The organism is Polaribacter sp. 20A6 (assembly GCF_011378915.1).
Classification (GTDB): Bacteria; Bacteroidota; Bacteroidia; order Flavobacteriales; family Flavobacteriaceae; genus Polaribacter; species Polaribacter sejongensis.
Window position 1 is genome coordinate 1 of the sequence record NZ_WTPZ01000010.1, and the last position, 57,671, is coordinate 57,671.

At 30.2% G+C, this 57,671-nt stretch carries 51 protein-coding genes, 1 other RNA gene and 1 riboswitch (1 of these 53 running past the window's edge); of the genes, 29 read left to right on the forward strand and 23 right to left on the reverse strand.

What is annotated here, in order from left to right:
• Positions 1-165: 165 nt before the first annotated feature.
• From GQS57_RS16730 to GQS57_RS16740, 3 genes are all read left to right on the forward strand, one after another.
• Positions 166-531 (forward strand): helix-turn-helix transcriptional regulator, encoded by a 366-nt coding sequence (locus GQS57_RS16730; protein ID WP_205860290.1) that lies wholly within the window; start codon positions 166-168, stop codon positions 529-531.
• 168 nt (positions 532-699) lie between these two features.
• Positions 700-2,004, forward strand: a complete 1,305-nt coding sequence (locus GQS57_RS16735) for a LuxR C-terminal-related transcriptional regulator (RefSeq protein ID WP_165734014.1) — start codon at positions 700-702, stop codon at positions 2,002-2,004.
• A gap of 156 nt (positions 2,005-2,160) precedes the next feature.
• The gene (locus GQS57_RS16740) at positions 2,161-3,474 is read left to right on the forward strand and encodes a LuxR C-terminal-related transcriptional regulator (RefSeq protein ID WP_165734016.1); all 1,314 of its coding nucleotides are present in this window, start codon (positions 2,161-2,163) and stop codon (positions 3,472-3,474) included.
• A 159-nt stretch (positions 3,475-3,633) separates the two neighbouring features.
• On the opposite strand, the gene GQS57_RS16745 is transcribed toward GQS57_RS16740, so the two are convergent.
• Both GQS57_RS16745 and GQS57_RS16750 read right to left on the reverse strand, forming a co-directional pair.
• Entirely contained in the window at positions 3,634-4,764 is a 1,131-nt protein-coding gene (locus tag GQS57_RS16745) for an ABC transporter substrate-binding protein (RefSeq protein WP_165734018.1), read from the reverse strand.
• A complete protein-coding gene (locus tag GQS57_RS16750) occupies positions 4,764-5,801 on the reverse strand; it encodes a GMP reductase (protein WP_165734020.1) in 1,038 nt (345 codons plus the stop codon). The genes GQS57_RS16745 and GQS57_RS16750 overlap by 1 nt, the downstream gene beginning before the upstream one ends.
• A gap of 75 nt (positions 5,802-5,876) precedes the next feature.
• A riboswitch (cobalamin riboswitch) is annotated at positions 5,877-6,123 on the forward strand.
• A gap of 137 nt (positions 6,124-6,260) precedes the next feature.
• Between GQS57_RS16750 and GQS57_RS16755 the strand changes: the two genes are divergently transcribed.
• Entirely contained in the window at positions 6,261-8,198 is a 1,938-nt protein-coding gene (locus tag GQS57_RS16755; protein ID WP_165734022.1) for a TonB-dependent siderophore receptor, read from the forward strand.
• A gap of 64 nt (positions 8,199-8,262) precedes the next feature.
• On the opposite strand, the gene GQS57_RS16760 is transcribed toward GQS57_RS16755, so the two are convergent.
• Genes GQS57_RS16760 through GQS57_RS16770 form a run of 3 tightly spaced genes read right to left on the reverse strand, consistent with a single transcriptional unit; the run spans position 8,263 to position 10,277 of the window.
• On the reverse strand, positions 8,263-8,775 hold the full coding sequence (locus GQS57_RS16760) for a hypothetical protein (RefSeq protein ID WP_165734024.1): 513 nt from the start codon (positions 8,773-8,775) through the stop codon (positions 8,263-8,265).
• A 3-nt stretch (positions 8,776-8,778) separates the two neighbouring features.
• Positions 8,779-9,498, reverse strand: a complete 720-nt coding sequence (locus tag GQS57_RS16765; protein WP_165734026.1) for a DUF3307 domain-containing protein — start codon at positions 9,496-9,498, stop codon at positions 8,779-8,781.
• A complete protein-coding gene (locus GQS57_RS16770; RefSeq protein ID WP_165734028.1) occupies positions 9,495-10,277 on the reverse strand; it encodes a sigma factor-like helix-turn-helix DNA-binding protein in 783 nt (260 codons plus the stop codon). The genes GQS57_RS16765 and GQS57_RS16770 overlap by 4 nt, the downstream gene beginning before the upstream one ends.
• Before the next feature lie 239 nt (positions 10,278-10,516).
• On the opposite strand from GQS57_RS16770, the gene GQS57_RS16775 reads away from it, so the two are divergent.
• From GQS57_RS16775 to GQS57_RS16830, 12 genes are all read left to right on the forward strand, one after another.
• Positions 10,517-12,838, forward strand: a complete 2,322-nt coding sequence (locus GQS57_RS16775; RefSeq protein WP_165734030.1) for an ATP-dependent helicase — start codon at positions 10,517-10,519, stop codon at positions 12,836-12,838.
• A gap of 215 nt (positions 12,839-13,053) precedes the next feature.
• A complete protein-coding gene (locus GQS57_RS16780; protein ID WP_165734032.1) occupies positions 13,054-13,716 on the forward strand; it encodes a DUF4290 domain-containing protein in 663 nt (220 codons plus the stop codon).
• 3 nt (positions 13,717-13,719) lie between these two features.
• Positions 13,720-15,030, forward strand: a complete 1,311-nt coding sequence (murA, locus tag GQS57_RS16785; RefSeq protein ID WP_165734035.1) for a UDP-N-acetylglucosamine 1-carboxyvinyltransferase — start codon at positions 13,720-13,722, stop codon at positions 15,028-15,030.
• Positions 15,031-15,068: 38 nt separating this feature from the next.
• Positions 15,069-15,617 (forward strand): HNH endonuclease, encoded by a 549-nt coding sequence (locus tag GQS57_RS16790; RefSeq protein WP_165734037.1) that lies wholly within the window; start codon positions 15,069-15,071, stop codon positions 15,615-15,617.
• Positions 15,618-15,708: 91 nt separating this feature from the next.
• Positions 15,709-16,257, forward strand: coding sequence for a nucleotide exchange factor GrpE (locus tag GQS57_RS16795; RefSeq protein WP_165734038.1), 549 nt, complete (start codon positions 15,709-15,711; stop codon positions 16,255-16,257).
• Between the two features lie 129 nt (positions 16,258-16,386).
• On the forward strand, positions 16,387-17,529 hold the full coding sequence (gene dnaJ, locus GQS57_RS16800) for a molecular chaperone DnaJ (RefSeq protein WP_165734040.1): 1,143 nt from the start codon (positions 16,387-16,389) through the stop codon (positions 17,527-17,529).
• 189 nt (positions 17,530-17,718) lie between these two features.
• Positions 17,719-18,021: RNase P RNA component class A (gene rnpB / locus GQS57_RS16805), an RNA gene on the forward strand.
• A gap of 234 nt (positions 18,022-18,255) precedes the next feature.
• Positions 18,256-21,033, forward strand: a complete 2,778-nt coding sequence (locus tag GQS57_RS16810; RefSeq protein ID WP_165734042.1) for a bifunctional aconitate hydratase 2/2-methylisocitrate dehydratase — start codon at positions 18,256-18,258, stop codon at positions 21,031-21,033.
• 463 nt (positions 21,034-21,496) lie between these two features.
• Positions 21,497-23,764: an aconitate hydratase gene (locus GQS57_RS16815; RefSeq protein ID WP_165734044.1), complete on the forward strand. Its 2,268-nt coding sequence runs from the start codon at positions 21,497-21,499 to the stop codon at positions 23,762-23,764.
• 64 nt (positions 23,765-23,828) lie between these two features.
• A complete protein-coding gene (locus GQS57_RS16820) occupies positions 23,829-24,524 on the forward strand; it encodes a peptidoglycan DD-metalloendopeptidase family protein (protein ID WP_165734046.1) in 696 nt (231 codons plus the stop codon).
• A gap of 69 nt (positions 24,525-24,593) precedes the next feature.
• A complete protein-coding gene (locus GQS57_RS16825; RefSeq protein WP_165734048.1) occupies positions 24,594-25,265 on the forward strand; it encodes a Crp/Fnr family transcriptional regulator in 672 nt (223 codons plus the stop codon).
• Between the two features lie 75 nt (positions 25,266-25,340).
• A complete protein-coding gene (locus GQS57_RS16830; protein ID WP_165734049.1) occupies positions 25,341-26,252 on the forward strand; it encodes an anti-sigma factor in 912 nt (303 codons plus the stop codon).
• 116 nt (positions 26,253-26,368) lie between these two features.
• On the opposite strand, the gene GQS57_RS16835 is transcribed toward GQS57_RS16830, so the two are convergent.
• From GQS57_RS16835 to GQS57_RS16845, 3 genes are all read right to left on the reverse strand, one after another.
• Positions 26,369-27,550, reverse strand: a complete 1,182-nt coding sequence (locus GQS57_RS16835; protein ID WP_165734051.1) for an aspartate aminotransferase family protein — start codon at positions 27,548-27,550, stop codon at positions 26,369-26,371.
• Between the two features lie 2 nt (positions 27,551-27,552).
• Positions 27,553-29,196 carry an OstA-like protein gene (locus GQS57_RS16840; RefSeq protein WP_205860291.1) on the reverse strand — a complete coding sequence of 548 codons (1,644 nt, stop codon included), beginning with the start codon at positions 29,194-29,196 and terminating at the stop codon, positions 27,553-27,555.
• A gap of 78 nt (positions 29,197-29,274) precedes the next feature.
• Positions 29,275-29,988, reverse strand: coding sequence for a DUF542 domain-containing protein (locus tag GQS57_RS16845; protein ID WP_165734053.1), 714 nt, complete (start codon positions 29,986-29,988; stop codon positions 29,275-29,277).
• Positions 29,989-30,257: 269 nt separating this feature from the next.
• Here GQS57_RS16845 and GQS57_RS16850 point away from each other — a divergent pair, with 269 nt between their 5' ends.
• Positions 30,258-31,694: an aspartate aminotransferase family protein gene (locus GQS57_RS16850; protein WP_165734055.1), complete on the forward strand. Its 1,437-nt coding sequence runs from the start codon at positions 30,258-30,260 to the stop codon at positions 31,692-31,694.
• Here the strand turns inward: GQS57_RS16850 and GQS57_RS16855 are convergent.
• A complete protein-coding gene (locus GQS57_RS16855) occupies positions 31,663-32,883 on the reverse strand; it encodes a hypothetical protein (RefSeq protein WP_165734057.1) in 1,221 nt (406 codons plus the stop codon). The genes GQS57_RS16850 and GQS57_RS16855 overlap by 32 nt on opposite strands.
• 2 nt (positions 32,884-32,885) lie before the next feature.
• Positions 32,886-33,320, reverse strand: coding sequence for an Rrf2 family transcriptional regulator (locus tag GQS57_RS16860; protein ID WP_165734058.1), 435 nt, complete (start codon positions 33,318-33,320; stop codon positions 32,886-32,888).
• Between the two features lie 145 nt (positions 33,321-33,465).
• Between GQS57_RS16860 and nirK the strand changes: the two genes are divergently transcribed.
• The 6 genes from nirK (at position 33,466) to GQS57_RS16890 (ending at position 39,937) form a co-directional block, all read left to right on the forward strand.
• Positions 33,466-34,917: a copper-containing nitrite reductase gene (gene nirK, locus GQS57_RS16865; protein WP_165734060.1), complete on the forward strand. Its 1,452-nt coding sequence runs from the start codon at positions 33,466-33,468 to the stop codon at positions 34,915-34,917.
• Positions 34,918-35,011: 94 nt separating this feature from the next.
• A complete protein-coding gene (locus GQS57_RS16870) occupies positions 35,012-35,710 on the forward strand; it encodes a formylglycine-generating enzyme family protein (RefSeq protein ID WP_306772169.1) in 699 nt (232 codons plus the stop codon).
• A 4-nt stretch (positions 35,711-35,714) separates the two neighbouring features.
• Positions 35,715-36,431, forward strand: coding sequence for an SCO family protein (locus tag GQS57_RS16875; protein WP_165734065.1), 717 nt, complete (start codon positions 35,715-35,717; stop codon positions 36,429-36,431).
• 1 nt (position 36,432) lies between these two features.
• The gene (gene ric / locus GQS57_RS16880; RefSeq protein WP_165734066.1) at positions 36,433-37,155 is read left to right on the forward strand and encodes an iron-sulfur cluster repair di-iron protein; all 723 of its coding nucleotides are present in this window, start codon (positions 36,433-36,435) and stop codon (positions 37,153-37,155) included.
• Positions 37,156-37,310: 155 nt separating this feature from the next.
• On the forward strand, positions 37,311-39,107 hold the full coding sequence (locus GQS57_RS16885; RefSeq protein WP_165734067.1) for a hypothetical protein: 1,797 nt from the start codon (positions 37,311-37,313) through the stop codon (positions 39,105-39,107).
• A gap of 323 nt (positions 39,108-39,430) precedes the next feature.
• Complete coding sequence (locus GQS57_RS16890) at positions 39,431-39,937, forward strand: cytochrome c family protein (RefSeq protein ID WP_165734068.1); 507 nt, start codon at positions 39,431-39,433, stop codon at positions 39,935-39,937.
• A 108-nt stretch (positions 39,938-40,045) separates the two neighbouring features.
• On the opposite strand, the gene GQS57_RS16895 is transcribed toward GQS57_RS16890, so the two are convergent.
• The 3 genes from GQS57_RS16895 to GQS57_RS16905 all read right to left on the reverse strand — a co-directional run bounded on the left by GQS57_RS16895 (position 40,046) and on the right by GQS57_RS16905 (position 44,110).
• The gene (locus GQS57_RS16895; protein ID WP_165734069.1) at positions 40,046-41,326 is read right to left on the reverse strand and encodes an adenylosuccinate synthase; all 1,281 of its coding nucleotides are present in this window, start codon (positions 41,324-41,326) and stop codon (positions 40,046-40,048) included.
• Positions 41,327-41,367: 41 nt separating this feature from the next.
• The gene (locus tag GQS57_RS16900; protein WP_165734070.1) at positions 41,368-41,817 is read right to left on the reverse strand and encodes a Fur family transcriptional regulator; all 450 of its coding nucleotides are present in this window, start codon (positions 41,815-41,817) and stop codon (positions 41,368-41,370) included.
• Positions 41,818-41,890: 73 nt separating this feature from the next.
• Positions 41,891-44,110, reverse strand: coding sequence for a bifunctional (p)ppGpp synthetase/guanosine-3',5'-bis(diphosphate) 3'-pyrophosphohydrolase (locus GQS57_RS16905; protein ID WP_165734071.1), 2,220 nt, complete (start codon positions 44,108-44,110; stop codon positions 41,891-41,893).
• Positions 44,111-44,217: 107 nt separating this feature from the next.
• On the opposite strand from GQS57_RS16905, the gene GQS57_RS16910 reads away from it, so the two are divergent.
• Entirely contained in the window at positions 44,218-44,694 is a 477-nt protein-coding gene (locus GQS57_RS16910) for a hypothetical protein (protein ID WP_165734072.1), read from the forward strand.
• Here the strand turns inward: GQS57_RS16910 and GQS57_RS16915 are convergent.
• The 10 genes from GQS57_RS16915 to GQS57_RS16960 all read right to left on the reverse strand — a co-directional run bounded on the left by GQS57_RS16915 (position 44,691) and on the right by GQS57_RS16960 (position 53,139).
• Positions 44,691-45,923, reverse strand: coding sequence for a M48 family metallopeptidase (locus GQS57_RS16915; RefSeq protein WP_165734073.1), 1,233 nt, complete (start codon positions 45,921-45,923; stop codon positions 44,691-44,693). The genes GQS57_RS16910 and GQS57_RS16915 overlap by 4 nt on opposite strands.
• Positions 45,924-45,968: 45 nt before the next feature.
• A complete protein-coding gene (locus GQS57_RS16920; RefSeq protein WP_165734075.1) occupies positions 45,969-46,421 on the reverse strand; it encodes a GNAT family N-acetyltransferase in 453 nt (150 codons plus the stop codon).
• A gap of 56 nt (positions 46,422-46,477) precedes the next feature.
• Positions 46,478-47,224, reverse strand: coding sequence for a polyphosphate--glucose phosphotransferase (ppgK, locus tag GQS57_RS16925; RefSeq protein ID WP_165734077.1), 747 nt, complete (start codon positions 47,222-47,224; stop codon positions 46,478-46,480).
• A 2-nt stretch (positions 47,225-47,226) separates the two neighbouring features.
• A complete protein-coding gene (locus GQS57_RS16930) occupies positions 47,227-48,024 on the reverse strand; it encodes an RNA methyltransferase (RefSeq protein WP_165734079.1) in 798 nt (265 codons plus the stop codon).
• Positions 48,025-48,249: 225 nt separating this feature from the next.
• Positions 48,250-49,056, reverse strand: coding sequence for a type 1 glutamine amidotransferase domain-containing protein (locus GQS57_RS16935; protein WP_205860292.1), 807 nt, complete (start codon positions 49,054-49,056; stop codon positions 48,250-48,252).
• A 7-nt stretch (positions 49,057-49,063) separates the two neighbouring features.
• Positions 49,064-50,224: an iron-containing alcohol dehydrogenase gene (locus tag GQS57_RS16940; RefSeq protein WP_165734081.1), complete on the reverse strand. Its 1,161-nt coding sequence runs from the start codon at positions 50,222-50,224 to the stop codon at positions 49,064-49,066.
• A gap of 11 nt (positions 50,225-50,235) precedes the next feature.
• Complete coding sequence (locus GQS57_RS16945; RefSeq protein WP_165734083.1) at positions 50,236-51,231, reverse strand: NADP-dependent oxidoreductase; 996 nt, start codon at positions 51,229-51,231, stop codon at positions 50,236-50,238.
• Between the two features lie 15 nt (positions 51,232-51,246).
• Complete coding sequence (locus GQS57_RS16950; protein WP_165734085.1) at positions 51,247-51,876, reverse strand: NAD(P)H-dependent oxidoreductase; 630 nt, start codon at positions 51,874-51,876, stop codon at positions 51,247-51,249.
• A 14-nt stretch (positions 51,877-51,890) separates the two neighbouring features.
• Positions 51,891-52,553: an NAD(P)H-binding protein gene (locus GQS57_RS16955; RefSeq protein ID WP_165734087.1), complete on the reverse strand. Its 663-nt coding sequence runs from the start codon at positions 52,551-52,553 to the stop codon at positions 51,891-51,893.
• Position 52,554: 1 nt separating this feature from the next.
• Positions 52,555-53,139, reverse strand: a complete 585-nt coding sequence (locus GQS57_RS16960; protein WP_165734089.1) for a TetR/AcrR family transcriptional regulator — start codon at positions 53,137-53,139, stop codon at positions 52,555-52,557.
• A gap of 157 nt (positions 53,140-53,296) precedes the next feature.
• Here GQS57_RS16960 and GQS57_RS16965 point away from each other — a divergent pair, with 157 nt between their 5' ends.
• The 5 genes from GQS57_RS16965 to GQS57_RS16985 all read left to right on the forward strand — a co-directional run.
• A complete protein-coding gene (locus GQS57_RS16965; protein WP_165734091.1) occupies positions 53,297-54,250 on the forward strand; it encodes an AraC family transcriptional regulator in 954 nt (317 codons plus the stop codon).
• Between the two features lie 123 nt (positions 54,251-54,373).
• Positions 54,374-55,180, forward strand: coding sequence for a universal stress protein (locus GQS57_RS16970; protein WP_165734094.1), 807 nt, complete (start codon positions 54,374-54,376; stop codon positions 55,178-55,180).
• A 195-nt stretch (positions 55,181-55,375) separates the two neighbouring features.
• Positions 55,376-55,807, forward strand: coding sequence for an Rrf2 family transcriptional regulator (locus tag GQS57_RS16975; protein ID WP_165734096.1), 432 nt, complete (start codon positions 55,376-55,378; stop codon positions 55,805-55,807).
• Positions 55,808-55,866: 59 nt separating this feature from the next.
• Positions 55,867-56,202, forward strand: a complete 336-nt coding sequence (locus tag GQS57_RS16980) for a cupin domain-containing protein (RefSeq protein ID WP_165734098.1) — start codon at positions 55,867-55,869, stop codon at positions 56,200-56,202.
• Positions 56,203-56,222: 20 nt separating this feature from the next.
• On the forward strand, positions 56,223-57,671 hold the 5' portion of the coding sequence (locus GQS57_RS16985) for a nitric-oxide reductase large subunit (RefSeq protein ID WP_165734100.1). It continues 771 nt past the right edge of the window; the window shows 1,449 of its 2,220 coding nt (coding positions 1-1,449); its start codon is at positions 56,223-56,225; its stop codon lies off the right edge, out of view.

Genomic DNA, 57,671 nt, shown 5'->3' on the forward strand with positions numbered 1-57,671 from the left:
ATTGAAAGAATGGTAGTTGCCAAACCAGTTTATCAAAATCAAATAAAACAGAAGCTAAACGTATAACTCAATAAAAATATTTATACAAAAATTTTGGTTTTTGCAGAGTCTCTTCTTTTATTCTCTGCAATTGATTTTTTTATTTTAAAATTTATTGGAATAACGGTGATAAATATTGATTCTATATCTATTAAAATTGGTGCTTTTTTTGAAATGATAATTCTTTCTTTTGGAGTGCTGTATAGAATGAAAATGTTAATTAAAGAAAATGATTTTATGAAAAATGAAATCATAAACTATTCTAGAGAAATTGAAGTTCTTTCTGTTAATATAAAAGACGATTCTAATTCAGATAGTATAGGTAATCTAAGCATTAGAGAAAAAGAAATATTTGATTTAATCGTTTTAGGGAAATCAAATAAAATAATTGCAGATGATTTAAATATCTCTATAAATACAGTTAAATTTCATGTCAAAAATATTTATGGAAAATTAAATATTAAAAGTAGAAAAGAAGTTTTAAAAATTTAAACTATTTTAGTAATATGTAAGTTCAATTCATAAAAAGGAAAATTTACGTTAATATTAAAACAATTTATAAAGTATTTATTTAAAACGTAGTAGATATTTTTCTTATGTTATTGTTTGGTTTCTTATATGTCTATCTATATAAGGTCTTCTATGTGAAAAAAACTAATAATGAAAATTAAATTACTCTTAATATTTCTTTTTATAGTTGGGTTTAAAACTTTTTCTCAGTCTGATGTTTATTATTTTAAAGATGCTAATAGCAGTTTAACTTATAAGAACATTGCTCAAGAAGAATTTAAACCCTTAGATAAAGAAGTTTTAGAAAAAAAGTCTGAAGCTACTTTCTGGTTTAAAATCCCTGCTAATAATACTGACTTAAATTATATATTTAGAATTAAAAGTATAAGAGCCACTAATGCAAAGGCGTATCAAAATTTAAGAGAAATTAAAAAGTTGAGAAACCAAAGGTATTCATCTTTTAAATTTTCTAGAGAATCGCCAATGTATGTAAAAGTTAGTTCTAATTTTAGTTCCTATTTTCCTGTTGAATTAAATACAGTGGAAGATGCTGCTTTTGAAGAAAAAATACAATTACTGATTGATGGTTTTTATTATGGAGTCGCTTTTTTGGTAATTCTGTTCAGTATTAATTATTTCTATTTTTTTAAAGACAATTCATTTTTATATCATGCCTTTTTATTGGCAAGCTTAACGCTTAGTTTTATTTTATCAGATGGTATTTTGCATTTATTTAATGTAGATGAAAAAAATATTGAATTTTTAATTCTTTTAAATTATGTGATACTCGCTTATTGCTCTTCTAGATTTGCTAATGGTTTTCTGTTATTAGATGATTATTATCCTAAAGTAAAAAATTATACCTATATCATAGGTGCTGGTATTATTCTGTTTGTAATTTTATTTTTAATTTTTAAAAAGAATGATTTATATATAATCTTAAGTATTTTAACAGCAATACTTTTATTTGTATATTGGTTTTTAGGTGTATTACTTTTTAAGGAAAATACGCATACTAAATTATTTACGTTTTCTTATGTAATTATATTGTTTAGCGGAATAGATTTTTATATTTTAAAAAATTTCGGAATTTCTTTATTTGAAACCAATGCCACTAACTTAAAAATTGGTGGTTTTATACAGATTATAATCCTTTCATTTGCTGTGATATATAGGGAAAAGGATTTAAGAAAGTATAACTCTTTAATGAAGCAGGAGATTATAAAGTTTTCTGAAGAAATAGAACAACTTACATTACAAGAGGAACCTATAAAGGTAAAGTTAGATGTTTTAAGTTTTAGAGAAAGAGAAATTTTTAATTTAATTGTATCCAGTAAATCAAATAAAGAAATAGCAGCTGAAGTAAATATCTCTGTAAATACCGTTAAATTTCATGTCAAAAATATTTATGGAAAATTAAATATTAAAAGTAGAAAAGAAGTTTTAAAAATTTAAGCTATTTTTAAGTGCTAATTCATAAAAAGAAAATTTACGTTAATATTAAAAAAGTGTATTGTGTTTATTTAAAATTTAGTAGTAGTTTTTCTTAATTTATTGTTTTTTAGTTTCTTATATGTATGTGTAAGATGTTGTACTTGAAAAAAACTACGAATGAAAATTAAACTATTATTAATCTTTCTTTTTATTATTGGATTTAAAACTTTTGCTCAATCTGGTGTTTATTATTTTAAAGATACTAATAGTAGTTTCAGTTATAAAAATATTAATAAAGCAGAATTTAAACCTTTAAAAAAAGAGGTTTTAGAGAAACACTCTAGTGCTACTTTTTGGTTTAAGATACCTGCTAAAACTACGGCTTTAGACTATCTTTTTAGAATAAAAAATATTAGAGCGATTAATGTTCATGCATATCAAAACTTTAATGAGATTTCTAAATTAAATAATGAAAGATATGTTTCTTTTATGTTTTCTAGAGAAGACCCAGTATTTATAAAAGCGAATTCTAATTTTAGTTCTTATTTTCCTGTAGTATTGAGTACCGTTGGTGAGGGGAGTTTTAAAGAAAAACTACAATTAAGTATTAATGGTTTTTATTACGGAGTTGCTTTTTTAGTGATTCTTTTTAGTATCAATTATTATTACTTTTTTAAAGACTCTTCCTTTTTTTACCATGCTTTTTTATTAACGACTATCACTTTTATTTTCGTGATTTTTGACGGTTTCTTAAATTTTTTTAATGTTGACCAGAAAAAAATAGAACTCCTAATTCTATTAGATTACATTTTATTAAGCTATGCTTCTTTAAAATTTGGAAATAGTTTTCTCTTGTTAGATAAGTATTTTCCAAAAGTAAAGAAATATACTTTTGCTTTGTTTTTGATAATCGTTTTATTAGTAATCTCATTTTTTATTTTAAGAGTAAATCAATTATATATAATTCTAAGTGTTTTTACACTACTACTTTTATTTATCTATTGGTTTTTAGGTGTTCTACTTTTTAATAAAAATAACTACACGAAGCTCTTTGTGTTTTCTTATGCCATTTCATTATTTAGTGGGTTAGATTTTTTCGTTTTAAAGAATTTTGGAGTTTCATTATTAGAAACAAATGCTACCAATTTAAAAATAGGAGGCTTTGTACAAATTATAGTATTATCATTTGCTGTTTTGTTTTGGGAAAAAGATTTAAGGAAATATAATTTCTTTATGAAAAATGAAATTAGAAAGTTTTCTAAAGAGATAAAACATCGTACAATACAAGAAGAAGCTTTAAAAGTAGATTTAAATAATTTGAGTTTAAGAGAAAGGGAGATTTTTGACTTAATAGTCTGCAGTAAATCAAATAAAGAAATAGCAGCTGAAATAAATATTTCTGTAAATACTGTAAAATTTCATGTGAAAAATATTTATTTAAAATTAGATATTAAAAACAGAAAAGAAGCTTTAACATTAAAAAAGTCATAAAACACTAGGGTTTTAAGGTAAACCACCCAAATACTACCCAAATACTACCCATAAAATAAATAGAATTAGTTATTATATATAGTACATTTGAAATATAAAATTAACCCCCCAATAATTTTAATTGTAAAGACCTTCAATATTTCTATTGAAGGTCTTTTTTTATTTCATTTTCTCAAAAAATGTCATTTTATAATCGGGTAATAAATCTGGATTTGTAATTTTAATAAAATCTTTTAAAACTAAATCAGGTCTCGTGGCAGCTAATTCATAATATATAATTCCGCCCGTTTTTCCTTTCTTAATTGTTGAAGTGTAAATTTCATCATTTTTAAAAGCATCAAATTCTGCATAAATTTTATTACTTTGTAATAATTGTTCTTTGGTAGAAAAGAACCCTGGAGAAATCCAATATTCAGCATTTTGACCTTTATCAAAAATACTTTCAAAACTTAAAGACAAACTTCCTTTTCCTTTTGTGTGTTTCCATAAGTAGTTAAGGTTTGCATCTTTTATAAATTGTGCTACAAAACTTTCACCTGCAGGTAAATTCCAAATATCTTTACTCATGATTGCACCAGACAAAATGGTTGGTTTTTTGGTTGATTTTAGTGCGATTTGTTTTGCTACTAAATAATTACTTTCAATTACTTTAAAAATACTATCAGCTTGTTTTTCTTTATCAAAAAGAACACCAAAAAACTTAATCCATTCTGCTCTTCCTAAAGGAGTTTCTTCTAACCAATCTCCATTATAAATTACGTTTATTCCCGCTTTCTGTATAGTCGTTAAGCTTTTGTCTGCCGAAGAAACACTATAACCAACTACTAGTTCTGGTTGTAAGTCTAATAGTATTTCAGTATTTAAAGAGGTTTCTTTACCTATTTCTTTTATTTTTCCTGCATCAATTAACTGTCTTGTTTTTTCTGATGATACATATCTAGCATAGGGAAAACCGATAATTGAGGTTTCTTCGTTTAACAACTCAACCATAGGAATATGAGTTGTAGAAGTAACTACAATTTTTTGAATAGGAGTATAGATGGTATTTTCTAAAGGTGTATTTTTTTCTGATTTATTTTTAATAATATATTCAGAAACTTCTTTAGAATTTTGATAGGCAGATTTTATAACCAACTTTTTAACGCCATTATCCTCTACAATATCAAATCCCTTAGCGTATTTAATACTACTTTCTGCTTGTGTATGATTATCAACTTTAACAATCTCTTTCTTACAAGAAACTGTTATCAATAAAAATAATAAAACAGGAATTAACTTTATGTTTTTCATTATGAATACACTTGATTTTCTTGTTCTTGAACTCTAATAAAAGTAGTTCTTTTAGTCAATTCTTTCAGCCTGCTTGCACCAACATACGTACATGTAGACCTAATTCCGCCTAAAATATCTATAACAGTATCATCTACATTTCCTCTGTAAGGAACTTCAACCGTTTTTCCTTCGGATGCTCTATAATTTGCAACGCCACCAACATGTTTGTTCATGGCAGTTGTAGAACTCATTCCGTAAAAAGCTTTAAATTTATCTCCATTTTTTTCAATCAGTTCACCTCCGCTTTCTTCATGTCCAGCAAGCATGCCGCCTAACATTACAAAATCAGCACTTCCACCAAATGCTTTAGATAAATCTCCAGGAATTTTACAGCCACCATCAGAAATAATTTGTCCGCCCATACCATGTGCTGCATCTGCACATTCTATAATAGCAGAAAGTTGCGGATAACCAACCCCTGTTTTTACACGTGTTGTACAAACAGAACCAGGACCAATACCTACTTTAATTATATCAGCGCCAGCTAATAATAATTCTTCTACCATTTCTCCAGTAACTACATTACCTGCAATAATTACTTTATTAGGGTGATCTTTACGCATTTTCTGAACAAAATTCACAAAATGTTCTGAGTAGCCGTTAGCAACATCAACACAGATAAAGTTTATTTGAGGAAATTCAGATAAAATTTCTTTTACTTTTTCAGAATCGTCTTTACCTGTTCCGGTACTAACGGCAATATTGTTTAGTATTTTTTCATCAGCTTTTGCTGCAAATTCTCTCCATTCTTCTATAGAATAATGTTTATGAATTGCAGTGAAAAGGCCATGTTTTGCAAGTGCTTTTGCCATTTCAAAAGTACCAACAGTGTCCATATTTGCAGCCATTATAGGAATTCCTTTCCAAACAACATCGCTGTGTAAAAAAGTAAACTCTCTTTCTAAACTTACTTGTGATCTCGATTTTAATGTAGATCGTTTTGGGCGAATCATTACATCTTTAAAACCTAACTTTAATTCATTTTCTATTCTCATTTCTATCAAAATTATCAATCCTTAAAGGTATAAAATTTGGAAACGAATTAATTAGATTGTTCATAAGAATGCATATATATTTGCAACGATTTTGGTTTTGATGTAGAAATAATTTACATCGAATTAAAAGGGAATCTGGTTGAAATCCAGAACTGTTCCCGCAACTGTAAGTTTATACTAAGCTTGTGCTGAGTTTATTTCAGCATCATTTAGTACCTCTTTAGAGGATGTTATTAATTCTTTTACCACTGACATTTTTTTGTTGGGAAGGTATAATAACATAAAACGAGTCAGGAAACCTGCCATAAATCACGAGTTTAAAACTTTCGGGATAAAGGTTTATGTACTAATTCTATTTTGTACACAAATTTACCTGATTTATTTAGATTCCTTGTTTAACAAGGAGTAATCATTATTGTTTTCTTGTAAAAGAAGAAGACTTAAATTAAATCATTAAAAATGAAAAAACAATTATTAATTGTTGGTGTTTTGGCATGTAGTTTTGCTAGCACAAATCTTTTTGCACAGCAAAAAGAAAAAGTAGAGGCTTTAGATGAAGTTGTTGTTACAGCAACAAAATTCAATCTAAAAAAAGAGAATACCGGTAAGGTAATTCAGAAAATTACTCAAAAAGAATTGCAACAAAATGCTGGTAAAAATGTTATTGAAATTCTAAATAATGTTGTTGGTATTGATGTTAGAGGTGTAAATTCTAATGCATCAGAACCAAGAAGTATTAATATTAGAGGAGGAAGAAATAGGCAAGTTTTAGTTTTAATTGATGGTGTGCCGGTTACAGATCAATCTGCAATTAATCAACAATTCGATTTACGTTTATTAGCCGTTAGTCAAATAGAGTCTATTGAAATTTTAAAAGGTGCATCATCTACATTATACGGTTCTGGAGCAGCTACTGCAGTTATTAATGTTGTTTTAAAGAAAGCATCAGAAGATAAAATTTCTGGTTCTTTTGAAACAAGTGTTGGTACAAATAATACCGCAAATGTTAAAGGAAGCGGATTGTCTGATAACAACCAAAACGTAAGTTTAAACGGTACTTTAGGGAAACTTAATTTCTTAGGTTCTTTTAGTATTACTGGAACAGACGGAATGTCTGCTGCAAAAAGTAAAACAAATGCTGTTTATGAAAATGATAGTTTTTACAGTAAAAATGCATTGTTAAAATTAGGTTATGCAGTAAATGATAAGTTTTCTATAGAGACTTTCTTAAATTATGATGATTTTGATTATGATTTTGACGCAGGGGCTTTTTCTGATAGTGATGTAAATACAGGAGATCAAGAGCAGTTTAGAGTTGGTGTAAAACCAAAATACACTTATAATAAAGGAGAAGTTTACTTATTAGCTTCTGCAAATGTGGTAGAAAGAAATTTAGAGCAATTCAATTCTTTTGCTGGTACTTTAGACAACTACGAATTTGTTGGTAGAAGTGTAAATTTAGATTTAGTAAATAGATATGATTTTAAGGATGGTAAAATTCAATTAATTACAGGTTTAAATTATCAAATTCACAGTAATAATACAGTTACTCCTTTTGCAGAAATTGAAAAAGGAATTGCAAATTTTAATACTGTAGATCCTTATGCAAGTGTAGTGTATATAACAGATTTTGGTTTAAGTGCCAATGTAGGTGGACGATTAAATATTCATAATGTATATGGTAATCATGCAGTTTATGACGGGAATCTTGCGTACTCAGTTTTAAAGAATGAAAATGCTTCTATTAAATTATTAACTTCTTATAGTACAGCTTTTATTACACCAAGTTTGTATCAATTATATGATGGTTTTTCTGGTAATTTAGATTTAAAACCAGAATCTAATGAAACTTTTGAAGCAGGTTTTGATGTAAATTATAAAGATTGGCTTCAGTTTGATATGGTTTATTTTAATAGAAAAGAGGAAGATGCAATTATTTATGATAATGCTACTTACAAATATGGTAATGGTTCTTCTGATGCAAATGGTTTGGAAATAAATACAAATATTACGCCTCTTAAATTTTTAACTGTTAACGCGTCTTATACGTATGTAGATAAAGATAATACAGAAGATTTTAACGATTATATTCCTGCAAATAAATTTGTAGCTGGTTTAGATGTAAATGCTTTTACAAATACATTCTTTAATATTACTTATAAAAATGTAGGTGATAGAAGTATTTTTGATAGGTATGGTTCTTTTGGAACTGCTGGAGAAGATGTTACTTTAGAGAGTTACCAAGTATTAGATTTTGCGGCTAATTATAAATTATTAGAAGATACTGTAACTTTATTTGGTGGAGTTACAAATATTTTAAACGAAGATTACGATGATATTTTAGGATTTTCTACACGTGGTAGAAACTTGAAATTAGGAGTAAGACTTCAGTTTTAACAAAGGGAAATTTGCTATTTTCGAAAAGAGGAAGAAGACCATCTATTTTAGATGGTCTTTTTTTTTACAATAATTTTTTCACTTCATTTTTAATAAAACTAATAGCGGTATCTGTTGGTGGTAATGTTTTAGAGTAGTCTATAATCACCTTTTCGCGCAATTCATTAGCTGTTTTTGCCGTTTCTGCAACTTGTCTTAATTTATTAATAATAGTATTTTTTGTAGCTACAACTGCTGTCCAGGTATCATCTGTAATATACATTTGCTGTACTAAATTGTGTTCAAATTCTTGATCTATATTTGCAATCAACAATTGTAAATAATCTTGAGTGCCTTCTGTAATTGGTTTAATTCTCACCAACATTTTAACAGGGTTAATACGCTCACAAAACAACAACATCCTTTCGTAAGCTTGTAGTTTTATAGGTAAAGCTTCTTTTTTTCTTTGAGATAGTAGCGCTATTTTTTCATCAGAACTTAGCTTTATGATCAATCTGTTAAAAATATAATAGGCAACTAAACCAGTTATCACAGCGGGTAGAATATAAGCAATACTTTCTATTAGTTTGTCTTCCATAAATTAGATGAATTTTAAAGTGTACAAATATAATACTCCTAAAAAGATAGCAATACCAAAACTTAATAAAGTACCAATTAAAATATATTCCGTCAATTTTCTGTCTTTTGATGATGTTAAATCTCCAAACCTAAAAACAGATTTTGCTGCTAGTAGAAAGCCGATAGCTTCCCAATGATTGGTAATTACAAACGTAAAAACAAACAAACGTTCTAGAATTCCAATATAACGACCTGCTTTTGCAAGAGAATCATCATTTTCTTTTTTACTTTCAGGATTCCATTGTGTAATTATTATTTTGATGATAATTGCAGAAACAAAAATAACCAACAGTAAAAAGATAATCAATAATAAGAGTTGATCTGTTATGAGGTTTTCTGTTGATAAAGAAAAATCTACATAAAAGGAAGTAGCAAATACTAATATGGTAAGATGTAAAACTTGATCTATAAAAAACCAAATTCGTTTTGTTTTCTTTTTCTGTAGATAGAGTTTTAAAAGATCTATACTATAATGAGATATTATAATTAATAGAAAAGCAAGCCAGTATTCTTTAAGGTTAAATTGAAGTATCAATACTAAAAATAATGCATGAAGCGCAATGTGATAATATAACTTTACCGACTTTACCTTCTTTTCTTCTTTGTTTTTAACCCATTTTTCTGGTTGAAAAACAAAATCGCCTAAAATGTGAGCTAATAAAAGTTTTAGAAATAAAATCATTTTGATTTTTCTTTTTTAATTATATTTTCAATTTTTACATTATTTTCATCATTTAGAGTATATTTAAAGTTATCCATTTCTTTTTTTCTATTTTCAGTACGAACCTTTAATTTTTTTATTGTATCAGATAAAATATCATTTTCTTCATATACTTGGAATTCCATTTCTTTTTTTATTTTTTGATTGATAATTTTTCTAAAACGTTTTTCTAGTTTCATAATAGGTTCAAATCCAGCACGTTTTTGGCGTTCACTAACACGTCCTTGTGTAATTCCTAAAAGAGCTGCAATTTCATTTTGTGTGCTATTTTCCTTTTCTAAAGATATTTTAAATACTTCTGCAGAGTTTTTTGTCCAAGAATCCATGGTTAATAAAGCCAAATCAAAAGCTATATTTAGTTCTGCATCAACTTCTTGCCAGGGAGTTTTTATAGCAATGGTTTGCTTCTTTAGATAGGTGTCAAATGCATAACCAGAATTTATAAAAGCTTCTCCGTTAGATGCTGTAATTTCAGGAACATTAAATTCTTTTTCTCCGATTCCGATTCCGATTCTAACATCGATATTTTCTATAGATTTTAGATGAGATTTCAATTTTAAAGCTGCGTAAAATGCATTTTCACAGTTTTCTATTTCTAATTGAAAACTATCTCCTCTGTAAATCTGCCAATATTTTGGAGAGTCACCAAAAGTACTTAACGCCTCTTTTAGCGTTTCTAACCAAAAATTATCATCCTTCTTTCTAGAATTGATGATGTCGCCTGTTAAAATACTTGTCATTTGTAAATCTTAATTTTTAGCTAATATATCAATTATTAAGCTAAATAACAATATTATCTGCCTGTAAGCAGATATTTTAAATTATCTGTCTGTGGGCAGATAATTGTGTTTATCTGTTCTTAGACAGATATCTTTGGGTTTTCTTATGTAAAAATTGTGAATAAATAGTATTCATCTTCTTTTATATAAACGAATAGTTTGGTTAATTTCACGCTTTCAAATTCCTTTAAAATAAACCATTGAGCACATATTTAGATTCTTTAAACGAACCACAGAGACAGGCTGTCTTACAGAAAGACGGACCCATGATTATTATTGCTGGTGCGGGTTCTGGTAAAACACGTGTATTAACCTATAGAATTGCGCATTTAATGAAGCAAGGCGTAGATTCTTTTAACATTTTATCACTTACATTTACCAACAAGGCAGCCAAAGAAATGAAGGCAAGAATTGCCAGTGTTGTAGGTAATAGTGAATCTAGAAATCTGTGGATGGGAACTTTTCACTCCGTTTTTGCTAGAATTTTACGTACTGAGGCAGATAAATTGGGGTTTCCAACTAATTTTACAATTTACGATTCTCAAGATTCTGTTCGTTTAATATCAGCAATAATTAAAGAGAAAAATTTAAATAGAGAGCAATACAAACCAAAACAAATTTTAGGTAGAATTTCTTCCTTTAAAAATAGTTTAATAACGGTTAAAGCCTATTTTAATAACCCAGAATTACAAGAAGCAGATTTACATGCAAGTAGACCTGAAGTTGGTAATATCTATAGAACCTATGTAGACAGATGTTTTAAGGCTGGTGCAATGGATTTTGATGATTTATTGTTAAGAACCAATGAGTTATTAGCTCGTTTTCCAGAAACTTTGGCAAAATACCAAGATCGTTTTAGGTATATAATGGTAGATGAGTATCAAGATACAAATCATTCTCAATATATTATTGTGAGAGCTTTGGCAGACAAATTTGGTAACATTTGTGTGGTTGGAGATGATTCTCAGAGTATCTATAGTTTTAGGGGCGCAAATATTCAGAATATATTAAATTTCCAGAAAGATTATCCGGATGTAAAAACCTTTAAACTTGAGCAAAATTACCGTTCTACAAGTAATATTGTTAATGCAGCAAATTCTGTAATCGAGAAAAATAAAACAAAATTAGATAAAGAAGTTTGGACCTCTAATGATCCTGGAGAAGCTATAAATGTAATGCGTACCATTTCCGACGGAGAAGAAGGACGTTTTGTAGCTCAATCCATTTGGGAAAACCAAATGAACCATCAATTAACTCCAGATGATTTTTGTGTTTTGTATAGAACAAACTCACAATCTAGAGCTATTGAAGATGCGTTGCGTAAAAAAGGAATTGATTATAAAATTTACGGAGGAATCTCTTTTTATCAAAGGAAAGAAATAAAAGATATCTTATCTTACTTACGTATTTTAATCAACCCGAATGATGAAGAAGCGTTAAAAAGAATTATCAATTATCCTGCAAGAGGAATTGGTGCAACAACCATAGATAGGTTAACAATAGCTGCAAATCATTATAAAAAATCTATTTTCGATATTATTAAATATATCGATAAAATAGATTTAAAAATAAATACGGGGACTAAAAATAAGCTTCGTAATTTTATGACAATGATGCAAAGTTTGCAAGTAGAATCGCAAACAAAAAATGCATTCGAAATTGCTGAAACAGTTGTAAAAAAGGCACAATTAATAAAAGATTTAGAAAAAGACGGAATGCCAGAAGCAGTTAGTAAGGTAGAAAACGTTCAAGAACTTTTAAACGGAATTAAAGATTTTATTACGGATAAAATTGAAGAAGGTGGCGATACTTCTTTAACTACTTTCTTAGAAGATGTGGCGTTGGCAACAGATTTTGATGCTAAAAAAGAAGATGACAAACCATCTGTTTCTTTAATGACGATTCACCAGTCTAAAGGATTGGAGTATATGTATGTGTATGTTGTTGGATTAGAGGAATCTTTATTTCCTTCCGCAATGAGCATGAATACGCGAAGTGAATTAGAGGAGGAGCGAAGGTTGTTTTACGTAGCCATAACAAGGGCAGAAAAAGTAGCTTATTTAAGTTATGCGCAAACCCGTTATAGATGGGGAAAATTGGTAGATGCAGAACCTAGTAGATTTTTAGAGGAAATAGATGATCAGTATCTAAATTACATCACTCCAAAAAGTACCAACCCAGCAATCAATAACTTTGTAGATAAAAGTATTTTTGATGATGCTCCAAAAGGAATTCGTTTTCAAAAACCGATTCAACGTAAAAAAATGGAACGTGATTTGGTGAAGAAAAAAGAAATTATTATTCCTAAAAATCTAAAAAAGGTATCTCAAGCAACCTCAAAACCTAATTTATTTGATGGTAATATTGTTGTGGGTAATTTTGTAGAGCACAATAGATTTGGTACAGGAGAGGTAATTGGATTAGAAGGAAATGGACCAAATAAAAAAGCAGAAATTAAATTTGGTACTGTTGGTAAAAAGAAATTATTACTTCAATTTGCCAAATTAAAAGTAATTGGATAGCAAAAGACTATCTTAAACGGTGTTTTTAATTGTCATTTAAACTGTCTTTCCCTTGAAAAAGGGAATCTAATTAAAAATGAATCCTAAAAACTAAAAATAAATTGTTATTTTGCAACGTTAAATAACTACAAACTATAATTTTTCAGTTCTAGTGTTTTCTTTTGGTTAAAATGATAAAGGAAAATGTATCGAGAACACTTCTCAAAAATATAAAAATGACATTCGATTTAGAATACAATTCAGGAAGACCGTTAATGATAATACCAGAATACGGCAGACATATACAAAAATTAGTAGACCATTGTTTGGCTTTAGAAACTAAAGATGAACGCGATAAAATGGCAAAAGCTATTGTAGATGTTATGGGAAATTTGCAACCACATTTACGTGATGTTCCAGATTTTAAACACAAACTTTGGGATCAGTTATATATTATGGCAGATTTTAAATTAGATGTAGAATCTCCATACCCACAACCATCAAAAGAAGAATTACAAGAAAAACCAGAAGGATTAGCATACCCTAAATCTGCATCTAGATATCGTTACTATGGTAATAATATTCAAACAATGATAGATATTGCTTTAAGTTGGGAAGAAGGAGAGAAAAAAGAAGCTTTGGTATTTACCATTGCAAATCACATGAAAAAGTGTTATTTAAATTGGAATAAAGATACTGTAGATGATGCTGTAATTTTTAAGCATTTATTCGATTTATCTGATGGTAAATTAGATTTAAGAAATACAGAAGAAGAACTTTCTGAAAGTAAAAACTTGTTAAGAAAGCCACGTACACAAGGACAGGGGACTACCGCTACTAAAGGCACTTATAAGAAACCACAGCATAGCAATCAAAATAAAAATAGAAAAAGATATTAGTATATGGCATCATTTAAAATTGAAGGCGGTCATAAATTAAACGGAACCATTACTCCACAAGGAGCAAAAAACGAAGTTTTACAAATACTTTGTGCGGTTTTATTAACCCCAGAAAGAGTTGTTGTAAATAACGTTCCAGATATTATTGATGTTAACAAACTAATTTTTATTCTTGGTGAATTAGGAGTAAAAGTAGAAAAATTAAGTAGAAATTCTTATGCTTTTCAAGCGGATGAAATCAATTTAGAATATTTAGAATCTGCAGATTTTAAAAGAGACGGAAGTTCTTTGCGTGGTTCTATTATGATAGTTGGTCCACTTTTAGCTCGTTTTGGGAGAGGATATATTCCTAGACCTGGAGGAGATAAAATTGGTCGTAGACGTTTAGATACCCATTTTGAAGGATTTATACGATTAGGAGCAAAGTTCCGTTATAATAAAGAAGAACATTTTTACGGAGTAGAAGCAGAGGAATTATTTGGTGTAGATATGTTATTAGATGAAGCTTCTGTAACAGGAACCGCTAATATTTTAATGGCGTCTGTTTTAGCTACAGGAACTACAAAAATTTACAATGCCGCTTGTGAACCTTACATTCAACAGTTATGTAAAATGTTGAATTCTATGGGCGCTAATATCTCAGGGATTGGCTCTAACTTACTAATCATAGAAGGAGTAGATGCTCTTGGTGGTTGTGAGCACAGAGTTTTACCAGATATGATTGAAATTGGTTCTTGGATTGGTGTTGCAGTAATGACAAGATCTGAATTAACCATTAAAGATGTTAGTTGGGACAACTTAGGGCAAATACCTAATGTATTTAGAAAATTAGGAATTACACTAGAAAGAAAAGGAGATGATATTTATATTCCTGCACAAGAATCGTATGAAATACAGAATTTTATAGATGGTTCTGTTTTAACCGTTGCAGATGCTCCTTGGCCTGGGTTTACGCCAGATTTATTGAGTATCGTTTTGGTGATAGCAACACAAGCAAAAGGAACTGTTTTAATACATCAAAAAATGTTTGAAAGCCGTTTGTTTTTTGTTGATAAATTGATAGATATGGGGGCGAAAGTAATTTTGTGCGACCCACATAGAGCTACTGTAATTGGTATGAATTTTGAAAGTTCTTTAAAGGCGACTAAAATGACATCACCAGATATTAGAGCAGGTATCTCATTATTAATTGCTGCTTTATCTGCTAAAGGAACATCAATAATAAATAATATAGAACAAATAGATAGAGGTTACGAGAATATTGAAGCTCGTTTAAAATCTATTGGCGCTAAAATTGAAAGAATTGCTGAATAAGGAAAAGTTTTTTATTAATTTAAAAATACTTTTAAGTCATGATAAGAAGTTTGTGGAAAGAAGAATGGAAGCATATTAAATTTGATGAGAAAATTTCTGATGTAAAAAAATTTAAGATTTCTAATTTTGGAAGAGTGCTTTATTTTAAAGAAGATAAAGAATTTTTAAGAAATAAGAGTTTTATAAATGGATATGAAACTATTTATGTAAAGCAAATTGCTAATAACAAATCTACAAGTAGATATGTGCATAAATTGGTGGCAGAGCATTTTATAGAAAAAGAAAACGAAGATCAAATTTATGTTTTACATAAAAATTACGACAAAACAGATAATACTGTAGAGAATTTAAAGTGGGCAACTAAAAGAGAGAAAGAGTTGCATCAGTTTAAAAATCCTGTGTTTATAGAAGCTATTAAAAATAAAAAAACTAGTTATAAACTTACAGAAGGGAAAGTGAAAATTATAAAAAGGCAACTCAAAAATAAAAGAACAAGAATTACTATGATTGCCAAACGATTTGGAGTTTCAGATATGCAAATTCATAGAATTAAATCTGGAGAAAATTGGAGCCATGTTAAAATATAAAGAAGTTAAAAATAGTGTCAATCTGACACTATTTTTTTGTTGGCAACGTTTTTGCCTTTTAATAGTAGACATTTTAACGATTACAAAGATAATGAGTAAGAAAGATAACACCCAAGAAGAAGAAATAAAGAACGAACAAGAAACTGTTCAAGTTGAAGAAAATCAAGAAGTTGAAGTTGAAGTTGTAAAAGCAGAACCTACAACAGAAGAGTTACTTCAAACTGAAAAAGATAAGTTTTTACGTTTGTTTGCTGAGTTCGAAAACTATAAAAAGAGAACTTCTAGAGAAAGAATAGAATTATTTAAAACTGCTGGACAAGATTTAATGACATCTTTACTGCCAATTATAGATGATTTTGAACGTGCTCTGTCACATATTGAAGATGATAAAGAGGCAGAAGAATTAAGAAAAGGAGTGTTGTTAATTTATCAAAAATTATTTAACACTTTAGAATTAAAAGGATTGTCTATAGTAGAAACTAAAGCTGGTGATGTTTTTGATGCTGAAATTCATGAAGCAATTACACAAATTCCTGCACCATCAGACGATTTAAAAGGAAAAGTAATTGACTGTGTTGAAAAAGGATACAAATTAGGCGACAAAATTATTCGTTATCCTAAAGTGGTTATCGGACAGTAAAAAAGTATTCAGTTTACAATTAAAGTGAGCACATATGCAAAACTAATGTTGTAAACTAAAGAAGTATTAATGACAGTGAGCAGTGAGAACTGAAAACTATGACTAAATACTGAAAATTAAAAATAAAAAATGGCAAAACAAGATTTTTACGAAATATTAGGTCTCTCAAAATCTGCAACTCAAGCAGAAATAAAGAAAGGTTATAGAAAAATGGCGATCAAATATCACCCGGATAAAAACCCGGATGATAAAACTGCTGAAGAAAATTTTAAGAAAGCTGCAGAAGCTTATGAAGTTTTAAGTGACGAAAACAAAAAAGCTCGTTATGATCAATATGGTCATGCAGGTTTTGAAGGTCCACAAGGTGGCGGCGGTTTCGGCGGAGGCGGCATGAATATGGATGACATATTTAGTCAGTTTGGTGATATCTTTGGCGGCGGAGGCGGTGGCTTCGGAGGCGGCTTTGGTGGTTTTGGCGGTAGCGGAGGTCAGCGACAAGCTAGAGTTAAAGGAAGTAATATGCGAATTCGTGTAAGACTTACTTTAGAAGAAATAGCTAAAGGAGTAGAAAAGAAAGTAAAAGTTAGACGTAAAGTACAAGCAGACGGAGTTACTTATAAAACCTGTACTACGTGTAATGGTTCTGGACAACAAATGCGAGTTACCAATACAATTTTAGGTAGAATGCAAACTGCAACTACTTGTGGTACTTGTTCTGGTGCTGGAGAAATTATTAGCACAAAACCAAGTGAAGCAGATGCACAAGGTTTAATTATAAAAGAAGAAACTGTACCAATTAATATTCCTGCAGGAGTTACAGAAGGCGTACAGTTAAAAGTAGGAGGAAAGGGTAATGAAGCTCCTGGTAAAAACTCTGTTGCTGGAGATTTATTAGTATTAATTGAAGAAGTTCCTCATGATTATTTAAAGAGAGAAGGAACCAATATTCATTTTGATTTATATGTAAATTTCTCTGAAGCTGTTTTAGGAACAAGCAAAGAAGTTGATACTGTTACAGGTAAAGTAAAAATTAAAATTGATGCTGGTACACAATCTGGTAAAATTTTAAGATTAAAAGGGAAAGGTTTACCAAGTATAGAAAGATATGGTACTGGAGATTTCTTAATACATATTAATGTTTGGACACCACAAGAATTGAATAAAGAACAAAAACAATTCTTTGATAAAATGTCTGACAACGAGAATTTTAGACCAAGTCCAAATAAATCTGACAAGTCATTTTTTGAAAAAGTAAAAGACATGTTCTCTTAATAAAATGTTAATTTTAAATAAATAGGTGACTTTTTAAAATAAGTTGTATTTTATTTAAATATTTAATGTACATTTGTAGTGTTGCTGATTTTATCGGCAACACTTTTTCTTTTTCATAGCAATTTTTCCCACTCATTTATGAGTGGGTTTTTTTTATGACTAAAGATAAATTTATACTATAATATAGAAATTGCAGACTTATCTTATCGTCTTGTTTTTACAAGTAGGAAAGTCCGGACACCAAAGAGTATCATAGCGGATAACATCCGTCCAGCGAGAGCTGAGGACCAGTGCAACAGAAAGAATGTACAGTTAGGCTGTAGTGAAACCAGGTAAACTCTATGAGGTGCAATGCCATGTAAATTAGAGCTTGAGAGCTACTCGCTCGATTCTAAAGGGTAGGCAGATAGAAGTTACGAGTAATTGTAACTCTAGATAAATGATAAGAACCTTTTTAAGGTACAGGATTCGGCTTATTAGTCTGCATTTTCTATATAATTATTAAAACTTCAAAATAAATCAACAAACAATCCTTTTTGTTGATTTAAAATCAGTGTTTTACCGAATAACTTTTTTTTATTCATTAATTTACGCAATCTATTATTTATCTTTTAATTTTAATATAAAAAATGTAAGTTTGTCATACTAAAATAAATAAATAATTTTACAGTTTGTCTTTTCGTTTATAAGAATTAAAAAGGCCTACAGTAACTAAAGATTTCTTTCATGAGTATTTATAAAGACTACCTTAAGCAGATAGAAGAACGTAAAGAACAGGGGCTTCATCCACAACCAATTGATGGTGCAGAATTACTAAGCAAAATCATTGAACAAATTAAAGATTTAGAAAACGAGTACAGAGAAGAATCTTTGAACTTTTTTATATATAATGTTTTACCAGGAACTACAAGTGCTGCTGTAGTAAAAGCTAAATTTTTAAAAGAAATTATTTTAGGTGAATCAATCGTAAAAGAAATTACAACTTCTTCTGCTTTTGAGCAATTATCACACATGAAAGGTGGACCATCTGTAAAAGTGCTATTAGATTTAGCCTTAGGATCAGATGCTGACATTGCAAAACAAGCAGCAGATGTATTAAAAACACAAGTTTTTCTTTACGAAGCAGATACAACTCGTTTAGAAGAGGCATTTAATAGCGGTAATAAAATTGCCATAGATATTATTAAAAGTTACGCTAAAGCGGAATTTTTTACAAAATTACCAGAAATTGACGAAAAAATAGATGTGGTAACATTTATCGCCGGAGTTGGTGATATCTCTACAGATTTATTATCTCCAGGTGGTGATGCACATTCACGTTCAGACAGAGAATTACACGGTCAGTGTTTATTTGAGCACAATAAAGAACAACAAGCAGAATTAAAAGCAGTACAAGCACAGCATCCAGATAAAAGAGTGATGTTAATTGCTGAAAAAGGAACAATGGGAGTTGGTTCTTCTAGAATGTCTGGTGTAAATAACGTAGCATTATGGACAGGTATTAAATCTAGCCCATATGTACCATTTATTAATATTGCGCCGGTAATTGCTGGAACAAACGGAATTTCTCCAATTTTCTTAACAACTGTAGGTGTAACTGGTGGTATTGGTTTAGATCTTAAAAACTGGATACAACAAAAAGATGCAGAAGGAAACACCATTCGTGATGAAAACGGAGATCCTGTTTTAAAAGAAGAGTATTCTGTTGCAACAGGAACAGTACTTACAATTAATACAAAAGAGAAAAAATTATATAACGGAGATACAGAATTAAAAGATATTTCTGCAGCATTTACACCACAAAAAATGGAGTTTATGAAAGCAGGTGGTTCTTACGCTGTTGTTTTCGGTAAAAAACTACAAACCTTTGCTTCTAAAGTATTAGGTATAGATGTAGTGCCAGTTTATGCACCATCAAAAGAAATTTCTATTGAAGGACAAGGTTTAACAGCTGTTGAAAAAATATTCAATAAAAATGCGGTTGGTACAACTCCAGGTGCAGTTTTACATGCAGGTTCAGATGTTCGTGTAGAAGTAAACATTGTAGGTTCTCAAGATACTACAGGTTTAATGACTTCTCAAGAATTAGAAATGATGGCTGCTACAGTGATTTCTCCAATTGTAGATGGAGCTTACCAATCTGGTTGTCATACAGCTTCAGTTTGGGATGATAAATCGAAAGCAAACATACCAAGGTTAATGAAGTTTATGAACGACTTCGGTTTAATTACTGGTCGTGATCCTAAAGGGAAATATTTCCCAATGACAGATGTTATCCATAAAGTATTAAACGATCTAACAGTAGGAGATTGGGATATTATTATTGGTGGAGATTCTCACACACGTATGTCTAAAGGTGTTGCTTTTGGAGCAGATTCAGGAACGGTTGCCTTAGCATTAGCTACAGGTGAGGCTTCTATGCCAATTCCAGAATCAGTAAAAGTTACTTTTAAAGGACAAATGAAATCTTATATGGATTTCCGTGATGTAGTACACGCTACACAATCTCAAATGTTAAAGCAATTTGGTGGAGAAAACGTTTTCCAAGGTAGAATCATTGAGGTTCATATTGGAACATTGACTTCAGATGAAGCATTTACATTTACAGATTGGACTGCAGAGATGAAAGCAAAAGCATCTATCTGTATTTCTGAAGATGATACTTTAATTGAATCTTTAGAGATTGCAAAAGGGCGTATCCAAATCATGATTGATAAAGGAATGGACAATGCAGGTCAAGTTCTTAAAGGTTTAGTTGAAAAAGCAGAAAATAGAATTGTAGAACTTAAAACAGGAATTAAACCTTCTTTAAGACCAGATGCAAATGCTAAGTATCATGCAGAGGTTGTTATCGATTTAGATGAAATCGCAGAACCAATGATTGCGGATCCAGATGTAAATAATGATGATGTTTCTAAACGTTATACACATGATAACATCAGACCATTATCTTACTACGGAGGAACCAAAAAAGTAGATTTAGGTTTCGTAGGATCTTGTATGGTTCACAAAGGTGATATGAAAATATTAGCTCAAATGTTAAAGAACGTGGAAGCTCAATATGGTAAAGTTGAATTTAAAGCGCCTTTAGTAGTTGCACCACCAACCTATAATATTGTAGATGAGTTAAAAGCAGAAGGAGATTGGGATGTTTTAGTAAAATATTCTGGTTTCGAATTTGATGACAACGCACCAAAAGGAGTAGCACGTACAGGATACGAAAATATGTTATATTTAGAGCGTCCAGGTTGTAACTTATGTATGGGGAATCAAGAAAAAGCAGCACCAGGAGATACAGTAATGGCAACATCTACACGTTTATTCCAAGGAAGAGTTGTTAAAGATTCTGGAGAGAAAAAAGGAGAATCTTTATTATCTTCTACACCAGTAGTTGTATTGTCTACAATTTTAGGTAGAACACCAACTATGGCAGAATACGAGGCAGCTGTAGACGGTATTGTATTAACTAAATTTAAACCATCTCAAAAACAATTAGTGAGATAATCTTAAGGTTAAAAATTATATATAAAAGTCTGAGTTTAAAGCTCAGACTTTTTTTGTTCTTATTTATCTAACTTATTAATGTTTATAGACCTCACAGGTTTTAAAAATCTGTGAGGTCTTGATGGTTAAATATTCGTCTTTAATAATGATAACCTATAAGAAAAAGAAGTTATTTCGTTTTAGGTTTTTGGAGGTTCCCACGCCTAAAAAAGCGTGGTCGGGCTTTCTATTACAATCTTTTTGTTCATACTTCTCAAAAAGGATTTTCACTTCAATCCCTACCCCGAGCAATTAGCCTCTTTTGGAGTAATTGCTTATTCCAAGCAACTATTTTCTATCAAAATTATCTATTTCACTATCAGTATTAAATCTTTTCTAAGTAAAATTCAGTTATAAAACTATTAGATATTTTTGTATCTTAGTGTACTATTAATTATTAACAACTAAATTATATATAAATCTTATGGCATTTGATATTAATATGATTAAAAAAGTGTATTCTAACGTTGTAGAACGTGTGGATGTTGCTCGTAAACTAACAGGTAAACCTTTAACTTTATCTGAGAAAATATTGTATTCACATTTGTGGGACAAAAAGGCTAACAAAGCATATGTTAGAGGTAAAGATTATGTGGATTTTGCACCAGATAGAATTGCTTTACAAGATGCAACTGCACAAATGGCATTGTTGCAATTTATGCAAGCTGGTAAAAGTAAAGTTGCAGTACCTACAACAACGCATTGCGATCATTTAATACAAGCTAAGAACGGAGCAAGTATGGATTTACAATCTGCTCTAAATACAAGTAACGAAGTTTTTAACTTCTTAGAATCTGTTTCTAATAAATACGGATTAGGTTTTTGGAAACCAGGTGCAGGAATTATTCACCAAGTAGTTTTAGAAAATTATGCATTTCCTGGAGGAATGATGATTGGTACAGATTCTCACACAGTTAATGCTGGTGGACTAGGAATGGTTGCTATTGGTGTTGGTGGTGCAGATGCTGTAGATGTGATGGCGGGTATGGCTTGGGAATTAAAATTTCCTAAATTAATAGGAGTGAAGTTAACAGGTAAATTGTCTGGTTGGACTGCACCAAAAGATGTTATTTTAAAAGTAGCAGGTATTGTTTCTGCAAAAGGAGGAACAGGAGCTATTGTAGAATATTTTGGTGAAGGAGCTACCTCTATGTCTTGTACAGGTAAAGGTACTATTTGTAACATGGGGGCAGAAATAGGAGCAACTACTTCTACTTTTGGATACGACGAATCTATGGAACGTTATTTACGCGCTACAGACAGAAGTGATGTTGCTGATGCAGCCAATGAAGTAAAAGACTATTTAACAGGTGATGCAGAAGTGTATGCAAACCCAGAAGAATATTTTGACCAAGTTATAGAAATTAATTTGTCTGAATTAGGACCATTATTAAACGGACCTTTTACGCCAGATTTATCTACAAAAGTAGGAACTGATATGGCAAAGGCTGCTAATGACAATGATTGGCCATTAAAAGTAGAATGGGGACTAATAGGTTCTTGTACCAACTCTTCGTATGAAGATTTATCTAGAGCTTCTTCAATTGCACAACAAGCAATTGATAAAGGCATAAAAATGAAATCTGAATTAGGGATAAACCCAGGTTCTGAGCAAGTTCGTTTTACGGCTGCTCGTGATGGAATTATTCAAATTTTTGAAAAATTAGATGCTAAAATTTTCACCAATGCATGTGGACCATGTATCGGACAATGGGCGCGTTATGATGATCCAAAAAATGCTCCAAAAAATAGTATAGTACATTCTTTTAATAGAAACTTTGCAAAGCGTGCAGATGGTAATCCTAATACACATGCGTTTGTAGCTTCACCAGAATTAACAGCTGCAATTGCTATTGCTGGTCGTTTAGACTTTAACCCAATGACAGATTCGTTAATCAACGAAAATGGAGAACAGGTAATGTTAGATGAACCAACAGGTTGGGAGTTGCCACCTAAAGGATTTGCTGTAGATGATAACGGGTATTTAGCTCCAGAAAAAGATGGAAGTCATGTTCAAATTGCTGTAAAAGATGATTCTGACAGATTACAGTTATTAGAGCCTTTTACACCTTTAGGAAATAATTTAACAGGTGTAAAATTATTAATAAAAGCATTTGGTAAATGTACTACAGATCACATTTCTATGGCGGGACCTTGGTTGCGTTATAGAGGACATTTAGATAATATTTCTAACAACTGTTTAATAGGAGCTGTAAATGCTTTTGGTATGAAAACCAATTTTGTTAAAAACCAATTAACAGGTGAGTTTGGTGGTGTACCAGATACTGCAAGAGCTTATAAAGCTGCAGGTATAAAATCTATTGTGGTTGGAGATCATAATTATGGTGAAGGTTCTTCTAGAGAGCACGCTGCAATGGAACCTAGACATTTAGGTGTTGCTGCTGTTTTAGTAAAATCTTTTGCTAGAATTCATGAAACCAACTTAAAGAAACAAGGAATGTTAGGTTTAACATTTAATGATGAAGCAGATTACGATTTAATTCAGGAAGATGATACGTTCAACTTTGTAGATTTAAATGAATTTGCACCAGATAAACCTTTAACTATAGAAGTTGTTCATGCAGATGGATCTAAAGATATGGTTGTTACAAACCATACTTATAATCAAGGTCAGATTGAATGGTATAATGAAGGTTCTGCCTTAAACTTAATTAAAAAAGAAAATGCTTAAAATTTAAGCGTTTTAAATATAAAACTCTCGAAGAAATTCGAGAGTTTTTTTGTTACCTGCAATTATGAATACAGAAAAATTCAATCAGTTTTTAAATGAAATATCAAAAGTGCCTTTACCTGTAATTGATGCAACAATTTCTTTAGAAAGTTATTATCCAATCATAATTTCATCCAAAAATAAAGATTTATTAAATTTTGATATCTCTTCTTCATTGGAATGGGAAGTATATTTAAAATCGTTTTTAGAGAAGAATAAAGCTAAAATAGGTTTTGGAGGTTATTTAGAAAAAAGAAATATTTACGACAGAAGTGATTATTTTAAAAATGTATCAGAAAATGAAAAAAGAAACATTCATTTAGGTATTGATTTATGGTGTAAAGAAAACACCAAAGTATTAGCGGTCTTGGATGGGGAAATCCATAGTTTTAAAAATAATAAGAATTACGGAGATTATGGTCCGACTATTATATTAAAACATCAAATTAAAAAAGAAGTATTCTATACTTTATATGGGCATTTATCTTTAAAATCCATAGAAAATATAAAAATTGGCGACACTGTTTTACAAGGGAATACTATTGGGTATTTAGGAGATTCATCTGTAAACGGAGAGTATGCACCACATTTACACTTTCAAATTATTAGAGATTTAGAAGATAATTTTGGAGATTATCCTGGAGTGTCATCCAAAGAAAATATAGCATTTTATAAAAATAATTGCCCTAATCCGAATTTATTGTTAAAAATATTGAATTAATTTAGAGAATTTTGTAAACTATTGCTGAGTTTATAGACTTATCAATAACCAAAACTAAAATTATTTAATATGAAGAACTTATGGTTTTTTGATAACGTAAATTTATTTAATCTTCTTTGTCCGCATAAATTTAAAGAATATAAAAAGTGTCACTCTTTTGATGCTTATAAGAAAAGTGATTACATCTACTTTGAAGAAGACTCTGCCAGTAAAGTTTATCTCATAGAAAAAGGAAAAGTGAAGTTAGGATATTATACAGAAGATGGAAATGAAGTTGTAAAAGCCATTTTAACCAAAGGGGAATTGTTTGGTGAAAAAGCCATATTAGGAGAGGAAATAAGAAATGAATTTGCGCAATCTGTAGATGCATCAACATCAATTTGTCCCATAGGAGTAGAAACCATGCACGATTTAATGCGTGATAATAAAAACTTTAGTTTAAAAATTTATAAGTTTTTAGGACTTCGTTTTAAGAAATTAGAAAGACGATTACAATTAATATTATTTAAGGATTCTAAAACAAGGTTTTTAGAATTTATGAAAGAGCTGTGTGAGGAATTTGGTCATGATTGTGAAAAAACAGGGGATAAAGTAATAGTACATCCATATACACAAAAAGATATTGCCTCTTTAATTGGTACTTCTAGATCTAATTTAAATGTACTAATGAATGAGTTAAAAGAAGCAAACATCATCAGTTTCAATAGAAAAGAGATAAGATTACTTCAAAAAATAGCATAAGTGTTAGCTAGCTAACATTTCAAGACTTGTTAAACTTATAATTTTGTCATCAACATTAACATAAATATTAATAAGATGAAAAAAATTTTAAATTTAGCATTCGCATTTGCAATTGCAACTACTTTTGTAGCTTGTAGCGACGATGACAACAACAACATTGCACCAACAACAGGAGATTTAACAGTAGACTTTACAGGTTTAGAAGTATTAGGAGCTGATTTTGTTTACGAAGGATGGTTAATAGTAAACGGAAGTCCAGTAAGTACAGGTACATTTACAAGCGTAACTTTTCCACAAACGTATACTGTTGGTATTGATGATTTACAAGCAGCAACAACATTTGTTTTATCTATTGAACCAGCAGGAGAAACAGGAGCAGAGGCTTTAGCACCAGCAGCAACGAAACTCTTAGCAGGTAACTTTTCTGGAAATACAGCAAGTGTAAATTCAGACAACATCGTGGTTGATGCTAGTGGAGAAATTAAAGATTTAGGATCTTCATGGGGAAAATACATTTTAGCTACACCTACAGATAATGATGATACTAATGAAGCAAGTGGAATTTGGTTTTTAGATAATGCTAACACTCCAGCGATTGCAGGTTTAGGTTTACCAACTTTAACTGACGGATGGAAATATGAAGGATGGGTTGTTATAGACGGAACACCAGTAAGTACAGGTACTTTTACATCTGTAGATGTAGCAGATGAAAACGCGGCAACTTCACCTTATAAAGGGTCAGTTGGAAACGGACCAGCTTTTCCAGGAGAAGATTATGTAACAGGATCTGCGGCAGGTGTAGATTTTCCTACAGATTTAAAAGGAAAAACAGTGGTAATTTCAGTAGAGCCAAGTCCAGATAATAGTTCTGCACCTTTTGCTTTAAAGCCTTTAGCGCATGTTGTACCAGCAGATGCAATGACTTTTACAGTAATAAATATGGTAACAGGACCACTACCAATTTTATCTGGAAGTGTAACAAGATAACAGAAAAAGAATATATCTACTATTGTGTTAATGGTTGATTTATTTGAAGGGTAATTATATTTTATATAATTGCCCTTTTCTGTTTATAAAAAGTTTAGATAAATTTAAGAAAACACCTATTCGGCTACTTCATCAATTGTTTTTAAAATAATGTTGCAACCTTTAATTATTTCTTCATCAGAAATGGTTAGTGGAGGCGTAATTCTCATTGCTTTTTCTTCAAACAATAAAAAGAAGAGAATTAATCCGTTTTCTAAACATTTTAAAATTACCTTAGAGTTTAGTTCTGCTGTTTCTAAAATGGCAGCTAACATTAATCCTTTTCCTCTAATTTCTACAATTGAAGGGTGCACCAAATGTTTTCTAATCAACGCTTCTTTTCGTAAAGCTTCTTTAATAAAGTTATTCTGAGTAATTTCTGTAACAGTTGCTACGGCTGCTGCAGAAATAACAGGGTGACCAGCAAAAGTAGAAATATGTCCTAATTTAGGATTGTCTTTTAATAAACTCATGTTTTCAAATGACGAAATAAATGCACCAATTGGCATTCCACCACCTAAACCTTTCCCAGTGATTATGATATCCGGAATTACATTATAGTTTTCAAAACCCCAAAAAGTACCAGTTCTACCAATTCCTGTTTGTATTTCATCTAAAATTAATAAAGCACCAACTTCCAAACAACGTTGTTTTACTTTCGATAAAAAATCATCTTTAGATTCAATAAAACCAGCACCACCTTGTATGGTTTCTATAATTACAGCAGCAGTTTTAGTGGTAATTTTTTCAACTTCACTTTGATTGTTGAATTCAATAAATTTTGTACCCGGAATTAAAGGTCTAAAAGCTTGATTCTGTTTTTCTACCCCAGAAACACTCATTGATCCCATCGTGTTACCGTGATAAGAGTTTTTTGCTGCAATTATTTCTGCTCTATTAGTCGCTCTTTTGGCTAATTTTAAAGCACCTTCCGTAGCTTCTGTTCCGGAGTTTGTAATGTAAACTGCGTTTAAATTTTCGGGAGAATTTTGTGCTAATAATTTACACAATGCTACTTGCGGTTGTTGTATAAACTCACCATAAACCATAACATGCGCATATGCGTCTAGCTGATTTTTTATGGCGTCTGTAACTTTAGGGTGATTATGGCCTAAACTGTTTGCAGAAACCCCTGCTACAAAGTCTAAATATGCTTTTCCTGAAGTATCATAAATATAACTTCCTTTTGCCTTAGAAATTTCTATTGCAAGTGGGTGAGGAGTTGTTTGTGCTTGGTATTTAAAAAAATCTTTTTTCAAGCTTATTGTTTTTTAGGAGAAATATCTGACTTTGGCAATTCTATTTCCTCTTTTTCTTTTGAAACTTCTTTCTTACTAAGAAGGTCAGAAATTTTCTCGACTTTCTCTTCTGTTTTAGAAGGGATTGTATCTTTATTGTCTCTTATAAAAATATCTTCCATCTTTTTAGGTTGTTCATCTTCTCGCCAAATAAAACCCTTTAACTCTCTAACATCATCTGGTAATTTAGAAGGAGGATAGGTATTACCATCAGATTTTTTTAAATATTTTATAGTTTCAATCTGTCCACTGTCTAAGGTGAATTCTATATTACTAGATATTTCTTTTGTAATGGTTTCTAACACATTTGTCTCTTCATTTCTATTAAAATAAACAGATTCTGCATTTCCTTTTACCAAAAGTAAGTGCAATTTATTTTCCTTAAACTTCCCAAACATATTTCTACCTTTTATTTGGTTAAAGTCTTTGTTAGAAACAGAATCTTTAGAAACAATAAATGAGTTATTTAAAACTTTTAACGAGTCTAATTTTTCGGTTTCTACGTTAGATATTAAGTGGATTGTATCTCCAGTAATCTGATTTTGATCTGACCAAATTACAGGGTTTTTAAACATTTTTGTCAAACCTGTTTCTTGGTTTGTATGTATGGAATCACATTTTCCTTGTAAATCCGATTTAAAAATTTTTACATTATGATACGTTCTTACAACCCTTTTATCCGGTTTACCGGTAACTAAAAGAGTATCTCCATGAATAAACATAGAATCTTTATCAATAATAGAAATGGCAACAGCTTTTTTAATAATGTATAGCGAATCTTTTAATTCAAATATTTCTGCGTAATTCCCTTTGGTTATAAAGTTTTGGACCGTGTCTATTACCTGAATATTATTCGTTGCAGAAGCAAAGCCTTTATTTTTATCATAATACAAACTATCTCCTTCTACAGTTCTTTCTTTTAAATATAGTTTGGCATTTTTAACAAAATGAGAAATATCTGTTTTGGTATTATAGAATCCTTTTTCACAATAAATTCTATTATCATTTTCTGTATTTGTTATAGTAGTTGGCCCGTATAAATAGGTAAGTCCAGAATTGGTGTAATAATCTAAATGATCAGATTCTAAGTGATGTTCTGGGTTTACAACGGTAACTCTTGTAGTTGCAGTAAACTTTTTATCCTCTAAATAAAAGTTTCCATTTTTACTTTTTAAGGTATTTGTTTCGTCTTTTATAGTGGCGTAACTTTTATAATACAGTTTTTGATTTAGTCTGTCAAAATGCAATGTATCTGTAGTTAAGGTCATTGTTGGGTCTTTTAAAACCACATCTCCCCAAGAAAGCGCTTGCTTAGAATTGGCATCGTAATCTACGTAACTACTGGTTTGTGTAATGGTGTCTCCTTGTTTAATTAGCACATTTCCAATAGCTTTAAAGAAGTTTTTGTCTTTATAGTACAATGCTTGTTGACTTGTTAAAATAATTCCGTCGTGAATCATTTTAACATTACCAATTAATAATGTTGCTCCAGGATATTTTTCCTCATCAGCTTCTTGCTGTTCTGCATAATATTCAATTTTTCTGTTTTCTTGCGAAAAAGAAATGGCCGATGAAATAACAAAAAGTAAAAAAAGTATTCTTTTCAAGATGATGAATTTTACGCAAAAATAATGAAAAGATAATGGCTAAGTATTAAAGAAAAGTAAAAATTAGTTGAAATAAATCTATGAAAGTATCGTTAAAGATTGTTCTAACTTTTTAGCTTTTGGAAACAATATATTATTCTCTATATGAATATGATTGTTTAATAATTCTTCAAACTGCTGCAGTTTTAAGTATAAAACTTTAAAAGAGATACATGCATTTTCTGGAATTTTATAATTATTAGTTAATTCGGCTATTTTCTTAAAGGTTTTACTCACCTTTTCATGATCATCTTCTATGATATCAATTGGTCTGTTTAAGGGAGAATTACTTGTATCAGTCACTATTTTTTTAGTATTCGCTTCAATAAGTTTCTTTATATAAGGAAAAATAATGCGTTCTTCATTTTTCATATGTTCAAGAATATTATCTGCAACTTTTAATATTAACAGATTAATTTCTATGAGTTCTTCATATTCTTCATCATAAATTGCTGCTACTTTTTCTCCATATTCTTTTAGTAACAATATATTTTCTTCTTTATATTCATGTTGAATATTCACTAAAAAGTCAATTAAAAAATCTAATTTCCAAGAATTATAATCTTTTAAATAGTAAACCTTATCATTTACCGCCTTTAAATCTTTTAGAATGTGTTTTAAATTGGTGTTTTTTTCTTCACAAGCCTGACTAAGTAACATGTTTCCATGAATACTAAAGTCTATTTTATATTTTTTAAAAACGGAGGCAGTATTTATGTTCTCAATAACTATTGTTGCAACACTTTTATTCATTAGATCCTTCACAATAATAGGCTTTGAATTCTTAACAAATATGATCTTATTATTAGGGATAAAAAATGACTTTTGTCACTTTTTTACATAATTATAGATATTTGTATTAAAACGATATCATTTTCGGATAAGTACATGTTAAATGATGAATAAAAATCATTTATTCATAACGTTAAAATGAAGTTTTTTGAACATACTATTGAGATAAAACAACTTTTACCTTCAATAAAAGTTTAAGATGATGTAATTTGCGCTAAAATTATTTTAGAATGAAATCACCTTTTTATTTAACAAAAGAAGAAATGAAATCTTATGGTTATAAGATTGTAGATATTATAGTAGACCATTACAAAGAAGAAGAAAAGAAAAAGCCCGTAATTAAGGCTTCTAGAGAAGAAATGGACTCATTATTTTTAAGTGAAGCTCCAGATGATGCTACTGATGCAAATGAAGTATTAGATTTTGTGGTGAACAATGTGTTGCCAAATAGTAATATATCTACGCATCCGAAATCTTTTTCTTTTGTACCTGGGCCAAGTAACTTTATTAGTACCATGGCAGATTCTTTAGCAACAGGTTTTAATATTTTTTCTGGTGGATGGATTGTTTCTCCTGCAGCTGCAGAGCTAGAGATTGTTACATTAAATTGGTTGCTAAAAATGTTTCATTTCCCTGTTACTAAAGGAGGTGGAATTTTTACAAGTGGTGGTTCTATGGCTAATTTAACTGCGCTAACTACTGCAAGAAGAGTAAAATGTGGTGATGATTTCTCTAAAGGTATTATCTATTTATCAGATCAAGCACATTCTTCTAATATTAAGGCAATTCAGGTTTTAGGTTTTAAAAAGGAGCAAATTAAAATAATTCCGACAGATTCTGAGTTTAAGTTTAGTATGAATAAACTTAAAAATGAAATAGCAAGAGATCAGTTAGAAGGTAAAAAACCATTTTGCATTATTGCATCCGCAGGTACTACCAATACTGGTACTGTAGATCCTTTAGACGATTTAGCAGACATCTGTGAAAAAGAAAATCTTTGGTTCCATATAGATGGTGCTTATGGTGCCGCTGCAATTTTATCTAAAAAAGGGAGTAGAATTTTACGAGGAATAGAACGTGCAGATTCTTTAACTGTGGATCCTCATAAATGGTTTTTTCAACCGTATGAGATTGGTTGTTTACTAGTAAAAGATGCCTCTTGGTTAAGTAATACATTTAGTGAAAAACCTGAGTATTTAAGGGATATTGAAGGAAATGAGTCTGAAATTAATTTTTATGATTACGGAATTCAATTAACAAGAAGGTTTAGAGCTTTAAAGTTTTACATGTCTATAAAAACGTATGGTTTAAATGCATTTAAGAAAGCCATTACTTATAATATAGATTTAGCTGATAAAACTGAAGATATCCTAAGAAAAAGTAAAAACTGGGAAATTGTTTCTCCAGCTACTTTAGCCATTATTAACTTTAGATACAATCCGTTAAATAAAGATTTAACAGAAGAAGAAGTAGATACATTAAACCAAGAAATTTCTACGAGAGTAGTAGATTCTAGAGAAGCCTTTTTAGTAACCACTGTTTTACAAAACCAAGTAGTTATTAGAATGTGTTTAATAAACCCAAAAACAACTTTAAAGCATGTTACAGACACTTTAGACCAGTGCGAAGGATTTGCTAAACAGATTCTTTTAGATTGGAAAAAGTAGGTTTTATATTGGTAATAAATATTCCCAAAACACCAATTGGCATCAATACAGAAATCAGTACTAATATTGTATAATAATTATTGATGATAGATAATTGCTGCCAATTGCAAAACCCCTTATAAAATATTAAAATTTCAGAAAAAAGAAAACCTATTAAGTAAATGCTTATCCAAACTTTGGGTAATTTTAATAGTTTGTTTTGGTGTAAAAAAAACAAGATACTCAAACTTGTAACCCCTAAAAAAACGAGGTGTAAATACCCTATTACAAAGTCTTTAATTTGATAAGATAAATCTACAAAATAAGGGATTACTGTTATAGATTGCATTAACGTTTTTAGAGTAAAAAACACCAAAACAAAGCTGATTAGATTAAAGAAAAAACGAGGTGTTTTCTGTTTTAAAACAAACTTATGACTCTTTATTATTTGATATAAATACCTTAAAGCAAAGAGTTGGGTAACTACGCCTAATAATGCTAGTATATAAATAGTTATATGTGGTTTAATCCATAAAAAAGATAGCGGTAAAGTTAGTACACATCCCCATAACATCAATTTATAAAAGGAAGCAACTCTTTTCTTAGAAATAACACAACGATGCTTTTCTAAAAGTGAAAAAAACAATCCTAATAAACAGAATATAAACCATCCATTATATTGAAAATGTAAATAGAAATAAATGGCATTTTTATACCAATGAGAAGTGCTTCCTAAGGTGTTCATAATAATCCCTAATGCCCAAGGGCCAATGCTAGAAATAATCATAAAAATAAGAGCAGCATTTATAAATTTGAAAGCATAACTATCTTTATTAAAATTATTGTTTTTTCTAAAGAAAGCATAAAACCAATAAGAGCAAAGTATAAATAGTGTAGAAAAAATAATAGAAAATAAAGCATAGCCAGTTATTGGGAAACTAATAAGCATTCCTACAATTGTAACCTGAGTGCATAAAAATAGTGTTGTATATTTTCTTTTAGCTTCCTCATTTATATAGAAGTAAAATAGTAAGCTAGTTAATCCGATATATACCCAACCTAAAAGTGCTACATGAGAGTGGGTGTGTACAAAAAATTTATAATCAATATTTATATCAATAATAGGAAAAAGACGTAATAGAATACCTAAAGAAGAAGCTATTAAAAAATACAAAAGTGCCACAAAACTTTGTGTTTTGGCTTTTATCATTATTATAAAGTGTTTATAATATTATTATTTTTCACATATTCCATAGACATTTCTAAGATGGTTTTCTTTTTTAATTTAGAAATTAATTTGTCTTTAAATGGTGCATATAAATGATGAACAACACAAGGATTCTCCGAACTACATTCTGCTTGTCCTAAATAACATTCATTAAATTTTTCTACTCCATCAATACAATCGATAATATCAAATAAGGAGTTTTTTTCATTAGCTTCTGTTAAATAAAACCCTCCATGAGGACCTTTTACAGAGCTTATTATATTTTTTTTAGTTAATTCTTGTAAAGTTTTAGCTAAAAAAGGAGCTGGCATCGTTAAATCATTCGCAACCTTTTTAGAGCCAATTTTATTGTCTACACTCGCTTTTTCAGTAAGGTATAGTACTGCTCTAATGGCATATTTACTTGAATTTGATAACATTTTATTTTTTTTGTAAAAATATAAAGATAAAACTATCTTTTAGTATGATAAATATCATTTATTTTTTTAATCAAGATTAATAATTTTGCTTCATAATAAAAGATTAAAGAGTCTTTTATTACAACTAAACCTAAAAATCAAAAAAATGAAATTATTAAAAGCAGTGTGCATATTATTTGCAGGAAGTTTACTATTAGTTAATTGTAAGAGTGAACCAAAACAAGAACTAGCTAAAGCAGATAGTTCTACAATTTATATAAAAGGAACTATGGAAGCAGAATTGACTTCTCCACCTTTTGTGCCAGCTCCAATAGGAAATAGAACGGCAAAAAAATTATTGGTGAATATGGAAATTCTAGAAAAAGAAGGAACCATGACAGATGGAGTACAATATGTTTATTGGACTTTTGGAGGTACAGTACCTGGTAGTTTTATAAGAACTAGAGTAGGAGATGAAATAGAATTTACTTTATCTAATCATCCAGACAATAAACTACCTCATAATATAGACATGCATGCAGTAACGGGCCCAGGTGGTGGAGCAGAATCTTCATTTGTAGCACCAGGACATGAAAAAACGTTTTCTTTTAAAGCTCTAAATCCTGGTTTGTTTGTGTATCACTGTGCTACAGCTCCAGTTGGAATGCACATTGCAAACGGAATGTATGGTTTAATTTTAGTAGAACCAGAAGGAGGTTTACCTAAAGTAGACAAGGAATATTACATTATGCAAGGAGATTTTTACACCAAAGGAGCTACTGATGAAAAAGGGTTACAACCTTTTGATATGACAAAAGCAATTAAAGAAGATGCAGATTATGTTGTTTTTAACGGTAAGGTTGGAGCTTTAACGGGTGACAATGCAATTACCGCAAATGTTGGTGAAACTGTTCGTCTGTTTGTTGGTAATGGTGGTCCAAACTTAACTTCATCTTTTCATGTTATTGGAGAAATCTTTGATAATGTGCATGTAGAAGGAGGAGATTTAATTAATACCAACGTGCAAACAACATCTATTCCTGCGGGTGGTGCAGCAATTGTAGATTTTAAAGTAGATGTTCCTGGAACATTTATCCTTGTAGATCATGCAATTTTTAGAGCTTTTAATAAAGGAGCATTAGGAATGTTGAAAGTATCTGGTGAAGAAAATAAAAAATTATATTCTGGAGTAAAACAAGAAGGAATTTATCACCCAGAAGGGGGGACAATTCAAACCATGCCAGTAGATAAAAATAAAAAAGAAGTTGCTGTTACTACAGAAAAACCTTTAGCTAAAAAAATAGCAGATGGTAAGCAAATTTATATGACTACTTGTTTTGCATGTCACCAAGCAGAAGGGCAAGGGATACCAAATGCGTTTCCTCCTTTGGCAAAATCAGATTATTTAAATGCAGATGTTAATAGAGCAATTGGTATTGTTTTGCATGGTAAAACAGGAGAAATTACTGTTAATGGAAATAAATATAATAGTGTAATGACAAGACAAACACTAACGGAAGGGGAAGTTGCAGATGTTATGACTTATGTATATAATTCTTGGGGGAATAACAAAACCAATGTTACCATTAAGAATGTACAAGATGTAAAAAATAATTAATAATAATTTCAATTCAATTTCTATGAAAACTGTTTTAAGATTGACAATTTGTTTAATCCTCCTAAATATAGCTAATGCAAGCTGTCAATCTAAAATGGTAGCAATTAAAGGAGGAGCATATATCCCTTTATATGGTAGAGATTCTATGAAAGTTGAAATAGATAACTTTTTAATGGATGTATATCCGGTTACAAATAAAGACTATGTGGCTTTTGTAAAAAAGTATCCAAAATGGCAGAAAAGTAAAGTGATAAAATTATTTGCAGATGCAAGCTATTTACGTGATTGGAAATCGGATACTCTTTTAGGAGAAAATAAAAAAGAAAATTCTCCAATTACCCAAGTGTCTTGGTTTGCAGCAAAAGAGTATTGTGAATGTCAGGGAAAAAGATTGCCGACTGTAGATGAATGGGAATATGTAGCCATGGCAAATAAAAAAATGCCAGATGCTAGAAAACAAAAAGAGTACAATGCTTTTATTTTAAGCTGGTACGAAAAACCAAAGACCTTCAATCAAACTATTGGGTCTACCTTTAAAAATTATTGGGAGGTATATGACTTGCATGGCTTAGTTTGGGAATGGACTTCAGATTTTAATTCGGTATTAATTACGGGTGAATCTAGAAAAGATGTAGATACAGATAGCAATTTGTTTTGTGGAAGTGCAGCAATAAATGCGACAGATTTAATGAATTATGCAGCTTTTATGAGATATGCCATTAGAGGAAGTTTAAAAGCAAAATATACCATGAAAAACCTAGGTTTTAGATGTGTAAAAGATGATAAAAAATAGCAATATGAAAACACTTAAATATCTTATAGTATTAATTATTACAGTTACTTCATTAAGTTCTTGTAATACGTCTACTTCTAAAGAAAATAGTAAGGTAGCGTACCAATGTCCTATGAAATGTGAAGGAGATAAAGTTTATTTAGAACAAGGCGCTTGTCCTGTTTGCAAAATGGATTTAAAACCAACCTCTAAAATGGTGAAAAAAGTTTTGTCCACTATGATTTCTGATGAATCTATTTTTAACTTAACTTCTAAATGGAATAACCAAGATAATAAGGAAATTGAGTTAAAAGAGTTAAAAGGTAAAACTTTGGTAATGGTAATGATTTATACAACGTGTAAAGCTGCTTGCCCAAGGTTAACAGCAGATATGAGAAATATAAATGCTAAAATTCCAAACGAATTAAAAGAAGATGTTCAGTTTGTTTTGGTAAGCATAGATCCAGAAAATGACACACCAGAAAAGCTAAAAGCGTTTGCCGAAGAAAATTTTCTTACAGAAGACCAATGGACTTTATTACAAGGTACAGAAAGTGGTGTAAGAGAGTTTGCAAATGTCCTAGCCGTAAAATACAAACAAATTTCTCCGTTAGATTTTTCTCACTCTAATATTATAAGTGTTTTTAATCCGGGTGGAGAATTGGTACATCAACAAGAAGGTTTAGGTGTAGATAATAAAGAAACAATTACAAAGATTATAGAAACTATTAAAACATATTAAAATGAATATAACAAAAGATAATACAGTAGCAGAAGTAGTAACTTACAATATTAAGACAGCAGATGTGTTTAAAAAACACGGAATAGATTTCTGTTGTGGAGGAGGAATTTCTATAGAAAAAGCATGTAAAAAGCACAATGTTTCCTTTGAAGAAATGGAGCAAGAACTATTAAATATTAACAACCCAATCTCTAATGCTTATAATTATGATAGCTGGAAGCTAGATTTTCTGGTAGATCATATTATAAACATTCACCATGCTTATGTAGAAGAAAATACACCTATAGTATTGCAATATGCAGCTAAAGTTGCAAAAGTTCATGGGCATCACTATACAGAGGTTGTAGAAATTAACAGACTTTTTAATATGGTTGCACAAGAATTAGCGGCTCATTTAAAAAAGGAGGAACTTATTTTATTCCCTTTTATTAAAAAGTTAGTAAATGCAGATAAAGAAGGTGTAAAAGTAAATCAGCCTCATTTTGGAACCGTAAACAATCCAATAGCAATGATGGAAGATGAACATGAAAGTGCAGGTGATATCTTAAAAGAAATTAAACAACTTTCTAATAATTACACACCACCAGAAGGAGCTTGTAATACGTTTAAAGCGTTGTATGCTAAGTTAGATGAGTTTGAGCAAGACTTACATCAACATATACATTTAGAAAATAATATTTTGTTTCCTAAAGCCATTCTTTTAGAGAAAAAAAATAAACAATAAGAATATTTCATTCTTAAGAAACAGTGTAAAAAACTGAGTGTTATTTATTTAATGCTTAGTTTTTTTATTTCTGATGATATTAATCATGTTTTGTAAAGACAGATAAATATAAATTGCAAGCTTAATTAAATTTAGTTAAACATTTAAATTAAACAATGAAAAACTCACATTCATTTCACATTCCTGTTATGGGAATTGGTTTTACTATAGATTCTCCTTTAAAAGTAGCACAATTTGGTATTGATTCTGTTATTTCTTTAGTGGATGATATTTTAGTAGAAAAAATGCGAAAAATTTACAGCGAAAAATTTGAAATACCATATAAAGAAATTTCAGATAAAGTTGATGATTTTAGAGCAAAGAGAATTACCTCTTATTTAGACTTATTACACGACCAAACAGAAGAAAAGTTCAATCAATTAAAAAATATTACTTCAGAAAAAAGTAAAGCATTATTGGATTATATTCATATGTTACCAGAATATTCTTCATTAAAAAAAGAGTTTTTAAAATTGACTGAAGAAGGAGTCGATTTTTCCAAAATGAAAGATTGGGCAAATAAGAATTTATCAATGGGTAGTATTGATGTTAATATTATGACCAAAATTGATAAAGGAAACTATCTAGATAAAGAGTTGTTACCAATAGAATACAACGATGCACATGCTGCGTTAAGAGGGTATTCTAATAGTAAATTATCTTCGTCTTTAATTCTTTCTGCAGGTATGAACCCTAGATTGTATACTTACATGAGTAATTTTGATGATTTTTTTCCAGATGTAAACGGAAACATTAAAAAGAAAATTATTTTAAAAGTAAGTGATTATAGATCTGCTTTTATTCAAGGAAAGTTCTTGGCTAAAAAAGGATTATGGGTTTCTGAATATAGAGTGGAATCTGGATTAAATTGTGGAGGACATGCTTTTGCAACTGATGGTTTTTTAATGGGACCTGTTCTAAAGGAATTTAAAGAAAATAAGGAGACTTTAATAAGTCAAACGCAAGAATTAATGCAGCAAGCCTTAAAAGATGCAGACCGTATAATTCCTACCAAAGGTTTAGAACTTAAAATAACAACGCAAGGTGGTGTTGGTACCGGAGAAGAGCATTCTTTTTTATTAGAAGAATATCAATTAGATTCTGTAGGTTGGGGAAGTCCATTTTTATTGGTTCCGGAAGCAACAAGTGTCGATGAGAAAACAGTAGCACAATTAGCGGAGGCCAAAGAACAAGATTTGTATTTAAGTAACAGTTCTCCTTTAGGAGTTCCTTTTAACACTTTAAAAGGAAATACAAAAGATGTGCAAAGACAAATGCTTATCGATAAAGGAAGACCTGGTACTTCTTGTCCGAATAAATTTATCGCTTTAAATCATGAATTTAAGGATACAGGTTTGTGTACCGCATCTAGAGAGTATCAACATTTAAAACTAAAAGAAATAGATGCTTTAGAAATTTCATCAGAAGAAAAAGAAGAAAGAGTAAATAAAGTCACAGAAAAATCTTGTATTTGTGTTGGTTTAGGTACATCAACCTTAATTTTAAATAATATAAGTACAAAGAAAGTAGGAGACGGAGTTTCTGTTTGTCCTGGACCTAATATGGCATATTATGATAAAATAATGAGTTTGTGTGATATTACAGACCATATTTATGGTAGAAAAAATATGCTGACTAGAACAGATAGACCAAATGTTTTTGTGAAAGAATTATCGCTTTATATTACTCATTTACAGGATAAAGTAAATGAAGCAAAAGCTACAATTGATAAAAAACAATTGAGAACTTTAACTAAGTTTAAAAAGAATTTAGAAGCTGGAATTGAGTATTATAATGAATTATTTTTAGCGAAAAAGGATGCTTTTAAAAATAGTAAAGAAGCACTTTTAAATTCCCTTAAAATAGAACAAGAAAAACTTGTTTTAATAGGTCTAGAAATAGAGAATCTATAAGGAATAATATACAGTATGAAAAGCCTCTTTTTAATATTAAAAGAGGCTTTTTTTATGTTTATAAACAAAGGTGTTATCATTGTTTGTAATTGAAATACTTACATATATAGCTTATTATTAAAGGGTTATGCAGTGCTTGTTTTAAGGTAATTACTGTTTTTATAAAAGAGAAAAAAGTCTTTTAAATGTGATAATAGTCATGTTTTTTAGCTGTTTACTTTTTTAAATTTGTTAGGAATAATACAAGTCAACTAGCAGTAAAAAGTATTATAATAACTAGTATTGATAGAAAAAATAACAATTAACCTTTAAATAAAACAAAAATGAAATTAAGAAATTTAATCGCCTTATTTGCAGTACTATTATTAATTAGTTGTGGAAAAGAAGAAAAAAAGAAATCTACAAATGACATACCTACTAAAAAAGCAGCTGTTAAAAAAGCTCCTGATAAAGCGAAAAAAACAAAAGTTGTAAAAAAAGAAGAGATAGCTGTAGATTTAAATAACAAAGGAATTGGTCCTGTAAAGTCTGTAACCCTAGATAAGAATATTGATAAAAATATGGTTGCAGATGGTAAATTATTATTTAAAAACAAATGTTCATCTTGTCATAAAGTAAATAGAAAATTTATAGGCCCAAGTATGGAAGGAGTTACAGCCAGACGTTCTCCTGAATGGATAATGAATATGATTTTAAATCCTGAAGAAATGGTTAAAAAGGATCCAATTGCAATGGCTTTATTAGTTCAATTTAAAGGATCTCCAATGGCTAATCAACATTTAACAGAAGAAGAAAGTAGAGCTGTTTTAGAGTATTTTAGAACTTTATAATCCTTGCTAATCTTACTCAAGATAAATTAATACAACAGTATAAATAACAAAAGCATCTTTCAAATAAATGAAAGATGCTTTTTAAGTTTATAGAATAAAAATTTTCTCTTAAGAAATTTCTCTAGTAATTGTTTGTTTTCTATCTGGTCCAACAGAAACGATAGATACAGGAACTCCAGTTTCTTTTTCAATAAAAGCAACATAGTCCATTAAATTCTTTGGTAATTGATCTGCAGAAGTCATTTTAGTTAAATCTTCATCCCAACCTTTAAACTCAGAATAATTTACAGAAACATTTTCTGGTTCTATGTTGTATGGTAAATGACTAATTTCTTCACCTTTGTAGTTATAAGAAGTACACACTTTTAAAGTATCAAATCCAGATAAAACATCACCTTTCATCATCATTAATTGTGTAACACCATTAACGTCTACAGCATATTTTAAGGCTACTAAATCTAACCAACCACAACGTCTTGCTCTACCTGTTGTAGCTCCAAATTCATGACCAATTCTTGCCATGTCTTCACCATCTTTATCAAATAATTCAGTTGGAAAAGGTCCAGAACCAACACGAGTAGTATATGCTTTAAAGATTCCAAAAACTTCACCAATTCTATTTGGCGCAACTCCTAAACCAGTACAAGCACCTGCTGCAGTAGTGTTAGAAGAAGTAACAAAAGGATATGTACCAAAGTCAATATCTAATAAAGATCCTTGCGCTCCTTCTGCTAAAATTGTTTTTTTGTCTTTTATAGCTTGGTTTAAAAACTCTTCACTATCAATAAAAGCTAAAGTTCTTAATTTATCTATTCCTTTAATAAATTCTGCTTCTAATTCTTTTAAATCGTATTCTACCTGAACATCAAAGAATTCTAGCATTTTAATGTGCTTTTCTGTTAAAGCATCATACTTTTCTTTCCAGTTGTCTAACTCTAAGTCTCCAACTCTCATTCCGTTTCTACCGGTTTTGTCCATATAAGTTGGACCAATACCTTTTAATGTAGAACCAATTTTAGCTTTTCCTTTAGAAGTTTCAGAAGCTGCATCTAATAATCTATGTGTAGGTAAGATTAAGTGCGCTTTTCTAGAAATTAACAATTTAGAAGTATAATCTATATTGTGTTTGTCTAGATTTTCTAATTCTTTTTTAAAGATTACAGGGTCAATTACAACACCATTTCCAACAACGTTTAAAGCTGTTTTATGGAAAATTCCAGAAGGAATTGTGTGTAAAACATGTTTATGTCCATCAAAAATTAAAGTGTGTCCTGCATTTGGTCCACCTTGAAAACGTGCAATGATATCATAGTTTCTTGTAAGTACGTCTACAATTTTACCTTTTCCTTCATCTCCCCATTGTAATCCTAGTAATAAATCTACAGCCATTATAGTTGTGTTAATTGTTGTTTATTTTGTTATGTTGTTAATTAAGATTTGTTCTTTTTTGTTCCATAAAAATAAAGTGAATGATTATGAATATCAATATCAAAAACTTCTTCTATGGTTTTTTTTATAATCTGAATTCGTGGATCACAAAATTCTTTTACTTCTCCAGAATCTGTAAAAATAACGTGGTCATGATTTTTATCGAAATAACTTTTTTCATAACGCGCCATTGATTGTCCATCAAACTGATGTTTTCTAACCAAACCGCAATCTAAAAGCAAGTCTATTGTATTATAAAGTGTAGCTCTACTAACTCTATAATTTTTATTTTTCATTTTTATATATAGAGATTCTATATCAAAATGCTCTTCAGCCGCATATATTTCTTGGAGAATAGCATAGCGTTCTGGAGTTTTTCTATGTTTATTTTCACCTAAGTATGTGGTGAAAACTTTTTTTACTACTTCTTGATTTTCAAGAGAACTACTCATTTAGATTGATTTTTTACAAAAAGCAAATTTACAGTTATTTCTTAATTAAATACGACTTTTAATCAATTGATATTTATAAAGTATTAACACGATCTACTTTTTTTACTCCTTCTATTTTAAGAAGTTTTTTTATCAATTTATCTAGTTGTGAAATATTCTTAACACTTATGGATATTTTACCTTCAAATACACCGTCATCTCCTTTAATATTAATGCTATTAATAAACACGCCCATATTACCAGAAATGGTACGGGTTACATCATTTGCCATACCTTGGTTGTCTACACCAGAAATGTGTAAAATTACCTTAAAGTCTTGTTTTGTAGAATCGATCCATTTTGCAGGCATAATTCTATAAGCATAATTAGATTGTAAAGAAATAGCATTTGGGCAGTTCATTTTATGAACTTTAAGACCATCATTAATTGTTAAAAAACCAAAAACTTTATCTCCGGGAATGGGATTACAACATTTAGAAAGTTTATAATCTAGTTTTTGCTCGTCTTTACCAAAAACTAATGCATCAAATTTACTCGATACTTCCTCTATTTCTACATATTCTTTTTCAGGAGTATTTCTTCTTAATTTAGATTTAAAGAAATTAAATAATTTACTATTTCGCTGAGATACAAAAGCTTTTAACTGTGTATTGTCTATAGCACCATTACCAATTCTAAAAAATAAATCGAAACTTGTTTTTAATTTAAAATAATTAACCAGTTCATTGGTTGTTTTATCATTAAAAGTAATTTTTAAATGACGTAGTTTACGAATTAAAATAGCTTTTCCTTCGTCTGCAATTAATTTTTCTTCTTCATTTAAAGCAGCTCTAATTCTTGCTTTTGCTCTTGCCGTTATTACAAAATCTAACCATCTAGCATTTGGTTTATTAGAAGAACTTGTTATTACTTCTATTTGGTCTCCACTTTTTAATTGGTGACTTAAAGGCAATAATTTTCCGTTTATTTTTGCTCCTCTACATTTTAAACCAACATCTGTGTGTATCGAAAAAGCAAAGTCTAAAGCCGTTGCATTTTTTGGGAGCGATTTTAAATCACCTTTAGGTGTAAAAACATATATTTCTTTAGAATATAGATTCAGTTTAAAATTTTCTACAAAATCTACCGCATTTAAAGTCTGTGTTTCTAAAGTTTCCTTTAATTTATTTAGCCAATCATCTAATCCGTTGTCTTTAGTAGCACCTTGTTTGTATTTAAAATGTGCAGCATATCCTTTCTCTGCAATTTCATTCATTCTATTAGAACGAATTTGTACTTCTACCCATTGAGAATCTGGTCCTACAACCGTAATATGTAAGGCTTCATAACCGGTAGATTTTGGCTGTGAAATCCAATCTCTTAAACGTGTTGGGTTGGGTTTAAAATAGTCTGTTACAATGGTATAAATTTTCCAAGCATCAAACTTATCATCATTAGAATTTGGATTGTAAATAATTCTAATGGCATATTTGTCATAAACCTCATCAAAAGTTACATTTTGATTGATCATTTTTCTACGAATAGAATAAATGGACTTAAAACGTCCTTTTATTTCATAATCGAAGTTTTCTTTATCTAAGCCAGATTTTAAAGTCTCTTCAAATCGTTGTAAATATTTTTTCTGATCTTCTTTACTTTCTTTTATTTTACCAAGAATACCAAAATAAGCTTCTGGTTCTGTATATTTTAAACCAAGATCTTCTAACTCTGTTTTTATATTATACAAACCTAATCTATGAGCTAAGGGCGCATAAATGTATAAAGTTTCCGATGCAATTTTAACCTGTTTATGAGCAGGCATTGCGTCCATAGTTTGCATATTGTGTAATCTATCTGCAATTTTTATTAAAATAACTCTAACATCATCATTTAATGTTAAAAGCATTTTTCTAAAATTCTCAGCTTGTATAGAAGCATCTTGCTCTTTGTTTAAACGAGATATTTTAGTTAATCCGTTTACAATTTTAGCAATGGTTTCCCCAAAAAGGTTTTCCATGTCTTCTAACGTGTATTCTGTATCCTCTACAACATCGTGCAGAAGGGCAGAAGCTATAGAAACCGCATCTAAACCTATTTCATAAGCAACAATTTTTGCAACTGCAATGGGATGATAAATATAAGGTTCACCTGTTTTTCTACGTTGATCAGAATGAGCATCTACAGCAATGTCAAATGCTTTTCTTATGAGTTCCTTATCTTCTTTAGACATAATCTCATACGTACCCTTTAGCAAATCTTTATATCGTTTTGCTATTTCCTTATTTTCCTCTTCTATGGTTGCGGTGTATTCCAAATGCGTTATTTTATTACTAGGGGTTAACTCAAAGTGAAATTAAGAATAAGTATTTTAACATACAAGTATTTCGTTTTCTAAATGTATTTATTTCTTATTTTTGTAAAATGAAAAATATTTGTATCAGTTTTATGGTTTTATTTATCAGTTTTACTATGAATGCTCAAGAAAAAGCAGCATCAAATCGTCTGTTCGATCTTCAAAAAACGAAAGTAGAAATAGATATAAATAAAGATGTTTTTACAAGTGTTACTACAAATATGTATGTATCTCAAAAACCACAAGCATTAATTGTTGGTTTGTTTATTCCTATTTCTTATGAAAATCAAAAGGAAAAAATAAACAGTAAACCAATTGCTGAAGGAATGGAGTTTAAAGGGGAGCAGATGATAAATAGTGAAAATGTTTTATTATTAACTGGTACGGTACTTAAAAAAGGAATTGAATTTACAAAACAAAAATATTACATAAAGCAAGATGAAAACACTTGTATAGAACTTACAACTATGCTTGCTGTTAATGCAGATGCTAAAGATAAAATGATGTTAATGAAAATAGTGCATTCCGTAATTGAAAAAAATTAACTTTCTAAATTATTAATTCTTTCCAACAAAGTTGGATGTGAATAGTGCGCAAAAACATAAGCCGGATGCGGAGTTAAATTACTCAAACTATTTTTAGATAATTTTTTAAGCGATGTTATTAAAGCTTTTCCTTCAAAAGTTTCTTTCGCATAATTATCAGCTTGATATTCAAATTTACGAGACATATAATTCATGAATAAACTTGTAATTTCTGATATTGGCGAATATAAAATTCCGAATGCAATTAAACCAATATGAAAACTTGGTATAGAAACACCTAATGCCTCCGATAAAACCGCTGAATTGATAAATAAGGATAGAATAAACAACGTTAATCCTGTTAATAAAATTGATGCTATTAAATTAAAAACGATATGTTTTCTTTTATAATGGCCAACTTCATGCGCTAAAACAGCTACAATTTCATCCGTTTTTAAGTCGTTTATTAAAGTATCATATAACGTAATTCTTTTTTGTGATCCAAAACCAGAAAAATAAGCATTTGCTTTTGTAGATCTTTTAGAACCATCTATCACAAAAATATTATTGATGGTAAAACCAACACTTTTTGCATATTTTTCTATGGCATTTTTTAATTCGCCATCTTCTAACGGACTTTGTTTGTTGAATAAAGGAACAATCAATTTAGCGTAAAACATATTCATAAACAAAGAGAAAACAGCGAGAAAAGCCCAAGCATATATCCAAAAATTTTCTCCTGTAAGTTGATAAAACCAAATAATTAAAGCTAGAATTCCACCACCTAACAAAGCGCTCATTAACAATCCTTTTATTTTATCTAACCAAAATATTTTTCTTGTGGATTTGTTAAAACCAAATTTTTCTTCGATTACAAACGTGCTGTAATAGGAGAGAGGCGTGGTCATTATTTCTGATGCCAACATAATAACCCCGAAGAAAAGTAAAGCAACCAAAATTGGATTATCTGTATAACTTCTCGCAAATTCATCTACATATTTAAACCCATCTACAAAAAAGAAAACTAAGGTTAATAGTGTAGAAAAGAATGAAGTGATGTTCGAAAACTTAGCATTGGTCTTTTTATAAGCTTGCGATTTTTTATATTCTTCTTCGTCATAAACATCCTTTAACTTTTCTGGAATTTCTGTATCAAAACGTTTTTCATTTAACGTGTCTAAAATTTTATCAACCAGAAAACTGATGATTAATATGGCAATAATGATATAGAATAAAGTAGTTGGTTGCATAAAATAGTTGAAAGGATCTAAACAATGTGTTTAGTTTTGTTTTTATTAAAAGTGTAATTTCATTCCTTCGTGACTCCCTTTAAACCCTAAATCTTCATAGAATTTAATTGCACGAGGTCTTTTTTTATCAGAAGTTAATTGTACCAAATGCACCTTTTTTTCTTTCGCTCGGTTTATTGCCCATTCAAAAACACTTTTTCCTATTCCTAAACCTCTTTGATCGCTTCTAATAAACACATTTTCTATTTGTGCTCTCATACCACCACAATAACTTAAATACTGAATATAAGTAATTTGTAAAGTTCCAATAATTTCTAAATCATTATTTTCTACAACAATAAGTTCTTGATTTTCATCTGCATCTATTTTTTTAAACGCTTCTAAATAGGAGTTTGGTAAAGGATTCTGAAAATTTTCTCTTTTTTGACCAAGTTCATCTTCAGCCATCATTTTAATAATTTCCGAAACGTCGTTTATGGTAGCTTTTCTAAAGTTCATAGTCCATTAAATTTTATTGAAAGTAGTATTGTAAAAAGAAATTAATAAAGCGTGTTTTATTTTTTATGTTCTTTACTCGCATAAATTGCAGCTCCAATAATTCCAGCATTGTTTTTATATTCAGCAACTTTTACTTTTACATCAGTTTTTAAATATTCTTTAAAACCGTCGTATCTTTTGCTAATTCCACCACCTAAAACAATTAAACTAGGTGTGTATACAATTCTAATATATTCTAATAAAGAATCGAATCTTATTGCCCATTCTTTTAATTTTAAATTCTCTTTTTTTCTTACGGAGTCTGCAGTATAAAACTCAATTATTTCTCCATTGGTATGTAACATTTTACCAATTTCTAAATTAGGAATTAGGTTTCCGTTAAAGAACAAACCAGAACCAATTCCGGTACCTATGGTAACCATTATTACAACACCTTTTTCTTTTTTAGCGGCACCTAAACTTACCTCAGCTAAACCAGCTAAATCGGCATCATTACTCACATAAAAGGGCAATTTACATTCTTTTCTAAATAATTTATCAACCTTAACATTCAACCATTTTTCACTTAAATTTCCTGGATGAATACATTTACCATTCACAATGGTGGTAGGAAAACTACAACCAATTGCTTTTTTCCAATTAAAATGATCTACCATTTCATTTACAACCTTTGCTACTGCTTCTGGTGTTGCTGGTTTTGGAGTGTCTATTCGGTGTCTTTCAGAAAGTAATTCTCCTGTTTTGGTGTTTACTATTGCGGCTTTAATTCCAGATCCACCGATATCAATTCCTAATACTTTCATTTTTACTTTTTAAATTTTCTTTGTCTTTTTGCTTCAAACAAAATAATTGCAGCAGAAACAGAAACATTCATAGAATCTATTTGCCCCTGCATAGGTATGTTTACGTTTTGTGTAGCAGCTTCTCTCCAAACATCGGTTAAACCTGTTGCTTCTGTACCTACAACAATTGCTGTGCTTTCAGTATAATTTTCTACATGATATTCATTAGAATTCTGCAAAGTAGCAGCATATATATTGATGTTCTTCTCTTGTAGAAACGTAATTATTTCTTCGGATGTTCCTATGGCAATCTGATTGGTAAAAACACAACCTACACTAGAACGAATAATGTTTGCATTGTACAAATCGCTTTTAGGATTTGCTATAAAAACAGCATCTACATTTGCAGCATCTGCAGTTCTTAATAATGCACCAATATTCCCTGGTTTTTCAACACCTTCTGCGACTAATATTAATGGATTCTCAGTTTGAAACAAGATATTTTCTAAAGAGAAGTCTTTTGCTTTAGTAACCGCAATTATTCCTTCTGTAGATCCTCTATAAGCCAATTTTTGATAAACTTCTTTAGAGATTTCAATTCTATTTACATTCGCATTAAAAAGATGTAAAATTTCATTTTCTGAAAATAAATCTGGATAAAAAAGAATCGTATCAAATTCATATTCAGCAGAAATTGCTAGTGTAATTTCTCGTTTACCTTCAATAATAAATAAACCCTGTTTTCTTCGTTCACGTGCTTTTTCTTGCAGTTTAAGCAAGTTTTTTACATACGTATTTTGAATACTAGTTATTTCTTTCATTAGTACAAATATACCTATTTATAGGTATTGGAAAAAAGGTAAATAATAACAATATTTGTATTTATAAACCAAATTATTAATTTTTACTATTAAATGCACGTAAATTTAAATTTCTATGAAAAGGAGAAGTTCTATTTGGTTTCTATAAATTTAAAAGGCTCGCATTGTGCGAGCCTTTTCTTTACTAATAACTTTTTACTGTTTACTAGATTTTAAAAATACTAATTACTTTAAACTAGCTAATAATTTATCTGCAACTAATTCTGATGATGCAGGGTTTTGACCTGTAATTAAGTTCCCATCTTGTACAGCGTAAGGAGCCCAGTTTTCTCCATTAGAATAAAATGCGCCATTTTCAATTAACATATCTTCTAATAATAATGGTACTACTTCTGTTAAACCAACAGCAGCCTCTTCTTTGTTTGTAAAACCTGTTACTTTTTTACCTTTAACTAAAGGAGTTCCGTCTGCATTTTTAACATCCTTTAAAACTGCGGGTGCGTGACAAACAAATGCAATTGGTTTTTCTTGACGATCAAACTTTTCTATTAAAGCAACAGATACTTTATCATTTGTTAAATCCCATAAAGGACCATGACCACCTGGATAGAAAACAGCATCATAATCATCTGGATTCATGTCTGCCAATACTTTTGTATTTGCTATTTTAGATTTAGCATCTGCATCTTTATTATAACGATCTGTAGCCGCAGTAGCTGCGTCTGGAGAATCACTACTTGGGTCTATTGGAGCTGCACCACCTTTTGGAGTTGCAATAGTAATCGTTGCTCCTTTATCTAATAGTGTATAATATGGGTTTGCAAATTCTTCTACCCAAAATCCTGTTTTTTTGCCGGTATCACCTAATTTATCGTGTGATGTTAATACAAATAATATATTCATTTTATTATTTTTTTTTATTTCTTTTTTGTCTTCTGAAACTTTTTCAGAAGTTGTTTCTTTTTTACCATTATTACAGCTAGCTGCCGTAATTATGGTAAATGTTAGGGCTAAAACCTTTGTGATTTTCATATTTTAATTAATACGCCATTTTTACAATTTTCTCTACCTTATCTGGAGATAAATTTTGGTGTTCACCTAATCCTAACCAACCACGATCTGTAAAACGTTGTGCTATTTTTTCTGCTGTTCCTTCATATTCTTTTGTATAATCAGACAACTTTGTATCAATGCCTAACTCATGGAAAAAAGCAACTGTTCTCTCAATAGCAGCATATGCTTTATCATCAATGCTTCCTTCAGTAATATTCCAAACACGTTCACCGTATTGTGCTAATTTTTCTTTTTTAGCTTCAAAGTTATATTTATAATGACTAGGAGCAATTACAGCTAAAGTACGTGCGTGATCTATACCAAATAAAGCTGTTAATTCGTGGCCCATTGCATGTATTGCCCAATCGCTAGGAACCCCTTTTTGTATTAATCCATTTAAAGCCATCGTACAACTCCACATAAAGTTGGCTGCTGCATCATAATCTGTAGGATCTTTTAAGACTTTAGGAGCTACTTCTATAATAGTTTGTAAAATACTTTCCGCAAAACGGTCTTGCAACAATCCTTCAACAGGATATGTCATATATTGTTCTAAAACATGAGAGAAAGAATCCATTAATCCGTTTGCCAATTGACGTTGCGGAATAGAACTGATTACCTGTGGATCTAAAATAGAAAATACAGGAAATAAACCAGGACCTCCCATCGCTAGCTTTTCTTTTGTTTCTGATCTGGTAATTACAGCACCAGAATTCATTTCAGATCCTGTTGCAGGTAGCGTTAAAACAGTAGCAAAAGGCATTCCTACTTCTGTTCTTATGTTTTTTGTTAAAATATCCCAAGGAGTTTCTCCTTCAAACACTGCAGCTGCAGATAAAAATTTAGTTCCGTCTATTACAGAACCACCACCAACAGCTAATAAGTAGGTAATATTTTCTTCTTTAATAACTTGTAAAGCTTCTATTAAAGTTGCATACTCTGGGTTTGCAGGGATTCCTCCGAACTCTACCACTTCGACTTTTGTCAATGCTTTTTTTACTTGTTCGTAAATTCCGTTTTTCTTTATACTTCCTCCACCATACAATAGTAATACTTTTGCATCTGCAGGAATTTCACTTTCTAATTGTTTAATTGTATCCTTTCCAAAAATAATTTTAGTAGGATTTTTTAATTCAAAATTATTCATCTTGTGTTTTTTTAAATTTTAACAATCATTTTTCCTTTGTTTTTACCGTCAAATAAATCGATAAAAGCACTAGGAATGTTATCGAAACCATCTACAATAGTTTCTATATAAGTTAATTTACCTTCGCCCAACCATGTAGCTAGTTGTTGCATTGCTCCAGGAAATTTATCAGCATAATTAGAAACAATAAAACCTTGCATTAATGCACTATTTTTAACTAAAAATGGTTGTACACTTACACTTTTAGGAGTTTCAGTCTCATTATAAACAGAGATTGCTCCACAAATAATAATTCTTGCAAAACGGTTTATATTGAATAATACAGCATCCGAAATTGGTCCACCAACATTATCAAAATAAATATCGACACCATTTGGTGCTAATTTTTTAATTTCAGCATTTATATCTTTATTGGTGTTGTAGTTGATACCTGCATCAAAACCAAATTTAGATTTTAGCATATCAATTTTTTCATCTGTACCAGCAATCCCGATTACATTTAATCCAAGAATTTTAGCAATTTGTCCAACTACAGAACCAACTGCACCTGCAGCACCAGAAACTACAATCGTTTCTCCTGCTTTCGGTTTTCCAATTTCGTTTAATCCTAAATAAGCAGTTAAACCAGTCATCCCTAAAATACCTAAAAAGGCACTTAATGGCGCTTTGGTTCCGTCTACTTTATTTAAACCTTCTCCATTAGAAACTTGTTGTGTTTGCCAGTTTAATAAACCAGAAACATAATCTCCTTCTTTAAAATTGTCATTTTTAGTAGCAGTTACTTTTGCAATAACTCCAGATTGTACTGGTTCATTTAATTGAAAAGGAGGAACATATGATTTTGCATCGCTCATTCTTCCTCTTAAATAAGGATCTACAGAAACATAAGCAGCTTCTAGAAGAATTTCTCCATCTTTTATTGCTAGCTCAGTGTCTTCTGTAACAAATTCAAAATTAGAAGTTGTTGGTTTTCCTTGTGGTCTATTGTTTAATAAAATCGTTTTCATTTTTCTTTTTTTTAATTATATTACAGTTACTAAATCTTTCATCGGTTTTCTAACTTTTACTAAGTTTACCAACCAATCTTCATCTTCTTTTCTATAACCTAATGGCAATAAAACAGCACTACGTAAACCTTTTTCTCTTAAGCCTAAAATTTCATCAACCGCTACAGGGTCAAAACCTTCTACTGGCGTTGCGTCTACACCTTCGTAAGCTGCAGCAATAATTGCGTGTCCGAATGCGATGTACGCTTGTTTGGCAGCATGATTAAAGTTTTCTTCTGAATCTCTTTGCGGATAAGAGCTTAAAAGCATCTGACGGTAGTTTTCCCAACCTTCGTTTTCAAAACCACGGATTTCGTTTGTTAAATCGAACATATAATTGATGCGTTCTGGGGTATACGTATCCCAAGCTGCAAATACCAATAAGTGAGAACAGTCTGTAATTACAGATTGATTCCAAGCGATTGGTCTAATTTTTTCTTTTACTTCTTGACTTTTAACTACATATATTTCAAAAGGTTGTAATCCACTAGAAGTTGCTGCTAAACGAGCTGCTTCTAAAATGCGTTCTACTTTATCTTCTGCTACAACTTCACCATTCATTGCTTTTGCTGCGTATCTCCAATTTAATTTATCTAATAATTCCATATTTTGTTTTTTATTTATTTTTTTGAAAGTTTTTTTATATCGTTTGAAGTAATTATGACTCCGGCATTATTTTTAGTATTTGCTAAGTTTATCATTGCTTGCGCAATATTTTCAGCATCTATTATTTTATATTCTTTGAGTTTTCCTATAAATAAAGGTTGAATTATTTTAATAACAACCAAACCTATTTTTTCTAAGATTCTGCTTTCTTTTCTTTCTCCTCCAATTAAGGAAGGTCTTAAGATAAAAGTATTTTTAATGTTTTGTTTTAAAACATCACGTTCCATTTCGCCTTTTGTTTTATTATAAAAGACAGTACTTTTTGCATTTGCTCCCATTGCAGAAACCACTAAAAAAGTAGCGATGTTATTTTCTTTTGATAGTTTTGCTGCAGTAACCGGTATGCCGTAATCTATCTTTTTATACAATGTTTTATCTGGCGTTTTTTTAGCAGTTGTACCAATGCAACAATACACCTCGTCTGCTGTAAAATCTGTTTTAAATTGTGCTAGATCTAAAATGTCACCTATAAATTGTGTTACCTTTTTTGGCAAACCATCAATTTTAGAACGAGAAAATAATTTTATAGTCTCGTAGTTTTTGTCTTCAATTAATTTATGAAGAATATTACTGCCAGTTAAACCAGTTGCGCCTAATATAATTGCCGTTTTCTTCATCTTATTTACAAAGTTTTATACTGCTCCAAGCAGATTGAAACGCTTCTTCTAAATGAGTTTCATTTAATTTAAAAGAACCTCTTTTTTCAGACATCATTAAAAATGATAACGGATTTATAGCATATGCATACAAGATATAATCGGACATTGGTTTTATAATTCCTTCTTTTTTTCCACGCGTCCACAAGTCGAGTAGGGGCTGTAAATGTTTAATTCCCTCTTGTCTACTTGGTTCATCAATCATTGGTGTATTATCACACTGTGCTAAAAACATCGCATTTTCACATTCCTTTAATTTAAAGTTAGCAATGCGATTCCAAATTAATTTAAAACCATCTTCAACAGACATATTAATGTCATACGTTTCAAAAGCATGGTTTGTATATTTCGCTTTTACTTCTATGTATGTTTTGTTCACCAAATCTTGCTTGTTTTCAAAATACAAGTAAATGGTAGCTGGTGATACATTCGCCATTTTTGCAATTTTACTCATAGGTGTCGCATGGAAACCGTTGTTATTAACGAGCTCTATTGTTGCCTTTATTAGTGCATTACGTTTGTCTATACTTTTTTGAAGCTTTGCCATATTGTTTTATTCTGATGCAAATGTACATAAAAATGAACGTTCATTCTTTTTTTTAACAAAGATTTATATTTATACACTTATAGATATAATTGATACCGTAGATAACTAAAAGTAGATGTAGAATAGGTAAGACAATACAAAAGAGATATAGTACAAGTTGATTATAGAAATTGGTATCTTTGATGAACCAATAACTAGAAGAAACCAATTGCAAGAACCTTTTATTAAAAATTATACTATTAACGACGTTGTCAAAATTATTGGAGACAAACCACAACTGTACACAGATTTACATGTGCATATGTCTAAAAATAATTTTGATGAAACTCCTTTTTTAGCACCTTTTAGATCTGGGAATTATACTTTTTTGTTGATACTTAAAGGATCCATTACGTTACAGTTAAACTTAATTACACACACTTTAGAAAGTAGTGAGATGATTGTTGTAAAACCCCAAACGGTTTCTCAAATTACAGAAATTAGTAAAGATTTAGAGATTATTAGCGTTAGTTTTACAGTCGATTTTATTTTTAAGATACTTTTAAAAAAAGCAGAATTTGATGCCATAGACTTTTTAACGGCAAACAGTTATCCGAAGTTAAAATTATTAAAAGAAGAAAAAGAAACTTCTATAGTGCTGTCCAAATTATTAGCAAAAAACAACAATGCAGATGCACTTCTTTTACCTTTTAGAAATGAAATTATAATGCACTCTTTTGGTTTATTATTATATCATTACGGGGCCATTTTTAAAAGAGAATATCCTAATTTAGAAGCACATTTAAATAGGAAACAGCAATTAACACTTCAGTTTTTAACCATTTTAAATGATCATTTTAAAAATGAACGTTCTGTTAAATTCTATGCTGATTGCATGCATTTAACACCTGCTCATTTATCAAAGGTTTTAAAAGAGGTTTCAGATAAAACCGCCAGTCAATTAATTGATGACGCTGTAATTATGGAAGCTAAATTATTACTGAGCAATCCTTTAATAAGTATTTCTGAAGTTGCAAATGAATTGAAATTTAGTAATCTTTCTTTTTTCGGTAAATATTTTAAGAAAAATACAGGTGTATCACCTTCTTACTTTAGAAAAAATACAAATTAATTACAGTACAATTTTTTGTTAAACTTCTCTAAAAACGCGTTTTTGACCAATACATCCCATTTTTCGACTACCTTATAATGCTGATAATTTTTTATCTTTGAGTATAATCAAATCATCTACCTTATGAGTATTATAGTAGCTACCAATTTTTCTAAACTATCTGATAACGCTGTATTATACGCCGCTGCATTAACAAAACAATTTCAGACAGAACTTGTACTTTTTCATGCATTTAGATTGCCTGTACATGCTGCAAATAGTAGATTGTCTGCCATGTCTTTAGATATTTTATTTCAAAAAAATAAAGAAAAATTAAAAAAATTAGCAGCTAACTTAAGTGAAGAGTTTCAAATTAAAGTTTCTTACATGAGTAGTTATAGTGATTTAGGAGAAGAAGTAGATCATTTAATGAAAGAGTATAAAGCACGTTTTTTAGTGATCGGAATGTCTCCAAAATCTATGGAGCAAAATTTATTAGGGAATCCTACAACGAGTGTCATCAGTATGAAAGAATTTCCGGTACTAGCTATACCTTTAGAAGCAAAATATAAGGAAATAAAACAAATACTTTTTGCGTGTGATATTCTGCAAGATATCCCATTAAAAACATTGGCTAAGTTGCGTCAGGTTGCCTTAAAATTAAAGGCTGCTGTTACTGTTTTTTATGTGGATCAAAAAGTGGAAGAATTAAAGATAGAAACACCTAGTATCTTAACCAAAGAATTGGAAGATGTTACTCATTTTTATAAAAATGTAAAATCGAATTCTGTAATTGAATCAATTGAAAGTGAAATTAAAAAATCAAATTCAGATCTTTTGGTTATGATGCCAAAAAAATATGGTTTCTGGGAATCTATTGTACATAAAAGTAAAACAAGAGTCATGGCTTCTGGGCAAAATATTCCATTATTATCAATCCCTATAGAATAACAATCCCTTATTTATTATTTCCCTAGTTAAAATCTTGTATTGTTCCAAAAGGAACAGTACAAGATTTTTTATTAACTACAAACTGTTTTTTTTAAGAGAAAAGGAGGGAAGCATAATTAACTATTTATTTTATAAGGGATATATTTGTCCTTTATAAAATATACCATATATTTGCGGCATTAAAACTAAGATATTATGTTTTCAAAAACTTGTGAATACGGATTAAGAGCAGTGCTATTTATAGCGCAAGAAAGCGCTCATGGTCATAAGGTAAGTATGAGTAAAGTTTCTGAAGAAATAAACTCACCACAAGCTTTTACGGCTAAAATCTTACAACAATTAAAAAGAAATAATATTGTAACCTCTGTAAAAGGTCCGTATGGCGGGTTTACCATAACAGAAGAAAAAATGGAAACCAAACTAAGTGAAATTGTAAGTGTTTTAGATGGAGATACCATTTACAAAGGCTGCGGTTTAGGCTTAAAACAATGTGATGCAGAATCACCTTGTCCGTTACATTATAAATTTGTGGATATCCGTGAAAACCTAAAAAATATGTTAGAAAGTACATCCATTACATCACTTTTAAATGATATGAATTTAGAAGGTTTCATCTTAAAACGCTAAAAATTTAACCAAACAAAAGATATAAAAATCTTTTAATACTTTAATTAAACTTAAACATTATGAAAGCAGCATCAATAACAGAAAATTTAATCTACGGAGAAGACAAACCTGCAATAACCGTATTAATTAAAACAGCGACTACAAAAGAGATAAGAATCCTTATGAAAAAAGGACAACAAATGAAAGAGCACAAAGCACCGTTTCCTATTGTGATAGAATTATTTGAAGGAGCGATAGATTTTGGAGTAGAAGGAGAAAAACAAGCATTAAAAAAAGGAGATTTAATTGCGTTAGACGCAAATGTTCCACACGATTTATACTGTACAGAAAATTGTATCATAAGACTTACGGTTTCTGTGGCAGACAGTGTACAAAGAGTAAAAGACGTAGTATAATTTATTAAAAGAACAACAACATGAAAAAAGTTTGGATTGCATTTACTAGTGTGGTAACACTATCCTTTTTAGTACTTATTTGGGTGGGAACAGAAGTTTATCAAACACAACCACCTATACCAGAAACTGTTATAATACAAGAAACAGGAGAAGTCTATTTAACCAAGGCAGACATACAAATAGGTCAGAATGTTTGGGAGTCTATTGGAGGAATGGAAGTAGGTTCTATTTGGGGGCATGGTAGTTATGTAGCACCAGATTGGTCTGCAGACTGGATACATAAAGAAGCTGTTTTTATGCTTAATGCCTGGGCTAAAAAAGATTTTAATTCAACCTATGAAAACTTAGATGTAGAAAATAAAGCAGCCTTAAAAGCACGATTAATTCAGCATATTAAAACAAATACGTATAATGCAGAAACCGGTAGTATTACTATTTCTAAAGATAGATATACCGCTATTCTAGAAAATCAAAAGCATTACACAGATATTTTTTCTAATGGGTATGAAAAATATGCTATTCCTGAAGGTGCATTGGTAGATACCGAAAAACTAGCACAGTTAAATGCTTTTTTATTCTGGACTTCTTGGGCAGCAAGTACTAACAGACCAGAAAAGGATTATACATATACTTCTAACTGGCCACATGAGCCATTAATAGACAATACGATTACTCCAGATTCTCAAATTTGGTCAGGGTTTTCAATTGTACTTCTATTATTATTTATTGGTGGATTAGGGTATTATTATATCCGTAATCACGAAAAAGGTGAAGCAGTCATTCATCCAGATAAAGATCCTTTAGATACTTTAATTCTTACAAAATCTCAAAAAGCTGTATTAAAATACTTTATTGTTATTTCTTTATTAATAGCATTACAGGTCGTTTTAGGTGCGTTAACAGTGCATTATACCGTAGAAGGACAAGATTTTTTTGGTATCAATTTATCTAGTATTCTTCCATATTCTATTACGAGAACATGGCACACACAATTGGCTGTATTTTGGATTGCTGCTACTTGGTTGGCAACAGGATTATTCTTAGCACCAATGATTAGCGGCAAAGAAATGAAATATCAAATATTTGGTACCAACTTTTTATTTGTAGCACTAATAGTAATTGTATTGGGTTCTATGATGGGAGAATGGTTAGGTGTACACCAGTTTTTAGATTTAACAACTAATTTCTTCTTTGGACATCAAGGATATGAATACATGGATTTAGGTAGATTCTGGCAAATTTTCTTAGGAATCGGATTGGTGTTATGGGTGTTTATGGTTGGTAGACACATCATCTATGCGATTAGAAAAAATGATGACTCTAAACATTTATTAATTATATTATTGATTTCTGTTATTGCGATTGGAATGTTTTTCTTCTCAGGATTAATGTATGGAGAAAACAGTAGTTTACCAGTAATTAACTATTGGAGATGGTGGCTTGTACACCTTTGGGTAGAAGGTTTCTTT

Bases quoted from the DNA above. Each gene is read 5' to 3' on its own strand.
- GQS57_RS16735 (WP_165734014.1), top strand. From the start codon at position 700: ATGAAAATTAAATTACTCTTAATATTTCTTTTTATAGTTGGGTTTAAA.
- GQS57_RS16740 (WP_165734016.1), top strand. From the start codon at position 2,161: ATGAAAATTAAACTATTATTAATCTTTCTTTTTATTATTGGATTTAAA.
- GQS57_RS16745 (WP_165734018.1), bottom strand. From the start codon at position 4,764: ATGAAAAACATAAAGTTAATTCCTGTTTTATTATTTTTATTGATAACA.
- GQS57_RS16750 (WP_165734020.1), bottom strand. From the start codon at position 5,801: ATGAGAATAGAAAATGAATTAAAGTTAGGTTTTAAAGATGTAATGATT.
- GQS57_RS16755 (WP_165734022.1), top strand. From the start codon at position 6,261: ATGAAAAAACAATTATTAATTGTTGGTGTTTTGGCATGTAGTTTTGCT.
- GQS57_RS16760 (WP_165734024.1), bottom strand. From the start codon at position 8,775: ATGGAAGACAAACTAATAGAAAGTATTGCTTATATTCTACCCGCTGTG.
- GQS57_RS16765 (WP_165734026.1), bottom strand. From the start codon at position 9,498: ATGATTTTATTTCTAAAACTTTTATTAGCTCACATTTTAGGCGATTTT.
- GQS57_RS16770 (WP_165734028.1), bottom strand. From the start codon at position 10,277: ATGACAAGTATTTTAACAGGCGACATCATCAATTCTAGAAAGAAGGAT.
- GQS57_RS16780 (WP_165734032.1), top strand. From the start codon at position 13,054: ATGACATTCGATTTAGAATACAATTCAGGAAGACCGTTAATGATAATA.
- murA (WP_165734035.1), top strand. From the start codon at position 13,720: ATGGCATCATTTAAAATTGAAGGCGGTCATAAATTAAACGGAACCATT.
- GQS57_RS16790 (WP_165734037.1), top strand. From the start codon at position 15,069: ATGATAAGAAGTTTGTGGAAAGAAGAATGGAAGCATATTAAATTTGAT.
- GQS57_RS16795 (WP_165734038.1), top strand. From the start codon at position 15,709: ATGAGTAAGAAAGATAACACCCAAGAAGAAGAAATAAAGAACGAACAA.
- dnaJ (WP_165734040.1), top strand. From the start codon at position 16,387: ATGGCAAAACAAGATTTTTACGAAATATTAGGTCTCTCAAAATCTGCA.
- GQS57_RS16810 (WP_165734042.1), top strand. From the start codon at position 18,256: ATGAGTATTTATAAAGACTACCTTAAGCAGATAGAAGAACGTAAAGAA.
- GQS57_RS16815 (WP_165734044.1), top strand. From the start codon at position 21,497: ATGGCATTTGATATTAATATGATTAAAAAAGTGTATTCTAACGTTGTA.
- GQS57_RS16820 (WP_165734046.1), top strand. From the start codon at position 23,829: ATGAATACAGAAAAATTCAATCAGTTTTTAAATGAAATATCAAAAGTG.
- GQS57_RS16825 (WP_165734048.1), top strand. From the start codon at position 24,594: ATGAAGAACTTATGGTTTTTTGATAACGTAAATTTATTTAATCTTCTT.
- GQS57_RS16830 (WP_165734049.1), top strand. From the start codon at position 25,341: ATGAAAAAAATTTTAAATTTAGCATTCGCATTTGCAATTGCAACTACT.
- GQS57_RS16845 (WP_165734053.1), bottom strand. From the start codon at position 29,988: ATGAATAAAAGTGTTGCAACAATAGTTATTGAGAACATAAATACTGCC.
- GQS57_RS16850 (WP_165734055.1), top strand. From the start codon at position 30,258: ATGAAATCACCTTTTTATTTAACAAAAGAAGAAATGAAATCTTATGGT.
- GQS57_RS16855 (WP_165734057.1), bottom strand. From the start codon at position 32,883: ATGATAAAAGCCAAAACACAAAGTTTTGTGGCACTTTTGTATTTTTTA.
- GQS57_RS16860 (WP_165734058.1), bottom strand. From the start codon at position 33,320: ATGTTATCAAATTCAAGTAAATATGCCATTAGAGCAGTACTATACCTT.
- nirK (WP_165734060.1), top strand. From the start codon at position 33,466: ATGAAATTATTAAAAGCAGTGTGCATATTATTTGCAGGAAGTTTACTA.
- GQS57_RS16870 (WP_306772169.1), top strand. From the start codon at position 35,012: ATGGTAGCAATTAAAGGAGGAGCATATATCCCTTTATATGGTAGAGAT.
- GQS57_RS16875 (WP_165734065.1), top strand. From the start codon at position 35,715: ATGAAAACACTTAAATATCTTATAGTATTAATTATTACAGTTACTTCA.
- ric (WP_165734066.1), top strand. From the start codon at position 36,433: ATGAATATAACAAAAGATAATACAGTAGCAGAAGTAGTAACTTACAAT.
- GQS57_RS16885 (WP_165734067.1), top strand. From the start codon at position 37,311: ATGAAAAACTCACATTCATTTCACATTCCTGTTATGGGAATTGGTTTT.
- GQS57_RS16890 (WP_165734068.1), top strand. From the start codon at position 39,431: ATGAAATTAAGAAATTTAATCGCCTTATTTGCAGTACTATTATTAATT.
- GQS57_RS16895 (WP_165734069.1), bottom strand. From the start codon at position 41,326: ATGGCTGTAGATTTATTACTAGGATTACAATGGGGAGATGAAGGAAAA.
- GQS57_RS16900 (WP_165734070.1), bottom strand. From the start codon at position 41,817: ATGAGTAGTTCTCTTGAAAATCAAGAAGTAGTAAAAAAAGTTTTCACC.
- GQS57_RS16910 (WP_165734072.1), top strand. From the start codon at position 44,218: ATGAAAAATATTTGTATCAGTTTTATGGTTTTATTTATCAGTTTTACT.
- GQS57_RS16915 (WP_165734073.1), bottom strand. From the start codon at position 45,923: ATGCAACCAACTACTTTATTCTATATCATTATTGCCATATTAATCATC.
- GQS57_RS16920 (WP_165734075.1), bottom strand. From the start codon at position 46,421: ATGAACTTTAGAAAAGCTACCATAAACGACGTTTCGGAAATTATTAAA.
- ppgK (WP_165734077.1), bottom strand. From the start codon at position 47,224: ATGAAAGTATTAGGAATTGATATCGGTGGATCTGGAATTAAAGCCGCA.
- GQS57_RS16930 (WP_165734079.1), bottom strand. From the start codon at position 48,024: ATGAAAGAAATAACTAGTATTCAAAATACGTATGTAAAAAACTTGCTT.
- GQS57_RS16935 (WP_205860292.1), bottom strand. From the start codon at position 49,056: ATGAAAATCACAAAGGTTTTAGCCCTAACATTTACCATAATTACGGCA.
- GQS57_RS16940 (WP_165734081.1), bottom strand. From the start codon at position 50,224: ATGAATAATTTTGAATTAAAAAATCCTACTAAAATTATTTTTGGAAAG.
- GQS57_RS16945 (WP_165734083.1), bottom strand. From the start codon at position 51,231: ATGAAAACGATTTTATTAAACAATAGACCACAAGGAAAACCAACAACT.
- GQS57_RS16950 (WP_165734085.1), bottom strand. From the start codon at position 51,876: ATGGAATTATTAGATAAATTAAATTGGAGATACGCAGCAAAAGCAATG.
- GQS57_RS16955 (WP_165734087.1), bottom strand. From the start codon at position 52,553: ATGAAGAAAACGGCAATTATATTAGGCGCAACTGGTTTAACTGGCAGT.
- GQS57_RS16960 (WP_165734089.1), bottom strand. From the start codon at position 53,139: ATGGCAAAGCTTCAAAAAAGTATAGACAAACGTAATGCACTAATAAAG.
- GQS57_RS16970 (WP_165734094.1), top strand. From the start codon at position 54,374: ATGAGTATTATAGTAGCTACCAATTTTTCTAAACTATCTGATAACGCT.
- GQS57_RS16975 (WP_165734096.1), top strand. From the start codon at position 55,376: ATGTTTTCAAAAACTTGTGAATACGGATTAAGAGCAGTGCTATTTATA.
- GQS57_RS16980 (WP_165734098.1), top strand. From the start codon at position 55,867: ATGAAAGCAGCATCAATAACAGAAAATTTAATCTACGGAGAAGACAAA.